Annotated in this window: 51 protein-coding genes, 1 tRNA gene and 1 pseudogene (2 of these 53 running past the window's edge); 15 read left to right on the top strand and 38 right to left on the bottom strand. The window is 56.2% G+C overall.

Annotated elements, in window-relative coordinates:
- Together msbA and HWE17_RS01525 are read left to right on the top strand one after the other, a co-directional pair.
- Positions 1-809: the 3' portion of a lipid A export permease/ATP-binding protein MsbA gene (msbA, locus tag HWE17_RS01530; RefSeq protein ID WP_176387565.1), read on the top strand. 925 nt of this gene lie to the left of the window's left edge; the window shows 809 of its 1,734 coding nt (coding positions 926-1,734); its start codon lies off the left edge, out of view; the stop codon is at positions 807-809.
- Between the two features lie 35 nt (positions 810-844).
- On the top strand, positions 845-1,945 hold the full coding sequence (locus HWE17_RS01525; protein WP_176387564.1) for a glycosyltransferase family 9 protein: 1,101 nt from the start codon (positions 845-847) through the stop codon (positions 1,943-1,945).
- A 15-nt stretch (positions 1,946-1,960) separates the two neighbouring features.
- On the opposite strand, the gene HWE17_RS01520 is transcribed toward HWE17_RS01525, so the two are convergent.
- The 4 genes from HWE17_RS01520 to HWE17_RS01505 form a co-directional block, all read right to left on the bottom strand.
- Positions 1,961-2,572 (bottom strand): response regulator transcription factor, encoded by a 612-nt coding sequence (locus HWE17_RS01520; RefSeq protein ID WP_176387562.1) that lies wholly within the window; start codon positions 2,570-2,572, stop codon positions 1,961-1,963.
- Positions 2,559-4,154 (bottom strand): ATP-binding protein, encoded by a 1,596-nt coding sequence (locus HWE17_RS01515; protein WP_176387560.1) that lies wholly within the window; start codon positions 4,152-4,154, stop codon positions 2,559-2,561. The genes HWE17_RS01520 and HWE17_RS01515 overlap by 14 nt, the downstream gene beginning before the upstream one ends.
- Positions 4,155-4,273: 119 nt before the next feature.
- Positions 4,274-5,662, bottom strand: coding sequence for an ATP-binding protein (locus HWE17_RS01510; RefSeq protein WP_176387558.1), 1,389 nt, complete (start codon positions 5,660-5,662; stop codon positions 4,274-4,276).
- Entirely contained in the window at positions 5,659-6,345 is a 687-nt protein-coding gene (locus tag HWE17_RS01505; RefSeq protein ID WP_176387556.1) for a response regulator, read from the bottom strand. The genes HWE17_RS01510 and HWE17_RS01505 overlap by 4 nt, the downstream gene beginning before the upstream one ends.
- 157 nt (positions 6,346-6,502) lie before the next feature.
- Here HWE17_RS01505 and HWE17_RS01500 point away from each other — a divergent pair, with 157 nt between their 5' ends.
- The 4 genes from HWE17_RS01500 to HWE17_RS01485 all read left to right on the top strand — a co-directional run bounded on the left by HWE17_RS01500 (position 6,503) and on the right by HWE17_RS01485 (position 9,353).
- On the top strand, positions 6,503-7,324 hold the full coding sequence (locus tag HWE17_RS01500; protein WP_176387554.1) for a MipA/OmpV family protein: 822 nt from the start codon (positions 6,503-6,505) through the stop codon (positions 7,322-7,324).
- Positions 7,325-7,427: 103 nt separating this feature from the next.
- Entirely contained in the window at positions 7,428-7,967 is a 540-nt protein-coding gene (locus tag HWE17_RS01495; protein ID WP_176387552.1) for a universal stress protein, read from the top strand.
- A gap of 46 nt (positions 7,968-8,013) precedes the next feature.
- Positions 8,014-9,009 (top strand): VirK/YbjX family protein, encoded by a 996-nt coding sequence (locus HWE17_RS01490; protein ID WP_176387550.1) that lies wholly within the window; start codon positions 8,014-8,016, stop codon positions 9,007-9,009.
- 113 nt (positions 9,010-9,122) lie between these two features.
- The gene (locus tag HWE17_RS01485) at positions 9,123-9,353 is read left to right on the top strand and encodes a DUF6139 family protein (RefSeq protein WP_035821830.1); all 231 of its coding nucleotides are present in this window, start codon (positions 9,123-9,125) and stop codon (positions 9,351-9,353) included.
- Between the two features lie 69 nt (positions 9,354-9,422).
- On the opposite strand, the gene dnaE is transcribed toward HWE17_RS01485, so the two are convergent.
- Complete coding sequence (gene dnaE, locus HWE17_RS01480; protein WP_255206074.1) at positions 9,423-12,962, bottom strand: DNA polymerase III subunit alpha; 3,540 nt, start codon at positions 12,960-12,962, stop codon at positions 9,423-9,425.
- Positions 12,963-13,099: 137 nt separating this feature from the next.
- Between dnaE and HWE17_RS01475 the strand changes: the two genes are divergently transcribed.
- The gene (locus HWE17_RS01475) at positions 13,100-14,002 is read left to right on the top strand and encodes a sulfurtransferase (RefSeq protein WP_176387549.1); all 903 of its coding nucleotides are present in this window, start codon (positions 13,100-13,102) and stop codon (positions 14,000-14,002) included.
- Between the two features lie 21 nt (positions 14,003-14,023).
- Here the strand turns inward: HWE17_RS01475 and HWE17_RS28565 are convergent.
- The 20 genes and pseudogenes from HWE17_RS28565 to HWE17_RS01375 form a co-directional block, all read right to left on the bottom strand.
- Positions 14,024-14,158: pseudogene (locus tag HWE17_RS28565) on the bottom strand (integrase core domain-containing protein); the annotation flags it as partial.
- A 271-nt stretch (positions 14,159-14,429) separates the two neighbouring features.
- A complete protein-coding gene (locus tag HWE17_RS01465; RefSeq protein ID WP_176387546.1) occupies positions 14,430-15,686 on the bottom strand; it encodes a lipopolysaccharide biosynthesis protein in 1,257 nt (418 codons plus the stop codon).
- Between the two features lie 98 nt (positions 15,687-15,784).
- Positions 15,785-17,722, bottom strand: a complete 1,938-nt coding sequence (locus HWE17_RS01460) for a nucleoside-diphosphate sugar epimerase/dehydratase (RefSeq protein ID WP_176387544.1) — start codon at positions 17,720-17,722, stop codon at positions 15,785-15,787.
- Positions 17,723-17,838: 116 nt separating this feature from the next.
- Positions 17,839-18,399: a sugar transferase gene (locus tag HWE17_RS01455; protein ID WP_176387542.1), complete on the bottom strand. Its 561-nt coding sequence runs from the start codon at positions 18,397-18,399 to the stop codon at positions 17,839-17,841.
- 10 nt (positions 18,400-18,409) lie between these two features.
- Complete coding sequence (locus HWE17_RS01450) at positions 18,410-19,378, bottom strand: SDR family oxidoreductase (RefSeq protein WP_176387541.1); 969 nt, start codon at positions 19,376-19,378, stop codon at positions 18,410-18,412.
- The gene (locus tag HWE17_RS01445; RefSeq protein ID WP_176387539.1) at positions 19,378-20,454 is read right to left on the bottom strand and encodes a DUF1972 domain-containing protein; all 1,077 of its coding nucleotides are present in this window, start codon (positions 20,452-20,454) and stop codon (positions 19,378-19,380) included. Before HWE17_RS01445 ends, HWE17_RS01450 begins: the two co-directional genes overlap by 1 nt.
- A 175-nt stretch (positions 20,455-20,629) precedes the next feature.
- Positions 20,630-21,736: a glycosyltransferase family 4 protein gene (locus tag HWE17_RS01440; protein WP_176387537.1), complete on the bottom strand. Its 1,107-nt coding sequence runs from the start codon at positions 21,734-21,736 to the stop codon at positions 20,630-20,632.
- A 126-nt stretch (positions 21,737-21,862) separates the two neighbouring features.
- On the bottom strand, positions 21,863-22,540 hold the full coding sequence (locus HWE17_RS01435) for a DapH/DapD/GlmU-related protein (protein WP_176387535.1): 678 nt from the start codon (positions 22,538-22,540) through the stop codon (positions 21,863-21,865).
- 64 nt (positions 22,541-22,604) lie between these two features.
- Positions 22,605-23,822, bottom strand: coding sequence for a hypothetical protein (locus tag HWE17_RS01430; protein ID WP_176387533.1), 1,218 nt, complete (start codon positions 23,820-23,822; stop codon positions 22,605-22,607).
- A gap of 20 nt (positions 23,823-23,842) precedes the next feature.
- A complete protein-coding gene (locus tag HWE17_RS01425) occupies positions 23,843-24,364 on the bottom strand; it encodes a DapH/DapD/GlmU-related protein (RefSeq protein WP_176387531.1) in 522 nt (173 codons plus the stop codon).
- A complete protein-coding gene (locus HWE17_RS01420; RefSeq protein WP_176387529.1) occupies positions 24,361-25,620 on the bottom strand; it encodes an oligosaccharide flippase family protein in 1,260 nt (419 codons plus the stop codon). The genes HWE17_RS01425 and HWE17_RS01420 overlap by 4 nt, the downstream gene beginning before the upstream one ends.
- Positions 25,621-25,653: 33 nt before the next feature.
- On the bottom strand, positions 25,654-27,006 hold the full coding sequence (locus HWE17_RS01415) for a hypothetical protein (protein WP_176387527.1): 1,353 nt from the start codon (positions 27,004-27,006) through the stop codon (positions 25,654-25,656).
- A 418-nt stretch (positions 27,007-27,424) separates the two neighbouring features.
- Complete coding sequence (gene pseI, locus HWE17_RS01410) at positions 27,425-28,480, bottom strand: pseudaminic acid synthase (RefSeq protein WP_176387526.1); 1,056 nt, start codon at positions 28,478-28,480, stop codon at positions 27,425-27,427.
- Positions 28,473-30,017 (bottom strand): UDP-2,4-diacetamido-2,4,6-trideoxy-beta-L-altropyranose hydrolase, encoded by a 1,545-nt coding sequence (gene pseG, locus HWE17_RS01405; RefSeq protein ID WP_176387524.1) that lies wholly within the window; start codon positions 30,015-30,017, stop codon positions 28,473-28,475. The genes pseI and pseG overlap by 8 nt, the downstream gene beginning before the upstream one ends.
- Positions 30,014-31,270: an aminotransferase class III-fold pyridoxal phosphate-dependent enzyme gene (locus tag HWE17_RS01400; RefSeq protein ID WP_255206073.1), complete on the bottom strand. Its 1,257-nt coding sequence runs from the start codon at positions 31,268-31,270 to the stop codon at positions 30,014-30,016. Before HWE17_RS01400 ends, pseG begins: the two co-directional genes overlap by 4 nt.
- A gap of 34 nt (positions 31,271-31,304) precedes the next feature.
- The gene (locus tag HWE17_RS01395; protein WP_217916669.1) at positions 31,305-32,084 is read right to left on the bottom strand and encodes an NTP transferase domain-containing protein; all 780 of its coding nucleotides are present in this window, start codon (positions 32,082-32,084) and stop codon (positions 31,305-31,307) included.
- Complete coding sequence (locus HWE17_RS01390) at positions 32,081-32,983, bottom strand: aldo/keto reductase (RefSeq protein ID WP_176387520.1); 903 nt, start codon at positions 32,981-32,983, stop codon at positions 32,081-32,083. The genes HWE17_RS01395 and HWE17_RS01390 overlap by 4 nt, the downstream gene beginning before the upstream one ends.
- Positions 32,980-34,137 carry a UDP-4-amino-4,6-dideoxy-N-acetyl-beta-L-altrosamine transaminase gene (gene pseC, locus HWE17_RS01385; RefSeq protein ID WP_176387622.1) on the bottom strand — a complete coding sequence of 386 codons (1,158 nt, stop codon included), beginning with the start codon at positions 34,135-34,137 and terminating at the stop codon, positions 32,980-32,982. The genes HWE17_RS01390 and pseC overlap by 4 nt, the downstream gene beginning before the upstream one ends.
- Before the next feature lie 9 nt (positions 34,138-34,146).
- Positions 34,147-35,157, bottom strand: a complete 1,011-nt coding sequence (gene pseB, locus HWE17_RS01380; protein WP_176387519.1) for a UDP-N-acetylglucosamine 4,6-dehydratase (inverting) — start codon at positions 35,155-35,157, stop codon at positions 34,147-34,149.
- Positions 35,158-36,458: 1,301 nt separating this feature from the next.
- Complete coding sequence (locus HWE17_RS01375) at positions 36,459-38,009, bottom strand: DEAD/DEAH box helicase (protein ID WP_176387513.1); 1,551 nt, start codon at positions 38,007-38,009, stop codon at positions 36,459-36,461.
- Positions 38,010-38,327: 318 nt separating this feature from the next.
- Here HWE17_RS01375 and HWE17_RS01370 point away from each other — a divergent pair, with 318 nt between their 5' ends.
- Positions 38,328-38,615, top strand: a complete 288-nt coding sequence (locus HWE17_RS01370) for an oxidoreductase-like domain-containing protein (protein WP_369681698.1) — start codon at positions 38,328-38,330, stop codon at positions 38,613-38,615.
- On the opposite strand, the gene HWE17_RS01365 is transcribed toward HWE17_RS01370, so the two are convergent.
- Positions 38,616-40,301, bottom strand: a complete 1,686-nt coding sequence (locus HWE17_RS01365) for a methyl-accepting chemotaxis protein (RefSeq protein ID WP_176387510.1) — start codon at positions 40,299-40,301, stop codon at positions 38,616-38,618.
- Between the two features lie 561 nt (positions 40,302-40,862).
- Here HWE17_RS01365 and HWE17_RS01360 point away from each other — a divergent pair.
- The 4 genes from HWE17_RS01360 to HWE17_RS01345 all read left to right on the top strand — a co-directional run bounded on the left by HWE17_RS01360 (position 40,863) and on the right by HWE17_RS01345 (position 43,236).
- Positions 40,863-41,582, top strand: a complete 720-nt coding sequence (locus HWE17_RS01360; protein ID WP_035828139.1) for a Crp/Fnr family transcriptional regulator — start codon at positions 40,863-40,865, stop codon at positions 41,580-41,582.
- A gap of 270 nt (positions 41,583-41,852) precedes the next feature.
- Entirely contained in the window at positions 41,853-42,344 is a 492-nt protein-coding gene (locus HWE17_RS01355) for a DUF4265 domain-containing protein (RefSeq protein WP_176387509.1), read from the top strand.
- A gap of 125 nt (positions 42,345-42,469) precedes the next feature.
- Positions 42,470-42,838 carry a BPSL0067 family protein gene (locus HWE17_RS01350; protein ID WP_176387508.1) on the top strand — a complete coding sequence of 123 codons (369 nt, stop codon included), beginning with the start codon at positions 42,470-42,472 and terminating at the stop codon, positions 42,836-42,838.
- On the top strand, positions 42,835-43,236 hold the full coding sequence (locus tag HWE17_RS01345; protein WP_176387506.1) for a hypothetical protein: 402 nt from the start codon (positions 42,835-42,837) through the stop codon (positions 43,234-43,236). Before HWE17_RS01350 ends, HWE17_RS01345 begins: the two co-directional genes overlap by 4 nt.
- 56 nt (positions 43,237-43,292) lie before the next feature.
- Here the strand turns inward: HWE17_RS01345 and HWE17_RS01340 are convergent, their stop codons facing one another.
- On the bottom strand, positions 43,293-43,781 hold the full coding sequence (locus HWE17_RS01340) for a DUF2947 family protein (RefSeq protein ID WP_176387504.1): 489 nt from the start codon (positions 43,779-43,781) through the stop codon (positions 43,293-43,295).
- Positions 43,782-43,810: 29 nt separating this feature from the next.
- Positions 43,811-44,536 carry a pyridoxine 5'-phosphate synthase gene (locus tag HWE17_RS01335; RefSeq protein WP_176387503.1) on the bottom strand — a complete coding sequence of 242 codons (726 nt, stop codon included), beginning with the start codon at positions 44,534-44,536 and terminating at the stop codon, positions 43,811-43,813.
- A 124-nt stretch (positions 44,537-44,660) separates the two neighbouring features.
- Between HWE17_RS01335 and HWE17_RS01330 the strand changes: the two genes are divergently transcribed.
- Both HWE17_RS01330 and HWE17_RS01325 read left to right on the top strand, forming a co-directional pair.
- A complete protein-coding gene (locus tag HWE17_RS01330; protein WP_176387502.1) occupies positions 44,661-45,374 on the top strand; it encodes a YjjG family noncanonical pyrimidine nucleotidase in 714 nt (237 codons plus the stop codon).
- Positions 45,375-45,470: 96 nt separating this feature from the next.
- Entirely contained in the window at positions 45,471-45,947 is a 477-nt protein-coding gene (locus HWE17_RS01325) for a DUF2726 domain-containing protein (RefSeq protein WP_176387501.1), read from the top strand.
- Between the two features lie 16 nt (positions 45,948-45,963).
- On the opposite strand, the gene HWE17_RS01320 is transcribed toward HWE17_RS01325, so the two are convergent.
- Complete coding sequence (locus HWE17_RS01320; RefSeq protein WP_176387499.1) at positions 45,964-46,299, bottom strand: FKBP-type peptidyl-prolyl cis-trans isomerase; 336 nt, start codon at positions 46,297-46,299, stop codon at positions 45,964-45,966.
- Positions 46,300-46,788: 489 nt separating this feature from the next.
- Positions 46,789-47,079 carry a hypothetical protein gene (locus tag HWE17_RS01315; protein WP_176387498.1) on the bottom strand — a complete coding sequence of 97 codons (291 nt, stop codon included), beginning with the start codon at positions 47,077-47,079 and terminating at the stop codon, positions 46,789-46,791.
- 146 nt (positions 47,080-47,225) lie between these two features.
- On the opposite strand from HWE17_RS01315, the gene HWE17_RS01310 reads away from it, so the two are divergent.
- On the top strand, positions 47,226-48,584 hold the full coding sequence (locus tag HWE17_RS01310; RefSeq protein ID WP_176387496.1) for a hypothetical protein: 1,359 nt from the start codon (positions 47,226-47,228) through the stop codon (positions 48,582-48,584).
- Between the two features lie 165 nt (positions 48,585-48,749).
- Here HWE17_RS01310 and HWE17_RS01305 read toward each other — a convergent pair whose 3' ends face one another.
- From HWE17_RS01305 to ybiB, 8 genes are all read right to left on the bottom strand, one after another.
- Entirely contained in the window at positions 48,750-49,637 is an 888-nt protein-coding gene (locus HWE17_RS01305; RefSeq protein ID WP_217916668.1) for a hypothetical protein, read from the bottom strand.
- 315 nt (positions 49,638-49,952) lie between these two features.
- Positions 49,953-50,031, bottom strand: a tRNA-Ile gene (locus tag HWE17_RS01300).
- A gap of 109 nt (positions 50,032-50,140) precedes the next feature.
- Complete coding sequence (gene rpoD, locus HWE17_RS01295) at positions 50,141-52,381, bottom strand: RNA polymerase sigma factor RpoD (protein ID WP_034779848.1); 2,241 nt, start codon at positions 52,379-52,381, stop codon at positions 50,141-50,143.
- Between the two features lie 464 nt (positions 52,382-52,845).
- A complete protein-coding gene (gene dnaG, locus HWE17_RS01290; protein WP_176387495.1) occupies positions 52,846-54,642 on the bottom strand; it encodes a DNA primase in 1,797 nt (598 codons plus the stop codon).
- Between the two features lie 130 nt (positions 54,643-54,772).
- Positions 54,773-55,225 (bottom strand): GatB/YqeY domain-containing protein, encoded by a 453-nt coding sequence (locus HWE17_RS01285; RefSeq protein ID WP_034746974.1) that lies wholly within the window; start codon positions 55,223-55,225, stop codon positions 54,773-54,775.
- A gap of 201 nt (positions 55,226-55,426) precedes the next feature.
- Positions 55,427-55,639, bottom strand: a complete 213-nt coding sequence (gene rpsU, locus HWE17_RS01280) for a 30S ribosomal protein S21 (protein WP_008451879.1) — start codon at positions 55,637-55,639, stop codon at positions 55,427-55,429.
- 182 nt (positions 55,640-55,821) lie between these two features.
- Positions 55,822-57,036, bottom strand: coding sequence for an NAD(P)/FAD-dependent oxidoreductase (locus tag HWE17_RS01275; protein WP_099401496.1), 1,215 nt, complete (start codon positions 57,034-57,036; stop codon positions 55,822-55,824).
- A 56-nt stretch (positions 57,037-57,092) separates the two neighbouring features.
- Positions 57,093-57,671: the 3' portion of a DNA-binding protein YbiB gene (ybiB, locus tag HWE17_RS01270; protein WP_176387494.1), read on the bottom strand. It continues 414 nt past the right edge of the window; the window shows 579 of its 993 coding nt (coding positions 415-993); the start codon falls outside the window, past its right edge; the stop codon is at positions 57,093-57,095.

Raw genomic sequence — 57,671 nt, 5'->3', positions numbered from 1 at the left:
AGGAAGTCTTCCAGCTGATCGACAAGACGCCGGAACGCACGGGCGGCAAGCCGCTCGCTGGCCGCAGCGGCGGCCGCATCGAGTTCAAGGACGTGAGCTTTGCCTACCCAGGACATCAGGAACCGGCCCTGCAACACATCGATCTGAGCATCGCGCCTGGACAAACGGTCGCCTTTGTCGGCATGTCCGGCGGCGGCAAATCGACGCTGGTCAGCCTGCTGCCCGGTTTTTACTCGGCCAGCAGCGGTGAAATCCTGCTCGATGGGCAGAATATCGATGCCATCGCCCTGACCAGCCTGCGCAGCCAGATCGCCATGGTCAGCCAGCAGGTGGTGCTGTTCGACGATACCCTGGCCGCCAATATCGCGTATGGCGACGCGGCGCCGGACCGGCAGCGCATCGAAGCGGCCGCCGCGGCCGCCTTCCTGTCGGACGTCATCGACGGCTTGCCCGATGGCCTGGAAACGCGCCTGGGCGACAACGGCTCGCGCCTGTCCGGCGGCCAGCGCCAGCGCGTGGCCATCGCCCGCGCGATCTACAAGGATGCCCCCATCCTGATCCTCGATGAAGCCACCTCGGCACTGGATACGGAGGCGGAACGGGCCGTGCAAGCGGCACTCGAGCACCTGATGCAAGGTAAAACCACCTTGGTTATTGCTCATCGACTATCAACAATTGAACGTGCGGACCGTATCGTGGTATTGTCACACGGGAAAATAATGGAAACCGGCAGTCACCAGCAATTATTGGATGCCAACGGCGCGTATGCCAATCTGCATCGCCTGCAATTTTCCCAGCAAGTGGCTTGACACCATCGAATGAATACCTGAAATCGTACTGATACATGACGCCTTTGATTCCCGCCGAACTTCTACAAAAGTCGGACAAAATTCTATTCATCGCCCATCTGGCGCTGGGAGACTTTACCTACCTGCAAAACGGTTTCCGCGCCTTTGCCGCGGCCTATCCGCATATCCAGATCCACCTGTGGGTCGACGAAGTGCGCCGCACGTCCGACGCCAAACAATGGGAAGGCTTGCGCACCTATTCGCTGTACGACTGGGTAGAGCAGTCGGGCCTGTTCGCCAAGGTGTACCGCAAGACCTACAGCCCGGCGCTGTACGAAGAGTCACTGCGCGAAGCCAAGGCGGAACACTATCCCGTCGTCGTATCGCTGGCCCACGTGCGGCCACAGCAGTACGCTGACCTTGCCCGCGCAATCAGCCCGCACGGGCTCGTGATCGGTACGCGCAAGCCGTTCAGTCCGCTTCGCCCCTGGCATTATCTGGCGTACCGCAAGATCGATGCCGTGCTGGCCTCGTATGCGGGACAGGATGCCGGCGAACACCATATCAGCAGCGTGTATGCGGACTGGTTCCATCAATTGACGGGACTCGACATTCCCGTGGCCGAACGCTATCCCTTCGTGCACATTCCCGAGCAAGCGCTGCAGCAGGCACAGGAGCAACTCGCCAGCTGGGGCTTTTCCCCGCGCCAGGGTCCGCTCGTGCTCTTGAATCCGTTTGCCAAGTCGCACAAGCGTGGCTGGCCCCTGGAACGCATTGCCGAGCTGATCGCGCGCATGCAAGCAATGCCGAAGTGGAAAAATGCCTGCTTCCTGATCAATGCCATGCCGCAGGAACTGGCCAAGGTGAATGCCGTCGTGCAGACGCACAACTTGCCGCGCACGCAAGCCTTCAGTGCCGTCGACAATTTTTTCCAGCTGCCGGCCATGCTGGCGCAATGCGACCTGATTATTTCGGTGGAAACATCGATCATGCATCTGGCGAACGCCGTGCATGTGCCCGTGGTGGCATTGATGCGCAAGAAAAATCCCGAATGGGCCCCCTTCGACAGCGCCAACAGCACCGTCATCACGGTGGCGCGGCGCAGCGACTGGGTCAAGGCGATTTCAAGCGATCAGGTATTGCAGACCATCGCCTAGAGAACGCTTTAACGGCTAGCCAGCGCCCAGCATGCTGATGCGCACCAGGTCGGCCACATTATCGACACCGAGCTTGTCCATCAGGCGCGCCTTGTGCACTTCCACCGTGCGCACGGAAATGCCCAGCACAGGGGCGATATCGCGGTTGTGCTGGCCCGTCACCACCAGTTGCATCACTTCCCGCTCGCGTGGCGTCAGGGCGCGCAGCAAGGCTAACCCCTCCACCTGGCGCAGCAACTGACCGCGCGCATGCGCCTCGCGCGAAAACGCTTCCTCGATGGCTGCCAGCAGCTTGTCGTGATCAAACGGTTTTTCCAGGAAATCGCTGGCCTGCGCCTTGAAGGCCTGGCGTGCCAGGGCCACGTCGCCATGTCCCGTGATAATAATGACGGGCAGCATGCATTTGAGCTCCAGCAAGCGGCGCTGCAGGCTCAGGCCATCCATGCCCGACATGCGGATATCGACCAGCAGACAGCCGGCCCACTCGGGCCGCCAGCTGCGCAGGAAATCCTCGCCGCAGGAAAACAGGGCCGTGCGGTAGCCGCGTATGCCCAGCAGCAAACCCAGCGCATCGCGCACGGCGGGATCGTCGTCGACGATAAATACCGTCAAATTACTTGTCACCATACTCTCCTGTCGCGCCGCCACTGGCGCGCGCCAGGGGCAGGACAAAACGAAAAATGCCATGCTTGCCCACTTCGGCCCATAGCTGGCCGCCATGCGCTTCGACGATGCTGCGGCTGAGCACCAGCCCCAGACCCAGGCCGCTGGCCTTGGTCGAAACGAACGGTTCGAACAGGCGTGCCGCCAGGCTGTTGGAAATGCCGGGGCCGCTATCTTCCACGGACAAGCACAGCCGCCCGCCGTCGAGCCGCTCGGCCGAGACCGTGATGCGGCGCCGGCCGCGCGGCTGGCCCATCACCGCATCCTGCGCATTGGCCAGTAAATTACGCAGCACCAGTTCGATTTGCAGCCGGTCGGCATTGACGGCCAGCGGCGACGGCGGCGCCAGCACCAGCTCGATGCCATGCTCATGGAACAGCGGCGTGAACTGGCGCGCCATGCCCTCGATCAAGGCGCCCGCCTCCACCGCTTCGAGCTGCATCGCGCCCGTGCGGAAAAAGTCGCGCAGGCGGCGCACCACGTCCGCGGCGCGTCCCGATTCGACGATCATATGGCCCACGGCCCCCTGCAGCAAGGCGCCCGTCTCGCCCCGCTCCAGCAAGTATTCGCACGCCTTGCCATAGGTCGACAAGGCCGTCAGCGGCTGGTTCAGCTCATGCGCCAGGGCAGCCGCCATCTCGCCGGCGGCCGCCAGGCGCATCGTGTGTTTCAGTTCGTTGGATACCTGCCGCATTTCATCGACGACGATGCCGATAAAAAATCCCACCAGCGCCAGCACGGCATCGAGCAATTGCAATTCATAAAACTGGATATCGACCGCATGCGTCCATTTCACGAGAGTGATGATGCACAGTTGCAATACAAACACGGCCAGCACGGCGCCATGCAAGCCCTGGCGCGAGGCGGCCCAGATCACGGGGAGAAACAGGAAGTAGAAATGCTTGTATTCGCAACGCACGATGGAACCGAAGAGGCTCCACAGCACGAAGCTGGCCAGGGCCAGATACGCCAGGGTTTCCCAGCGCCAGACGGCGGCATGCAGGCGCTCGCGCCCCCGTTCGCTGAACAGCACCCAGATCAGCGGCATCGACACCAGCATGCCGACCATGTCGCCGATGCCGAAGCGCCACACGGCCGTACCCCATTCGCCGGCCGGGATGCGTCCCGTCAGCGACAGCAGGGAAATATAGCCGAGCGCATTGAGCACGGTGCCACACAGCACGATGGCAACCCAGGCGCTCAGGCGGCGCCGGTTGTCGAAGATGTCGCTGCTGCTGAAACTGCGGCGCAGGACTGCGCCGATACCGCCATAGCCGAGCACAAGCCACGCCGAACAGAGCAGGGTCAGGGGCAGGCCTGCGGGCATGCCGCGCACCAGCACCTCGCCGGCCACCAGGGCGATAAACCACGGCAGCGCCGCCTTGCGGCCATGAATCAGCCAAAACACGAGGCCCAGCGCGGGATCGGGATTCCAGGGCGTTATGTTCAAACCGTACATCGGATCGATATACGTGGCCCAGTCAAACAGCAGATACAGGCCGACAAAGGCGGGATACGGCAGGTAGCGGGACAGGAAGGGGCGCATAACGGTGTTTTTTTAACTGTCCCGCATTATGCATCGCAAGCGTGCGCCACGCCATGCCATCTTGCGTTATATGCACATGCCATAATCTTCATGCAATGCCGCAAGGGGCGCCGGCGCAGTCAGGCCTCGGCCAGCGGCAAGCGCACCTCCACCAGCAAGCCCAGGCCGCCATTACCTCTATGCAACTGAATCGTGCCGCCGTGCTGGCGCACGACAGACGCGACGATGGACAAGCCCAGTCCGCTGCCCGGCTGCGCCTGCTGCGGCGCGCGGAAAAAGCGGTCGAACACGCGGTCATACAGGGCCGGCGCGATGCCCGGCCCCTGATCGGCCACATGCAACACGGCCTGGCCCCGTTCCGCATGCAGCGACACCGTCACGCTGCTGCCGCGCGGACTGTACTTGATGGCGTTCTCCACCAGGTTGTCGATCAGCGAGACCAGGCTTTCGCGCTGTCCGGCTACGCTGAGCGAGACGCTGGCTTGCAATTCGAGTTCGATATCGCACGCCTGGGCCAGGCCGGACAAGGCCGCCAGACGGTCTTGCAGCAAGGTATCGAGCGCCTGCCGCCGCGACAACTCGCCCCCGCCCGCCTGCACTTCGCTGCGCGTCAGTTGCAGCAGCTGGCCCACCAGGCGCGCGGCGCGGTTGCCGCTGTTCACAATACCGTCCAGCAGCTCTTGCTGGCGTGCATCATGCGCCTGCCCCTGCAGAGCCTCGACATTCACGCGCATGGCCGCCAGCGGCGTGCGCAGCTCATGCGTGGCGTCGGCGATGAAGCTGCGTTCGCGCGCGGCACTGGCATCGACCCGCTGCAGCAGGGCATTGATATTGTCGACCAGCGCCGCCAGTTCGCCATGCGGCGGCTTGAAGGCCAACGGCCGCAAATCCTGCGGTCCGCGCGCCGCCACCTCCTGCGCCACCTTGCGCCATGGGCGCATGGCCAGGCGGATCGACAGCCAGGCAGGCACCAGCAGGAACGGCAGGCTGATCAGCAGCGGCAGCAGGTAGTAGCCGCGTGAATTGATCGTGATGAAAAATTGCCAGGCGCCGCCCACCTCCAGCACCGTCACGCGGGTGGTCCCTTCGGCCAGGCTGCGGCTGCGCCAGGCCTGGCCCTTGATATACACCACCTCCATCTGCTCCGGGCCGGCGCTGCGGATGCCGCTGGGTGCATCGGGGGACTTGTAGACCAGCTTGCCTTCGCGCCAGACGAGGATGCGCGGCGCAAGCTCCGGCACCTGCCCCATCTCAAACTCCTCGCGCAAGGCTTCGTCGATGGCGCGCAAGCTTTGCTCCTGGCGCTGCGGCTGTTCGGCCAGGTTATCGGCCACGCTGACAATGGCGTGCAACACGCCACGGGTCACATTGCTCGCTTCGCCCGCGCCCTCGACCAGCACATACGCCACGGCCAGGCTCCACAGCACGGTCAGCATCAGCATTTGCGCGACCATCAGGCGGCGCACCAGCGTGGGCCGGCGCAACATGGCCCAGAAACGCCGCATCATGCGCCGGCACCCGGCGAAGTGGCTGTCTCGCCCTGCTGGTCGATGACATAGCCGACGCCGCGCACGGTACGGATATAACCTTCGCCGATCTTGCGACGCAGGTTGCCCATATGCACATCCAAGGTATTGCTGGCATTGGCCAGCCCGCCGGGCAGGATGTGTTCTTCCAGCACGCGGCGCGTGATGACCCGGTTGGCACGCATCAGCAAGGTCTTCAGCAGCGCATATTCACTGGCCGTCAACTCCACGGGCCGCCCATGCACGCTGACACGGCGCGTGGGCACCTGCAGCAGCAGGCCGCGCAATTCGATGGTGTCGCCGTCAAAGCCATAGCTGCGGCGCGCCAGGGCGCGCACGCGCGACAGCAGCTCGGCCAGCACGAACGGTTTCACCAGGTAATCGTCGGCGCCGCCATCGAGGCCCCGCAAGCGCTGTTCCAGCGTATCGCGGGCGCTGAGGATCAGCACCGGCAGACGGGCCGCGCGCAGGCGGGCCAGCAAATCAAGGCCATCGCCGTCGGGCAAGCCCAGGTCCAGCAACACCAGCTCGCAACTGTCGTGCTCGATGCTGCGCGCCGCATCCTCCAGGCTGCGCACCCAGACCACTTGCATGCCCTGGTCGCGCAGGGCGATCCGCACGCCATTGCCCAGGTCCATATCGTCTTCAATCAGCAGTATCTTCATGGTGAGTATTAAACCACCGCAAGCTGAAGAATGGGTAAAGAAGCGCTCTTCATGCAATCTTAATAAAAGGCTCAGTTTTCCTTCATGGCAAGGATGAATACTGTCAGCAGTCAATCGAGCCACTCCGGACTCGGTTCTCCACCTGACGGAAAACTCCATGCACGCACCCACAACCCTGCTGACCGCGCTGGCACTCGCCAGCGGCATGATCCTCAACCCGCTGGCCGCCGCGGCGGCCGAACCCGCCGCGGAAAATGTTTTCACCATCGGCGGCGGCGTCGCTGCCGTATCCAGCTATTCCGGCGCCGACAAGCTGTCGGCCTCGCCCCTGATCATCCTCGACTACGCCATGGCCAATGGCCTGTTCATCAGCACCTCGCGCGGCCTCGGTTATGGCGGCCAGGCCGGGCCCTTCAGCTACAGCGCCGCACTGGGCTACCGCGGCAAGCGCGAAGACCACAAGCGCACGGGCGTTAACGGCTTCGGCGGCAGCGATTACCTGAAGGGCATGGGCGAAGTCAAGGGCAATGCCAGCGCCCTGCTCAGCGCTGGCTATTCGCCCCTGCCGGGCCTGTCGCTGAGCGTGTCGAGCGACATTCCCCTGTCGAACCGCGAAAACGGCGCGAATGTGCATTTCGGCGCGACGGGCCAGGTCTACGGCAGGTCCGATGCCAAGGGCATGCAAAAGGACAGCGTGACCATCGGCGGCCAGCTGGGCTGGGGCGAGCGCAAGTACGTGCAGACCATGTATGGCGTGACGGCCACCCAGGCGGCGAATACCTCGTTCAAGCAATACACGCCCAAAGGCGGTTTCTATGAAGCGCAGGCCACCGTCAACTGGGAGCACCGCATCGATGCGCGCTGGGGCGTCAACACGCTGATCGGCGTCGAGAGCCGCCTGGGCGACGCGGCAAAAAGCCCCATCGTGCAGCGCAAGACTTCGCCGATCGGCGCCGTGTACGTCACCTACCGCTATTAAAACAAGCGCGGCATAAGGGGAACCCGTACGCTGTTTCGCCAATTTACAGAGGGGAATGGCATGGATACCATGACCTGGTTTTCCGACTATGGCCATCCCTTCCATGCATGCAACGCGCCTTGCCCCGCAACGCCACCGCGCCCCGGGCAACGCTGCGGGCGCAGGCGGCAAGCCGGACCAGGATACCTTGCTGCTGCTCTTGCCCGTCAAGCGCGCCAGCGACATCATCTACGGCGCGCGCTACGCCAGGCGCCTGCAGGAATGGGGTATCCAGGTCAGCATCCGCCTGCTGCACGTGACACCGGCGCCAGCGCGCCAGGCCGATGATTTGCCCCGGCACATTGCCGGCGCATGCCATGCGCTGGACCCGGCCACGCAGCAGATGCTGCACGAGGCGGGACTGTACCTGAGCCGTTCGCAGCTCGCCTTCAGCACGCATATTTTCGCCGGCGAGCTGCTGTTTACGATCCTTGATACGGCTGAACTGCTCGGCTGCCACGAAATCGTCCTGCCGGCACTGCGGCACAGTCCCTGGCAGCGCCGTTTTGCCGGAGCGCTGGCGCGCAAGCTGGCGCGCGCCACGCGCAGCGCCACGGTCTTGCTGGCCGATAGCGACGGCATGAGCGGGACGCCGCCGGCCTGAAGCGCCACCGGCGCTCCCCCATCCACATTCACATGGACACCCTTTGATGACACAAGCCATTACCCTGCACGCGGGCCTGAGCAATATGCCGCCAGGCATATCACGCGTGCGCGAGCTGCTCAAGCTGCAATTGCGGGCACAGCTGCAGCGCCGGCAGACGCGCATCTGGCTGCAACTGCTCAATTCGCACCCCGTGTTCCGGGACTTGCTGCAAGCCTATCCGCGCCTGATGCACAAGGTGTACCGCCCTTACCTGAGCACGAACCTGTCGTGCCGCCAGCGCGTCGCCTTGCTGGTCGAGCACTATCATTTCATCCTGCAACAGGGCTGGGGCAAGTTGATGACGCAGGCGGCGCACGCGCCCGTGCGCCTGGGCTCCGTGCCGGGAAAATCGGGTGCGCCCTACCATCTGCAGCTGTGTTCGCTACAACCGATGGACCGTGAAGGCGAAATGGTCTTGCAACTGGCACATGGCGATGACGTGATCTACTCGGTCGCGTTTAGCTTTTTCGGTTCCCGCGCACCCGCCAGCATGGGCGTGGGCATCGGCTGCATCCAGGGTCCGCGCGGCGCGGAAGGCTTGCGCCGCGTGCGCGAGGCTACCCGCGACCTGCACGGCATGCGCCCCAAGGCCCTGATGGTGCGCCTGGTGCGCCAGCTGGGACATGATCATGGCTGCCGCAATATGGTGCTTGTAGGCAACGCCAACCGCGCCGTCCACCATTCCGCCAAAAAGGGCCGTCTGTTCGCCGACTATAATTCCCTTTGGCAAGAACTTGGCGCCCAGGAACGCAAGGATGGCGATTTTGAGCTGCCATGCGAAAACTTGCCCCTGCCTGCCCTGGACGAGATTCCATCAAAAAAACGCTCGGAAGCACGCAAACGCCACGAACTGACGCTGGCCATGATCAGCAGCCTGCGTAGCGGTCTCGACGCTCATCGCAGTCTGGCTCAAGTCGCTGCGGCCAATGCGGCAGCGACCAAGGAAGTACGGCAAGCGGCCGATCTGGACGACGAAGACTACGCCTCCGCCACCGCCTGAGCGTCCGCTGGCGGCACACGCTTCAACCCATGCGCGGCCCAATCCTGTTACGCTAGCGCTATCGGCATGCACTGCGGTGCGCCGGTTCCCCCAACGCTTACTAGGAGGCATTCATGCGCGTAGACATCTACCGCCGGGCCGAGCACGACGGCATTTTTTCCTACCTCGCCGTGCCGGAAGGAAAGCTCATTCCGGAAGAAGTGACCAATACCGACTGGCAAATCGAAGCGCGCGCCAGCGAAGTGGCAGACGATGCCGAGATCTTGCCCAACTACCATATCGAACAGCCGCACCAGCAGATCGCCGCCAAGGGCTATGCGATCACGGGCCTGAAAGACATGTAAACGAAAAAAGCCAAACCTGCATGTCCGCGGTTTGGCTTTGGCTTTGCTACATGCGCCGGGTGGTGCCGGTCAGTATTCGACCGCCACCTCTTGCGCGCCCAGCATTTGCTCCAGCGCCATCTGCAATTCATCCGATGGCGCCACTTTCCACTCGTCGCCAAACTGCAGCACACAACTGACGCCTTGCGGGCTGACCTTGGCAGCGATCGGCAGTCCGTCCGCGGCCCGGTGCGGCGTGATCACGTCGCTGATGCGTTTCATGTCCAGCGTCGTGGGCAAGGTCAAGCCCAGCTGGCGGCCATACTGTACGCGCGCGGAAATGATGTCGAAGGCGCTCTCGGCCGTGATGCGCAAGCCGCCCGAAAAACGGTCTTCAGACACCTTGCCCACGACGGCCAGGAATTCATCTTCCTTGAAAATTTTCCGGTTGGAATCGAACAGTTCGCCGTACACCGTCACTTCCACCGTGCCGCTCTTGTCGTCCAGGGTGACGATGAGGATCTTGCCGCGCTGCGTCATCTGCGTGCGCAAACCCGTGATGACGCCGGCCATCATGCGCGGTTCGCGCGATGGCGACAGTTCCGACAATTTCGTGCGCGCAAAACGGCGCGCCTCGGGCGCATACGAATCGAACAGGTGGCCGGATAGGTAAAAGCCCAGCGCAATCTTTTCTTCCGTCAATCGCTGCTTGTCACTCCACACAGGCACCTTGACGTACTCGGGCGGCGCCACCATGTCGCTGTCGTCGCCGCCGAACAGGCTCACCTGGTTTGCCGCCTTGGCGGCCTGGTCCGCGCATTCCATGGCGAAGGCCACGGACGCGAGCAGGATGGCGCGGTCGACCTTCAGGCAATCGAAGGCACCGCTGCGTATCAGCGACTCGATGGTGCGGCGGTTGATCTGCTTCTTGTCCACGCGCTTGCAGAAATCGAACAGGCTCGTGAAGGGGCCGCCTGCCTCGCGCGCGGCGATGATGGCTTCGATGGCGTTCTGGCCCGAACCTTTCACGGCGCCCAGGCCATAGCGAATCTGCGTGACTTTCTTGCCGCTCACGGACGGCGGCGCGCCGCTCGGCGTGAAGCGGTAGTCCGATGCGTTGATATCCGGCGGCAACAAGGTCAGCTTGCAGATTTCCAGCGAATCTTCCACCAGGATCTTGATCTTGTCCGTGTCGTCCATGGCCAGCGACAAGTTGGCGGCCATGAAGGCGGCCGTGTGGTGCGCTTTCAAATAGGCCGTGTGATACGACAGCAGAGCGTAAGCGGCGGCGTGCGATTTATTAAAACCGTAGCCGGCGAACTTTTCCATCAAGTCGAAGATCTCGTCGGCCTTTTCCGCCGTCAAGCCATCTTTCGCCGCACCGGCGCGGAAGATCTCGCGGTGCTCGGCCATCTCTTCGGCCTTCTTTTTACCCATGGCGCGGCGCAGCATGTCGGCGCCGCCCAGCGAGTAGCCGCCGACGATCTGCGCCATCTGCATCACCTGCTCCTGATACACCATGATGCCGTAGGTTTCGGACAGAATCGATTCCGTGCGCGGATCGGGATAATCGAAACGCTCACCGTGCTTGCGCTTGCAGAAGTCGGGAATCAGGTCCATCGGGCCCGGACGGTACAAGGCCACCAGCGCGATAATGTCTTCGAAGCGGTCGGGACGCGCATCTTTCAGCATGCCCTGCATGCCGCGCGACTCGAGCTGGAACACGGCCACGGTCTTGGCCTTGGTCAGCAAGTCATACGACGGCTTGTCATTCAGCGGCAAGGTGGCCAGGTCGAAATTGGCCTGCGCGGGATCGAGCTGCTTGATGTAGCGCACGGCGCGGTCAAGGATGGTGAGGGTCGTCAGACCCAAGAAGTCGAACTTCACGAGGCCGACGGCCTCCACGTCATCCTTGTCGTACTGCGACACGACGCCCGAGTCGCCGCCCTGCGTGTACAGCGGGCAGAAATCCGTCAGCTTGCCCGGAGCGATCAGCACGCCACCCGCGTGCATGCCGATATTGCGCGTGATGCCTTCGACTTGCTGCGCCAGGTCCAGCAACTGCTTGACCTCTTCCTCGTTTTCCAGGCGCTCCTTGAGCAGCGGTTCTTCCTCGATGGCATCGGCGATCGACACGGGTTTGCCCGGCTTGAACGGGATCAGCTTCGAGATGCCGTCGCAGAAGTTGTAACCGAAATCCATCACGCGGCCCACGTCGCGGATCGCGCCCTTGGCCGCCATGGTACCGAAGGTGGCGATCTGCGAGACGGCCTCCTTGCCATACAAATCCTTGACGTGCTGAATGACCCGGTCGCGCCCTTCCTGGCAAAAGTCGATATCGAAGTCGGGCATCGAGACGCGTTCTGGATTCAAAAAACGCTCAAACAGCAGGTTGTACTGCAATGGGTCAAGGTCGGTAATAAGCAGCGAATACGCCACCAGCGAACCTGCGCCCGAACCGCGGCCCGGACCGACGGGCACGCCGTTTTCCTTGGCCCACTGGATAAACTCGGCCACGATCAGGAAGTAGCCGGGGAACTTCATGTTGCAAATCGTGTCCGTCTCGAACTTCAACCGCGACTCGTAGCGCGGGCGCTCCTTTTCACGGCGCTCGGCATCGGGATATAGCTGCAACAAACGCTTTTCCAGGCCCGCCTGCGACTCGGCAACGAGGAACTGGTCGATCGTCATGCCTTCGGGCGTGGGGAAGTTCGGCAGCTGCGGTTTGCCCAGGGTCAAGGTCAAATTGCAGCGTTTGGCGATTTCCACGGAATTGGCCAGCGCGGCCGGCAAGTCGGCGAACAATTCGGCCATGTCGGCCTGCGACAGGAAACGCTGGCTGTCGTTGAAACGTTTCACGCGCTTGGCGTTGGCCAGCATTTCGCCTTCGGCGATACAGGTGCGGGCTTCGTGGGCAATAAATTCTTCTGGGGAAATAAATTGCACGGGATGCGTGGCGACAACAGGCAAGCCCAGCTTGGCCGCCAGTGCCACCGCATGGCGCACCTGCGCTTCCTGATTGGCCTGGCCGCCGCGCTGGATTTCGACATAGAAATGGCCAGGGAAAATCTCGGCCCAGCGCTGCGCGTTGCGTTCGGCCAGGGCCAGGTTGCCATTCTCGATAGCGATGCCGACATCGCCAAAGTGCGCGCCGGACAGCACGATCAAGCCATTCGCCGCGCTTTCGCCCGGGTACAGGTCATAGGTATTCGTCGCCAGCGCCTGCAGCCACTCGATGCGCAGCTCGGCGCGGCCCTTGTACTGGTTCGTCAGCCAGGCCGTCGACAGCAGTTCGCACAGTTGCAGATAGCCCATGCGGTTCTTCGCCAGCAACAGCAAGCGCGACGGTTTTTCGCGGTTGTCGTCATTCGTGATCCACACGTCGACGCCGACGATGGGCTTGATGCCCTTGCCGCGCGCTTCCTTGTAGAACTTGACCATGCCAAACAGGTTCGACAGGTCGGTGACGGCCAGCGCCACCTGCTTGTCCTTCGCCGCCGCCTTGACCACGTCGTCGATGCGCACCAGGCCATCGACGATCGAGTACTCCGAGTGCACGCGCAAGTGGACGAAGGCAGGACCGGGCTGCATCGCTTGCTGTGAACCTGCCGGAGCGCCGGCCTCTTGCATTACCATTTCCATCCTGTGTACCGTTTCGTGCAAAATTCAATGGGGTCTATTCTACCGCGTCGCGGGTGCGGACCGGGTATCCTGCCTGGCCTGTCGGGCTTATAATATCGGCTGTTCAGTCTAAGCCGATCGCCATCATGCAAGCCATCACCCCAGCAACACCCGCCGTTTCCGCCGCCGCCAGCCCGCTGGCCGCCTCGTTTGTCAATATCGCCGCGTATAAATTCATCACGCTCGACGATACGGAAGCCATGCGCCCCTTGTATCAAGAGCAATGCCTGGTGCTGGAACTGAAGGGCACGATCCTGCTGACGCCGGAAGGCATCAATATGTTCCTGTCGGGCACGCGCGAGCATATCGACAGCTTTCTCGCCTGGGTGCGCAGCGACGAGCGTCTGGCCGATCTGGAATGGAAGGAAAGCTTGTCGAACGAGCAATCGCACAAGCGCATGCTGGTCAAGCTGAAAAAAGAAATCATCACCATGCGCATGCCGCTGATCAAGCCGGAACTGGGCCGCGCCCCGTCCGTCGATGCACATACGCTCAAGCGCTGGCTCGATGCCGGCGTCGACGATGCAGGCAAGCCCGTGGTCATGATGGAAACGCGCAACGCCTTTGAAGTGGATGTGGGCACGTTCAACAACACGCTTGATTACCGCATCGACAAGTTTACGGAATTCCCGGCCGTGGCCGCCGCGCACAAGGATGAACTGGAAGGCAAGACCGTCGTCACCTTCTGCACGGGCGGCATCCGCTGCGAAAAGGCCGCCATCCACATGAAGGAAATCGGCTACGACAGCGTGTACCAGCTCGACGGCGGCATCCTGAAGTATTTCGAGGAAGTCGGCGGCGAGCACTATACGGGCGACTGCTTCGTGTTCGACTACCGCACGGCGCTGAACCCGAAACTGGAACCGACGGAAACGGTGCAATGCTTCGTCTGCCGCGCCGTCGTCACGCCGCGCCAGCAGCTGGCGCCGGAATATGTGTATGAAGTGTCATGCCCGCATTGCTACGTGTCCAGTCCTAAAATAGGTTGACAGTGTTTCTTGCTGCATACACGCCTGATCAACCGTATAGGGCGTTCTGTATTGCAAGGCCGTGTGCGGCCGTTCCTGATTATAGATCCGCACCGATTGCGCCACCATTTTGCTCGCCTATTTCAGGTCTGAAGGTCGATTCAGCAAGATTTCGCCTTCAGAATACCGCTGATCCGTTCAGCCGTAAGCGTCCGTTCACTCTTTCGATTACCCATATCTTTCTGAGGCGAGATTTAACTCCAGAATGGGGCAATGGTAAAAATAAGACTTGATTGATAAGGCTTGAGCGCGCCAGACAAAACGGTCATGGCAACGCCGTGTTGCCTGGCTCTGAACGTCTTGTGCGGCACTCTCAAACGTGGCGCCTCGAACGCTTGTCGTGAAAGGCGCGACACTATAAGTAAAAAATCAGGCGTAACTCCCGGCCTTAGACGCTCTTTTTCCGAATGACATTAAGCCACAAGTGATAACCCAATACCAAGATCGAGGAGGTCAGTAAGCCAATCAGCATACTCAATATTAGCGCAGGCCCCAAACGGCTTGAACGGCGCTCGGGCAGGCTAGGACCAGCAATAAACCGGGTCTTTTCCAGATACAAATTCACTGCAGTCTGATTCCCGATACTGATTTTATTGTAGACCTCCTTCACTACCTCATTGCCCATGTCTTTATTTTTGAAGACGCTGTCCTTAATACCATCCAATCCACGCAAAATCGACTCACCAGACTTGTTAGTGTCGAGCAATGCTTTTGCCTTGTCGACATACTCAAGCAACAATAGGTTTTGTTGTTGCTCCCGTCTTAACTCGATAATATCCTCACTGGTGCTCAGAGTATCGACCTCGTTTGACATCAGGTGAGTAAGCGGTGACAGATAGCGTGAATTTTCAGGAGTGACCGATAGCACTTGATTAACGGCCTGTTTATTTGATTCAGGATATTGCGCAACGATCTGCTTCAAGGTAATGCCTTTGCGCTTGTACATCTCCATTTTTTCCTTTAACTCAATCATCTTGTTATCGAGTTTGGAAATTTTTGCCGTTATTTCAGTATGCTTGAAACGCAAGTCATCCGAATAGATCAAATAAATTATGCTATCCATCGCATAGCGTCCCAGAATCCTGACCATGTTTTGCGCATCCTGAGGATTGCCAGTTTCATATTTAATACGTAAACCAATAACGTTATTTGCTCCATCTTTAGGCTGAGTCATCAATTCTTTGGCATCGGTCTTGGTATAGGAATACACCGGATCAAATAATGACGAAACAGTTTCTTTGGACTGAAATGCTCTGCGCAAACCACCAACTGAGGCTACGTCCGCCATCTTACTCTGCTGTACAAACTCGTCAAAACGCCCACTGGTGCTAAATAATGCAGCATAACGCTTATAATCAGCGAGCGAAATACCCGGACTGGCATCCTGATCAATCTTATTACCGGCACTGGTATCCTGCTCAATCTTTTCTTTGGGCATCGGAATAGCACCACCAAACTGCAGAAAAGCTTCGCTTTTATACTGTGCAGTCGATAATGTGTATGCCCCACCTAAAACCGCAGCCAAAGCCATGCCACCAAAAATAGGTTTTCGCGCTCGCCACAATATACTCAATATATCGCTCAAAAAAATCAGGTGATCGTTGTTAGTGGAACTTTCAGGTTTTAATTCATCCAAATTTTTCATAGATCTTTTTTGTCAATTATAAAACAATATACGATGCTACGCATTGTATTGCATAGCTCTATGCACTGCACTATCTCAGACACAGTTAGCTTTCATTTTCAGTACAGAGCAGGTGTTGCCACGATTGACTGTCGCATATCGGTTTTTCTATGCGCGCACCAAATTAAATCTTCAATATCACATTGGGGCGCATATTCCGTAACCACTCGCAATAACAAAACACGCACGGCCTCGTGATCGAATTTCTCACAAGCATAAGTCAATTCCGTCAGCAAACCATCCAATTGACTCCAGGGTATTTCCGCTTCTTGCGCACGCATAATCAAAGGGTGTTCGGTACCTTCGACGTTTTCACCAATCAACAACTCTTCGTATAATTTCTCTCCGGGGCGCAAGCCTATATGCTGAATCTCTATCGTACCTTCCGGCGTCAATTCGCTCCGCACCTCCAGGCCACTCAAATGCACCATGCGTTTTGCCAGATCGACAATTTTCACCGGCACGCCCATGTCAAGTACAAACACATCGCCACCAGAGCCCATCGCGCCAGCCTGCAATACCAGTTGTGCAGCCTCTGGTATTGTCATAAAATAACGTGTTATTTCAGGATGGGTGACGGTGATCGGGCCGCCTGCCATAATTTGTTTACGAAACAGCGGAACCACGGAACCAGAAGACCCCAGCACATTTCCAAAGCGAACCATACAAAATCGGGTCTGATCCTGTTTACGAGCGAAGGCTTGCAAAATCAGCTCGGCGAGCCTCTTGGTTGCCCCCATCACATTCGTCGGACGTACCGCTTTATCAGTTGAGATCAAAACGAAACGTTTGACATTCGCTGCTATTGCCGCCCGCGCCATACTTAAGGTGCCAAGAGCATTATTTCGTATTCCCTCGATCGGGTTATGCTCCACTAATGGCACATGCTTGTAAGCGGCAGCGTGATATACCGTTTCAACACCGAATGTACGCAAGATTTTTTCACACTTTTGCGTTTCCAACACAGAACCGAGAAATGGTTTCAGATCAACATCACTATTAAGCGCGGCCCGCAAGCCTTGTAACTCTTGTTCGATCGAATACAAGGCAAACTCTGACATTTCCAACAAGATCATTTGAGCGGGCCGCTGACGCAATATCTGGCGGCACAATTCGGAACCGATCGAACCACCTGCACCAGTCACCATCACAGATTTGCCAGTGATATACATCGCCATCAAATCATGATTGGGTTCAACCGCATCGCGGCCGAGCAAATCTTCAATCTCGATTTCACGCATATCTTGTAGACTCGCCGAACCATGAATTAGGTTCTTGATAGGCGGCGCCACTAGAGTTTTGATCTTGAGTGGTTCAAGCTTGTCAAGAATACGGCGCTGTTGTGCCTTGGACAAGGATGGCATTGCGACCAATATCTTGGTGATTTTCTTGCTGGCCGCCATTTCCCGTAGCGCTTCTGGAGCATATACCCGAATGCCCGCAATGGTTGCTCCCTGCAACTCTTTCTTATCGTCAACAAACATGACAGGACGATATTCTCCGGCGTGGCTCAAGGCTTGCGCAAGTTGATTTCCAGAAACACCAGCGCCATAAATGGCGACACGGACACTATCGACAACCTTACTGGCATGTGCAAAATAACCACGCGCGGCAAAGCGACTGGCAGCGACATACATGATAGCACCACCCCAGTAAATACCGAAGACGCCACGCGACAAACCAGCCATGCTAGTGGTGAAGACCGTCAACGCCAACAGCGCGGCAACAGAAAAAGTGACACCGAACAGCACCATGTAGACTATTTTGTAGTCGATGAAGCGGATAACCGCCCGATACAGTCCCAACTTAATAAAAATTGGAATCGAGATCAACGGGGCAATCGCGATGAGCCAGATATACGGACGGACGATCGCAACACTGAAACCATCAAAACGCAAAAAGATTGCCACCAAAAAAGTCAATGGCAAAAAAATTAGATCCGCCGTAACTGCAACGGTCTGCTTATGCAGGCGAGGTGAATTTAATAACAACGTCATTAATGATAACCAATAAAATAGAGATCGTGAGAAGCCAGGTACGGACTGTCTTACAATTGAGCACCATTACCAATGCCGATGTAATCCATGCCCTATGCCCGGAAAAAATCTGCAAGTCAATGCTTGATTCCGTCCCGCCGTAGCACTTTGACCAAAGTCATCAATACAATTTGCAAGTCGAAGAAAAATGATTTCCGATGTAGATACTCAACATCCAGTTTGACCTTGTCAGGGATCGGTAACTCGTCCCGGCCATTCACCTGCGCCCAACCAGTCAGGCCAGGCGGTATCGCATCTACGCCTTGCTGCGTACGCAGGCTGATCAAGTCTTCCTGATTAAATAAGGCCGGCCGTGGCCCAACCACACTCATGTCTCCCGTAAAGATACTCCACAATTGCGGTAACTCATCCAGACTTGATTTCCGCAGGAACGAACCCGGTGGGGTCAAGAACCGCACTGGGTCGGCCAACAAATGCGTCGCCACCGCAGGCGTATCAACACGCATGGTCCGGAATTTCGGCATTTTGAAGATTTTATTATGCTTGCCGACCCGGTCCGACCAGTACAGTACAGGCCCTGGCGATGTTAATCGAACAAAAACAGCCACCAAAAGTAGCGGGATAAAAAATATACATAAAGAAAACAAAACAAACACCAAATCAAATAACCTTTTCATATACAACCAATCAACTATTAGATAAAAAATGATCCACCGTCTGCTGAATGGCATCCTCGACCCTAACAGGCGGCACCCAGCCCAGTGTCGATTTCGTATGTTCGATATCTACTTGCAAGGATCCCAGCAACCGACTGGCCGCATTTGATTTGCCGAGTAAACTGGCGCTGGCGGACAGCAAGCCGACGGGCAACGCAAACAATAAGGCGGACTTGCCCATCGCCCCCGATAACATGCGCAGCAGGTCTGTCATGCTCAGGTCGCAATCATCCGATACCAAAAAGAGCTGTCCGGCCGCATGCGGATGACGGCAACAAACGATAAGCAAATCAACCAGATTGTCCAGAGCAACCATGCTTCTGCGATTATGCACCGCGCCCAGAGGCAGCGGTATGCCACGTTTCAGCACTTGCATCAGTCTTAAAAAATTGGCCCGCACGCCTGGACCATATACCAGTGGCGGACGCACAATGACTAACTGTAAGCCGGTTTCCTGCGCTAACTCCAACAAAGCTTGCTCCGCTTCCAGCTTGGAAATACCGTATGGATCCAAGGGCGCTGGCGCATCAACACTGGTGAACGGCTTGGTATGCGTCTGTTCGCCATTCACCTTGATGCTGCTGACATACACAAAACGCTGGATACCGCTGCGCACCGCCTGTCTGGCCAGATTTAATGTCGCATCCACATTCACGGCACGGAAAGCCGCCAGCGGATCGCTGGACTTGTCATCCATTACATGCACGCGCGCAGCCAGGTGCACCACCACATTGCATCCCTGCAAGGCTGCGCTCCAGTCGGTTTGCGCCGTCATCTCGCCGGCCTGCACGCGCGATGGCAACGCGCTCCTTTTTCGCATAGCGCCGGCATACGGCACACCCAAGACCTCGAGGCGATCACATAATGCCGAGCCGACGAATCCGGACGCGCCGGTCACCAATATTTTATCCGACACGCCGCACCATTCCACAAAGTCCATCAAAACAGTTCCGCATATTGCTTGGCAATCCGATTCCAAGTATAAAACTCATCCGCTAGTGCCTTCATTTTCAAGCCAATCGCCGCAAAGGCCACATCGTCGGTACTGGCAAGCAGATTCATCAATTCATCTGGATTGCTGAAAGAAAGGCCTGCGTCATGAGTAGTATAACGATTGAAATCGCAATCAAAATAAGCGATCGGCAAGCCCAAATACATAGCCTCAACCAAAGATGGATTGGTACCACCCGCGCTATGGCCATGGATGTAAACATGACAGTTGCTCCTGATTTCATTCAATGTTTCTGGATGATAAATAGGATTGAGTAGATGGACATGCCCCAGATGCTCATATTTCTTCCTTAAATTTTGCCCATAAATACTATTATTCCAATTTCCGATAATGACCAGATCGATACCCGTATACTTCTCGAAACAGCTGAGAATGATATCGAGATTATTTTCCGGTTCGATCCGACACACCTTGAAGGCATAGCGTTTATCGGCAAAACTGTATTTCTCGCGTGCCGCAGCGCTCATGCTGCGCGCCACCGCATGATCTGCGCCATAGGCAATCAATGCTCCGCTGCGGCGATACTGCGTTTCCACATACGACTGGATAGCCTGATTGTCTACCACGACCACATCCGCCGAACGCACCGCAACAGCCTCGGATTTTTTCAGAAACCATTTGGCAAATCGCCCCCATTTTGCGCGCCGCCATTCTAGTCCATCAATGTTGACGATAATTTTCTTATTGCTGATTAGTTTAATAATCGGCAGAAAAATGCATCCCGAGACGCCAAGCACCACAATCACATCAGCAAACCTAATCGCCTTCAGCATGGACACCAGATCATACACAATGCTCTGGGCACCATTGGCGTCCAAGTTGATGTACTCAAGCGCCGCACCGTTGTAACTGCGCATTTTTTTCTCGTATTTTTTTGCGCTGCAAAAAACCGTGAACTCAAACTTCCCCTCCAGACGCTTCGTCAGATGATCCACCAGCGTCTCCCAGCCGCCGTAACTGGCGGGAAGTCCTACAGAGCCAACAATTGCAATTTTTTTCAACATGGCAAGACAATCAGATTTTCATTATAAATAATTTCAAAAATATGAAATCAAAAAGTAAATACAACACTTGCAGAGCCATCAATGTAAACATCATGGTGGCGCCCCAAGACTTATTGCAACCGGCGTCCTCTCAGCAAGAGAGGCCCGTTCTAACGGAAGCGTTTGCCACACCAGATCAACATTGTTGAACTTCCGCCATCACCGCTTCGAGCGCGGCGGCAAATTTATCATGCCCAAAATCCTGCGCACGCAAGCGAGCGGCCTGCGATATCGCCATGCATAATGGCTCATCATCGGCAAGCGCCAGTACACGGAGACGCAGTTGCGCAATATCGCGCGAATCAACCAAAAACCCTTGCACAGCGTCAATGACCAATTCAGCCGGACCACCAATCGGGGGAACAATCACCGGCACACCAAACGCAATCGCTTCAAGAATAGTAAGACCAAAGGTCTCCTGGCAGGTATCGACGCGGGAAAGGTTCAATACCACGCTGGCCGCACCATAAAATGCGGGAGTATCCATGGTTCTCGGATACACCGTCAAATTTGGCGGGCATTTTTTATCTGAAAAATATTCATCGATATCTGCCAATTCGCCATTGACCACCAGGTCAAAATGGATATCGTCCCGTTCAGCGAGTGCATCAACCAAGGCAAGCAGTTCCGGTATACCTTTATAATCGCGCAGCGAAGCTACCATCAAGACATTGAAAATACCCTCATGACGCGGCATATAAGGCGCGGCAGTAGCGACACGCTGGAAACCTTGCTCCAGCGCATTATGGATACAGCGAACTACCACTCCCCCAATAGGCAACATCTCCATATGAGTCTTGGAAACATAGATATTCAAGGATGAAGTCCACTTCACCAAGCTCGTTAAATACAAGCGCAGCGGCGCCGGACTGATCGACACTTCATGAATATGATACAACACGCGGCGCCCGGTCAGTTTCCCATACAGAGCGGCGCCAAAAGGCAACAGTGTATTAACGTAAATTACAGCTTTTTTTTCAATACTTCGATCTCGCAATAAAGCGAAAAACAAACATAACTGACTAAAAAAATAAGCGAACAACGTCACCCAGCGATACTTCGACCGCACATACCAATAGCGCGTAACGGGAAGATCGCAATCAGATAAAAACCCCTCGCTGCCACTACCAACAAATATCTTTGCGCCACTGGATTGTTTTTTTAAGACAAAAATCGTTTCAGCCAATATCTTGGGACTACCAGAAAAATCGTTCAACAGATGGCAAAATATAATTTGATTCATAGATTTAAATTCAACTTTTAGAATTTAGCAGCGAAAAAATATTTCCGTTTAACTATTTTCCATGAAAAACATAGATGATGCCTGTGGCATTACAGTGACTATCAGGACAGGTTCGATCAGCCCGCCTCAGACCGCGGGCTTATCCAGACGTGACCGGATCACTCTGGCCGGCACCCCGGCAACGATCGAATAGGGTGGAATTTCACCGCGCACCACCGCGCCGGCGGCTATCACACAACCATGGCCCACCCGGGTGCCATCGAGAAAAGTAACTTTAGCACCGACCCAGCAATCATCTCCGACCACAATTCCTTGCCGCGTGACACCCTGCAACCGGATCGGAATATCGATATTGTCAAATACATGGTTTTCTGGATGAAAACTAGTCCATTGCCCCATGATTACATTACTGCCGATGTCTACCCCCCCCGCTCCACCGATGAATGAAAATCCCCCTATACCCGATTGATCGCCGATACGTATTCCTTTACCCATATTGGTAATGATGCCGGACGCCTCGATGACCGTGTACGGGCCGATATTGACACCATTCCCAATCACCACGCCCTCGCGCGACAAACCATCGATCAGCACACATTTCCCCAACGTTACACCGCTGCCAAACTTGATACGGCTGCGATTACGTAGTTCCACCCCCGCATTCACAAATATCCATTTTCTAGGATGGAATGCAATTCCACGTAAAATGCAGCGCATTAGACACGTGGCTCTGCGAAATACGATGCCGAACAAAGTTCCCATAGGAATATCTGGATCAAGGCTGTATGCCTTTCCTTTGATCATAGTGGCGCAGGCTGAGATCATACGCCTTGTTAGTCTTGAAAACAATCTTACTTCTCCCTTGCAATTATTTAACATCAGCCTCTACAACATACTCAGTAGAAATTTTATTAGGCGAGTTTCTCCCCACCAATATATAGGTAATAACCATCAGGAAAATTGGGTTCCCAAGACTAATCAGTGATGAATTCATGAATCCAGCCAGGAATATAAAAAATAGAATAGAAAAGTTTTCCTTAGAGAAATTTCTATGCTGGCAAATAATAAAAATAAAATAAAATAAAATAAATAATAATGGTGAACGATAGAACAAAAGCAAATAATTATTATGTGGATTTGACTCGAATCCACCAGCGTCAGTACCATCTAGTTGAAGAGTCGGGACTGAAAATTCAGCGACCGAAAAATGACCAAAAATATAATCAATCCAGGTGAAATTTTGCATCACATGTTCGAGCTGCTGCTCCCATATCATCGATCTTGCATGCGTCAAGCTATATGCCAGCATACGCAAATCGATGTCGCCGCCAAACATACTCATGCTCCCGCTCACTTCCACGGCCACTAGTATTGCAACAAACAGTAGAGAAATAGAAACCAGTATTAACGAAGAAAGATAGCGCCGACTTTTATATAATGGGTATAAGGAAAATACAGCAAAAACGGCAACTAATGGAGTCAAGCGAAACGACGCGAGAACACCGAATAAAGATGCCGCCAAATAAAACTTTCGATTACTACCCCGATACATGAACAAATTGATCAGCAATACTAGCGAACTATAACTATCGATAGTGGCGGGGCTACCTTCGAGGCCATATAAAATACCGTATTGTAAAAATCCAAAATTCACACGAAATTCTTCGGCATCCACATATTCATATAGCGTATTGGGCACCAAACCACTCCATAGCAGCGTGGCAGCGACCAGATAGAGCAAGTAAGTCCGGTTAATGAACAGAATAAAATCCTGGCGTTCCACTTCAAAGGTTGAAAAAAACCAAATAAACAACATCACCTTCAAGTACAAAGCCACCGTGTAGCTATTATTGCCATATACCTGCATGAGAAAAAATATGCAGAAAATAACCGAAAAAAATATGAACAGCCGGTATTGCCACTCAGCTTGCAAGGCTTTTACACCTTTCTGCATGATCAGCAGAAAAATGCACATCAGGCCAAACAGCGTGGAAACATATTCACTGGTTGCTGATTCATTACTTCTGAAAAAAATGGAGAAAAAAAACGCTAAATAAACCGCATACAGAACTTCAATCGGTTTCACCTTCATATTCTTTACCATTTTTAATTAAATTTCCCCTCTGCCTTGAGACGATTATAATGCTCAATATTACGGTTTTTGAATGGCTTGGCAGGATGTCCGCCAGCAATTGCAAATGCCGGAATACTTTTCACAATCACGCTACCTGCCTGAATAATCGCCCCTTCACCGATTGATACCCCACCAAGAACAATTACGCGGTCCCCCAGCCAAACATTGTCGCCTATCGTGATATCCTTGAATAGATAGCTATCGTCGTAAGGAATCGCTTGACCATGGTCATAATTATGTTCTTGCGTGATCATGAGACAATTTCTACCGCTATGAAAATTAGCGCCAATCACCACCGTCCCGCCGCCCAGTATCTCCATGCCATTAAAATTAACATTTTCACCAAGCGTAGTGGTCTTACTTACCCAGCTCTTGCTGTTCACTGTCAAACGTGGATGGCAACTTTGACATTGCATCCGAACTATTTTTGTATAAATTTTCCGATCTAGTGATTGCTTGAGTAGCCAGATCGATCTTAATATTTTTTTAATCATATGATTTTTTGTTTTCCAAGACGCCATGGCATCGGATATACACGGTGTCCCAACAGCCAGGTGAGCGCGAATAAAATCAACCAACTGGCCACCATCGAATACGCGGATCCCGTAATGCCAAAGAGTGGAATCAGCAAATAATTTAACAACATGACTATACCGGCAGAAATCAGAGTCATCACTGAGAGAAAATAAGTCTTCTTCACATAAAAAATATAATTTGTTGCCATGAAATAAAAACCCTGCAGCAAAAATGCCAACGAAATCAGCATCGCTACACTTTGCCCTTCATGGTAATTAACCGAGATAAAGAAATGATAGACCAGTGGTAAGGCAGCAACAAAAATCACAGATCCGGCACACATCAAGGTAATAATTTTATAGGTTTGCAACACCAGTTTTTTCTTTTGGTCAAAAGATGGAGAACTGTTCAACTGAGCATATAAGTGGGGGACCCAGGCTTGATTGATCGAAGACATGACAATCATCACGGCGCTAGCAATTTGATAAGCCACGTTATAAATACCAACGGCATCCGCAGAAACCAAATTGGCCAAGAACAACCGGTCAGCCATTGCCAGCATGATTCCTGCCAATGAGTGCGGCACAAGTGGCAAACCAAATTTAATCGCTTCTTGAAAATAATACTTATCGAAGCTGAATTTCAGAAGTCCTTCGCGAAACAACACCACCAGCGAGATCACGTTAAACACCACAAATGATCCCAGCATGCCCCACATCCGCCCTTCCCATCCATTTTTCAGACAGATCACGAAATACAGAGAAAATACAATATTCAGCAGGGTCAGGCCAATCTTGAAGACACCATACGCCATCAATTGCTGTCGTGCCTGAAATATAGTCGGCATCAGCATTGGTAGTGCCTGCAACAAGACAAAGACCGCGCTGGCGGTGACCCAGAATTCCGAAATCTTGAACAGGCCAGCGACTCTCTCGCTAAAAATAAATAATAATGGTAAGACAACAAGAAAACCCAGTACGGGAAGCCATAGGATAGTCGTGATAAATTTGGAAAACTGCTCCTTTGTCAGTCTGGTGTACTCGATGGTCACCAGCCCCTGGAAACTGAGCAAGACAATCGGAAGGAGCAAAGCTTGTAACATTGTGACCAAAGAAAGAATACCGAATTCCTTAGGCAGCAGATACGCTGTCAACACCGGCAACAATAAAAATGGCACAGCCGCATTCACAATATTGAATGCAGAGTAGGCAAATATTTGACTGGAAAGTCTCATGCAGTAACTTGGTGAATTTCTCTAAGTGGCGTGTTATGTAACTTCAAATACGTTTTTAGCGCATGGCCGCCATGCACTGGAAACCGGTTTTTTTTCTGCCAGCGCGGTCAACGCAGCCCCAATCAGTTCCGCCGAGCGCCCCTCGCTGCCGGTTCCGACGCTATGTGAGAAATACTTCGATGCGGTATAAAAATCTGTACGCTGCATGGCGCCGTCAAGGCCGTTGATCAGATCAACCGGATTGTCGGCATAAAACACTACGCCGCGACGGATAAAGCCATAATGATCCAGTATTTTTCCTTTAAACGGCATACAAATAGGTGTGGCCTTAAGCAATGCCGCCTCCAGTAATATGTTCGAGTCGGCGGCAATGACAATGGCGGACTTGATAATTAAATCGGTCGAGCGTTCGACTTCGGGAGCGCTGTAAGTGACCCCGATCTGCAGCGATTTCTGACGCCATTCGTTGAAACGCCGCGTATCACCAGGGTGCGGCCGGACACAGACAGTGAATGCATTACCGACTTTCTCCAGGATATATTTCGCTGCGGCCATAACCGGATCGACCTCGTCCAAATCGTTTGGACAAATGGAAATGCAATTGCGCACCAGCGTCAGATTACTCAGTTGACGCAAGGTCTGGTCCAATTTTGAGATGCCAGCCAAAAACACCACGCAGTCGCCCAAACCCTTTTTCTGATACTTTTCCAGTGCATCCACGCCATCGAGAAAAGCATAGTCAAACATCAATTTGGGGAACTTCTCGCTGACTGATGCATGCTGCACATAAGCGACAGGCACCTGCAATTCGCGGCAGGCAAGCGCGAACGTCCTACTCAGCATCGAATGGTCGTTCGAAACCACGACTAACGCCGGACGGTTCCTCGCCAACATAAAACGTAAATAGACAATATATCCGCAGGAGAACATGTATTGATCTAATGCAAAACTAAACGATTTTTTCCGATGTCCCGAAGCTATCAAATATTGAAAAAACACCCAGGGTGCATACATCAATCCCAACAGATTCGGAATCAAAAAACTGATCTTGTTCGGCTCCGCAATTTGCCCCGCTATGGTAATGCCATTCGGCACGCAGCGCCCTAGATCTTCCAAGGCCCTTTTTTCATTAATCGACGAATAAAAAAATACGACTTTGTTTTTCAGTTCCGCGTTGACGAGTTTAGCCGGGCCACCACGTGACTGGCCCAAATCTTTCAAAAACCAGAAGAAAAATGAGGCCAACCTGATCGACATGCCTTTTTTCTGCAACACGGCGGATGGCAGATTGAGCGTATTCATTTCCTCTGTTGCAAATGAATATACGGCATCATAGATATTCGGCGGGGCAAGTTTTTCAAAAAATCTGGAAAGTGTACTCATCATTTAATTTCATTGAACAGACTGGAAACAGGAACAGCATGTACCTGTCTGATTCATCAACGAATCAGAGCCTTTATTTTTTATTTTTAGCCTGGAATCACATCTGCAATGATATATGCGCTGCCCGACTTCAAGTTTCAATCGACAAGACAAGGCTGATACCGCGATTACGTCGATTACTGGACCGCATGGACATAACAACAATCAAAGGTGCTCAGGAATTGCTGCGCCTTTATTGGCTGCGGCCAGTACGACATCAACCTTCGATGATATTAAGAGCACCTAACATAACCTGCTGCGCGTCGCGATTTGCGGTCTCCGATACTCACTGTGCATTCGCACAGCTGCGCTTCTCAGCCGCAACTCACTGCCGCTTGCTACGCTTCTGTTAAGCGCTCTAAGTCAACATGGGCCATGCCTGTCACAGAATCAAATTCCAGCTCAGCGCGGTTCCGGCCTTGACGTCTTGCTTGACGGTCTGTCCAAGCACCATTTCGTAGTGTTTCGGGGGCAATCCCAAACCCGGACGGATGGCGCGCAAATTTTGTGGATTCAGTACCTCGCCCGCCTTCATGTCTTGGGCGATGTACAGGGAACGACGGAACACCAGCGATTTCTTTTCTTTCTCGGTCACACCATAACTGATTTTTCCCAGCGCTTGCCAGGCCCGTTCGCTTTCAATCACCAGTGAGCGCATTTCGTCCGGCTCCATCGAGAATGCCGAATCGACACCGCCATCGGCGCGGCTGAGGGTGAAATGTTTTTCGATGACACTGGCGCCCAACGCGACGCTGGCAACCGATACGCCAACCCCCATCGTATGATCTGACAGCCCCACTTCACAATCAAACAAACCGCGCAAATGTGGAATCGTCAGGATGTTGGTATTTTCCGGCGTGGCAGGATAAGTGCTAGTACATTTCAGCAAAATCAAGTCCTTGCAACCAGCTTCGCGCGCGGCGCGCACAGTCTCGTCGAGTTCGGCGACACTTGCCATGCCGGTGGAAATAATCATCGGCTTGCCCGTGGCTGCGACACGGCGTATCAATGGCAGATCGGTATTCTCAAACGAAGCGATCTTGTAGCAGTCCATATCCAAGGTTTCCAGGAAATCGACCGCCGTGTCATCAAACGGGGTGCTGAACGGAATCATTCCCAGTTCACGAGCGCGATCGAAGATCGGCTTATGCCATTCCCATGGCGTGTAGGCTTCGCCATACAATTTGTACAAGGACGTACCAGCCCACAGGCTGTTGGGGTCACCAATGTGAAACTCACGCTCATCCAGATCCAGTGTCATGGTATCGGGCGTATAAGTCTGAATTTTCAACGCATGCGCCCCCGTCTTAGCTGCGGCCTCGACGATTTCCAGCGCACGTTCGAGCGACTGGTTATGGTTACCGGACATTTCGGCAATCACGAAAGGAGGATGGTTCTTGCCGATCAGGCGGTTGCCAATTTTGATGGAATCAGTCATGTTGCAGCACCTTCTTAAAATAGCTAGTGGAGTTCCTGACATAGCCAGCAGTCAGGAACAGACGGTGTGAAGGCTGGTTATCACCGAGAACCTCCGCCCGTATTGTTGTTATATCCGCACGCATATTGCGTAACCATTGTTCTGCGCTGGCAAGCAGTTCCGCCCCCAGGCCCTGTTGCTGCGTGCCAGGCACAAGATAAATTGATACTTCCGCGCTGTCTTGCAGCAAATCAAAACGCACCACGCCAACTGGCTGGCCGTTGCGCTGCTGACCAATCATCAAAATACGCTGCGGGTCAGTCAGCAAGGCCGTCAACCAGTGCTGATGACTCTCCAACGCTATGGGCGCGCTGCTGCGCGACACGGCGCGGATCGATTCATGGTTCCGCCAAAGCATTAAGTCAGCAGAATCGTCCTCGCTGGCCTTGCGCAAGACAATCGCTCCCATGCCCAGCTTGCGCGCCACGCGCGCTGTGCCACGGCCATCGACGATGGCATGGCTCTGGCGCGACAGGCATTGCCGCAGGGCAGGATTGTCGAGCAATGCGGTGTAATGAAGCAGCAAGGTATCCTCCAGTTCCACGCCTGGCCGCATATCCGGCGCATACACCAGGCCGCCCAGCGCCGCGTCGTCAACTAGTTGCCGCTGGTTATCCGCCACACACAGCGTCAAGGTGGGCAATCCCAGACTGCACCGTTCCCAAGTCGCCGTGCCGCCAGCACCAATCGCCAGGTCCGCTGCAGCCATCAATTCAGCCATACGCGAGGTTTGTACATGGCAAGTAAAACCATGCTTGGCACAAGCGTCTTCGATCGCCGCGCGCGCTGGATGGCGCATGCCAATCACAACATCGACCTGCAGTTCCGGCCGGTTTGCACGGGCCAGCGCGGCAATAGCAGGCGCCGTGTAATTATCGGCATCGACACCACCAAAGAAAACCAGCACGCGGTGTACCGCAGCGCTGCGCAAGCCGCACCTGGCACGCCAGGACGAAAACTCGCTTCTCAGCAAGGCGTGGCGCGGTCCCAGCAACCTCAGGCATACAGACGGCAACAGGCCGTCATAACGTTGCTGCATGTCATGGTAATAATTTTGGTCCAGCAAAACACTGCAGTCATGCGCACGATCTGCCAAGTCATCAATGACCATGATCCTTGCCGCAAACGCCTTGGCGGCCTGTTCCCAGCGCGCATCGAGTGCATAATGGTCAACGATAATCCAGTCTGCTGCCTGCCGCGGTGAAAGCAGCGCGCGTACCTCATCCAGTTCTTGTTCCAGCGGCACGCCCAGCCAGGCCAGATGCGCTGGCGAACTTGCGGCGCCTTCCGCGACAGCGCAAATGGGCGCTGTCAAACTGAGTACCTCGAATTGCTGCGTACGCAGCCAGTCGATATAGTTTCCCGTCAATTCGCGGCAAACGAAGGTAACCGCCGCCCCGCGCAACCTGAGTTCTTCCGCCAGGGTTGCACAACGCATGACATGTCCGCTTCCCATTTGCAAGGAAGCATCCACGCGGATAACGACGGAGCTGCTCATCGTACCTTGAACAATGGTTCCAAGGGTTTGCAGCGCAGCAAACTTTCCAGCGTGCCATCCTTGACGGCGGCGACCAGCATCGGCACGACTTCTTCATAAGCCGCGAACAGCTTCTCGAGATCGCTGTCGCTATGGCTGTAATTGACGTTATGGGTACCGAAAGTCAGAATTCCGCGCGCCAACATTTCTTGCATGAACAAGGTCTTGATATACCATTGCGTGTACGGAGCAGCATCCTTGATCAGCACGAAACTCCAGCTCGGATGGCCGGCAACGCTCATGATGTGCTGCGCAGCATTCGCCTCGATGATGGCATTGAGACGGTCGATAATTTTCTGACCCTGCTTCTTGATCGTCGCCACGACAGGTTCGCGCTGCAACTTTTCCATCGTTGCCAGGGCCGCCGCCAGCGACAGCGTTTCGCCACCGAAGGTGAACGAGAAGAAGATTTCTTCCATCAGCTTCATGACGTCGGCACGGCCGGCGATGGCCGATACCGGATAGCCATTCGCCAGGCCCTTGCCGAACGTGGCGAGATCGGGCGTGACGCCAAACAACTCTTGCGCACCGCCATTGGCGTAGCGGAAACCGGTGATGGTTTCATCGAAGATCAGCAGTGCGCCGTGCTTGTGAGCCAGTTCCTTGACGCCCTCGAGGAAACCTTCCACCGGCGCGTACACATTCATCGGCTCGAGGATGACGGCCGATATCTGCTCGGGCAAGTCGGCAAACAGCTTTTCCAGCGATGCCAGGTCGTTGTACGCAAAGGTATGCGTGAGTTCGCGCGTGGCAACGGGAACGCCGCGGTTGCGCGCGGTGGAACCGATGTACCAATCCTGCCAGCCGTGGTAGCCGCACACGGCCACGTGTTCGCGGTTGGTGTAAGCACGCGCCACGCGGATGGCGCCGGAAGTGGCATCGGAACCATTCTTGCCGAAACGCACCATCTCGGCACAAGGCACGATTTCACAGATTTTTTCCGCGACCTGCATTTCAATCTGATGCGGCAGGCTGAAGATCACGCCTTCGTCCAATTGCGCCTTGACCGCATTGGTCACGTCCTCGTCGTTGTAGCCGAGCGTGATCGACGCCAAACTGCTGATGAAGTCGATGTATTCATTGCCATCCACATCCCATACATGGCTACCCTTGCCGCGTTGAATAAAGTACGGCGAAACACCCAATGGAAACTGGGTTTTGCTCTTGCTGAAAGTCTGCGAGCCGAGCGGGATCGTTTTAAGGGCGCGTTCCAATAACTCTTCAGAGCGTTGATAGCGTGTAGACATATTAGTTCTCTATGGTGGAGGGGATAGTCGGTACGGCATCGGCGTCGAGCGATTTTTGATATCCCTCGTTACGTCCATGCATGGTGTTCCAATTTACTAATTCGGGGCGCTGCTCCAGCAGGGACAGGACATCCTGCATGGAAAACTGCGTGTTTTTCCGATACAGCGCGTCATAAATCATGGAGACGAGCTCGAAATCCTTCGGTTCATCCACCGTCCAGCGCAAGTGCGACAAATCCGTGGCGTTACGGTACACGCCCACCTTGTAGCGCTCGGCCTGCTGATGGATGAATGGCGTGACATGCTCGCGCTGTGATGGCAGACGCGCTTCGCGCCACGCCTCGTCCAGGCAAGAGGCACGGAAAATCTCCACATCAAGGCCGTCCGGATAGGTGGCCTCGACGCTATTGCTGACGTAGTCGTAGCCGCCGGCCAGATAAAACGCGATGACCTCGTCGATCAGCGCCGCGTCGGTCAGCGGGCAATCGGCCGTCAGGCGCACGATATGCTCGGGCGCAAACGTTTGCGCCGCCTGGTGAAAACGTTCCAGCACGTCGTTCAGATCACCCCGGAAGCAAGCGATGCCATTGGCCACGCACAATGCTTCAATGGCGTCGTCCGACGCTTCGCGGCTCGTTGCCACCAATAATTGATCGATCTGGCGCACCTCGCGCAAACGCTCGATCTGGCGCAGCAGCATTGGCTCGCCCAGCAAGGGCTTGAGCACCTTGCCTGGCAGGCGCGATGACGAAACACGAGCTTGCAATATTGCCAATATCATGATTTTTCCTTTGCCTGCTGCCACAAGGCAGGATTGACGATCGCTTCGTCGTTGATCGCAAACGCGTCATAGCCTGCGCGCGCGGCGCCTGCACCCGGGTGCCCGGCCGCCGTGCATATTTCTTGCAATTGCACACTGGAATTGACGCCACAGACCACGTGGTCGATCTCATCCAGTCCGGTCACAAAGCCCAGCGCGGCTTGCAGCGGCGTCAAACCTTGTCCGGCAATAAAGCGGTGATACGCGGCCAAATGCTCGCGTACACCGTCAAAATGGGCCGGCAATTCATGGGGAGCCATCAGCAACAAGCCCTGCAGGAAAGCGGAACGGGCATGTATCTCGACGCCTGCCTGTTTCAATTTGCGCAAATGCCCGCTATGCAGCAAGCGCTGGTCCAGCACATTGATCGGTAACTGAATCAGGTCGATCGGGAAGCGCGCCAGTACGGCATCAATCTGCTGCCCGGTATATACGGACACGCCAATCTTGCTGACCAGGCCCTGCTGCTTCAACAACGCCATGCGCGCCATCAGCGCTTCTCCGCCGGGCAACAGCAAATCGTCGACGCGGTGGACCAGCAAGCCATAGACGCTGGGACGCTGCAACATGCGCAGCGAGGCGTGCAGGCTGTCTTCCAGTTGCTGCGCCTCCGCCTCGCCCACTGCCGAACCGGCAAACTGCGGCGTCTTGGTCACGATATCGAAAGGCGCGGCAGGCGACATCGCGCGGCCTAGCACCGCCTCGCTGTCGCCATACAATGCCGCCGTATCGATCAATGTCAATTGCAACTGGGCCGCAGCAGCCAGAATTGCCGCCACTTCCCCTTCGCTAACCTTGCCTGCCGTATTGGCGATACCATAATCGAGGCCGAACTGAACTGCGCCCAAGCCTATTTTCATTTCAGCGCTTTCCGCAAGGCCTCGATAACGCGGTCTTGCTGCTCTTCCGTGAAGGTGGCATACATGGGCAGGCTGATGGCTTGCGAATAATAATGTTCCGCTTCCGGGAAATCGCCGCGCTTGAAGCCTTTTGCTTCATAGTAAGGCTGGATATGCACGGGAATATAGTGCAGATTGACGCCGATCGATTGCGCGCGCAGGGCGTCGAAGACGTCGCGGTGCGTTTGCGTCAGGCGCTCGGTCTGCAGTCGGATCACATACAGATGCAAACCCGAATAACCGTCGGGATGCTGCCATGGCGTGATGACAGGGAAGTCTGCCAGCAAGGCATCATAGCGGCGCGCCATCACATGGCGATGCGCCACGAAGTCATCGAGCCGCGCCATCTGGCTCAGGCCAAGCGCGGCCTGCATGTCGGTCATGCGGTAGTTGTAGCCGAGCGTGACCTGCTGGTAATACCATGCTCCATCAGGCGCATGCGTCATCAGCTCAGGGTCGCGCGTAATGCCATGGCTGCGCAGTTGCTGCAGGCTGGTCGCCAGCTGTGCATCTTGCGTGGTAGCCATACCGCCTTCGGCACTGGTAATAATCTTCACAGGATGAAAGCTGAAGACCGTAATGTCGCTGTAGCGGCAGTTGCCTATGGGTTCGCCACGATACTTGCCGCCGATGGCGTGCGAAGCATCTTCGATGATCTTGAAGCCGTACTCCTGGCCCAATGCATGGATGGCGAGCATATCGCAAGGCTGGCCCGTCAAATGCACGGGGATGACCACCTTCGGCAGACGCCCTGTCAGCTTCGCCTGCGCCAGCTTGTGCGCCAACGCCTCCACGCTCAGGTTGTAGGTGCGCGCATCGATATCGACAAAGTCAACATCGGCGCCGCAATACAAGGCGCAATTAGCACTGGCAACGAAGGTATTTGGACTGGTCCAGACCAGATCCCCGGAGCCGACGCCCAATGCCAGGCATGCGATATGCAAGGCACTCGTGGCGCTATTGACTGCGATCGCGTGGGACACACCGCAATATGCCGCCAGCGCTTGCTCAAACGCCGGCACCGCTGGCCCCTGCGTCAGAAAGTCGGAGCGCAAGACATCGACGACAGCCTGAATATCGGCCTCGGAAATATCCTGTCGGCCATAAGGAATCATCGTCATGTTTTACGCGGTATGAGTAGGGTCAACGTGAGCCTGGATCAACTCGCGCAATTGTTCTTTGCTCAGGAAATCGGTATTGCTGCCGCTGTCATAGCAAAAACCCGGCGGCACCAATTTGGCGCCCATCTTGTCGCAATACTCTTGCGTCGAATACTTGGCGCTCATCGGCAGGATGGCGTAATACTTGCCCATATCCACGGTATTGAAACTGTCGCTGGAGGTGATCATTTCCTCATGGATTTTTTCACCTGGGCGCACGCCGACAACAGGGAAGCTGCATTCAGGACCAATGGCTTCAGCCACATCGGTGATGCGATAGGAAGGAATCTTCGGCACCAGCACTTCGCCGCCCCAGGCGTTCTCGAGCGACCACAGCACCATGTCCACGCCTTCTTGCAGACTGATGTTGAAGCGAGTCATGGCCGTATCGGTGATCGGCAAGACACCCGTCGCGCGGCGCTCGAGGAAGAATGGAATCACCGATCCGCGGCTGCCCATTACGTTACCGTAACGAACAACGCTGAAACGCAGATCACGATGACCAACGATATTATTGGCTGCAACGAACAGCTTGTCCGAGCACAGCTTGGTCGCGCCGTACAGATTGATCGGCGCGGCAGCCTTGTCGGTTGACAAGGCAACCACACGCTGCACTTTGGTATCCAGACAAGCCTCGATCAGGTTTTGTGCACCCAATACGTTGGTTTTGATACATTCGAACGGATTATATTCCGCTGCTGGCACTTGTTTCAACGCAGCAGCATGAATCACGATATCAATTCCTTCCAGCGCGCGGCGCAGACGGGATTCATCGCGGATATCGCCAATGAAATAACGGATACCGGCATACTTTTCATCCGAAAACTCATGCGCCATTTCAAACTGTTTCAATTCATCGCGCGAAAATACCACGAGGCGCTTGATGGTCGGATAACGCTCCAGCACGGTTTTGACAAAGGCTTTGCCGAACGAACCCGTTCCGCCGGTAATAAGGATAGACTTATCTGATAACATTTTTATATTATTAATTAAATGAGAATAACGAATTAAATAAACGCAACATGCTCAGCAGGTACCGATATCGTTAACAAATCGGCACCACATCCGTCAGGGGCGACTCGATAGCACATTACACCAACCAAGAGAAGGAGAGGGTAGATTTGCCCGAGACTCAGCCGAACATACATTTACCCTAGTCTGGTCAGAGCAAGAAATTGACGTGCTTCAAAACGGGAACCGTAACAAGCTCAAAGTAATCGAGAGCCCGAGCAACACAGTCAGCCACTTTGCACTTTGACAACCGACTAATCTATAAATCATCCCATATGAAAGATGACATGAATTCAAGGAGATCAGAATGCGCTGAATGATGTAGACGCAAGATATTTCTAATTGCTTTTTAAAAATACAGTCGCACCATTTTAACATTATTGTCTTGCTAAAAATACGAAATTCTCGACCAAAAAACCACATCCCGCCATGCAGCCATAGTCCCATTTCTTCGCAACAACGACAAATATAAAGCAAATCGCCTGCATGAATATGCAGCGCTACACGAGGAAAATATTTTCAATTAAGCAAGTAGCGATACAGCCCACCCCTCCGGGCATGCCACCGACGGCACGTCGCCAACTAAGTAACCCCCAATAAATTATTGTGATTTCTGACTGCCATAACCGGCGCTCTGCGGCGTTGCTCACTGCTAGCAGTGCCCGCACTGCGTCGCAGCGAGCGCCTTGCATAGCATCCGGTTCTGTTCGTCATAAATTCACACTAATTTCCCGAGGATTACTTAGCAACACTGTTTCGACATTTCCAGATGCTGACTTCCAAGCCTGCATGATATATGCACAGCCCCCTATTTTCTAACCATCTTGTGCGGTTTTACACCTTGTCACAATTACGTGCCAACATAGCCACCGCCACCGCCTATAATACTGCCCTGCATGCCAGATTCTGCCGCACATGCTTTAAAGCAAGCCAATACTGAACAACTCCCACCTCCTGCGACCATGACAGGAAGCCTGGCCTTCTATACCCCATACCCGTCGAAGAGAAATACCACGCTATCAATCTTCAAAGACAGCCTGCAGGTTTCACGCGCAAAAGTTACATAATAAATAACCACAGCAGGCAACAAGACAGTCACGCCACATGCGGCATTGGCGCCTGGCCAACACCTGAAGAACGCCCAGCCATCGCTACGCGTACACTCATTTGAAGGGCACACCCTGAGGCAACAGCCCGCTATCAAAAAAAAACGCTGGGGACAATGCCCCAGCGCCTGCGCCATTCAGAATACAGACTGATAAACGTTATTGCTTCAACAAGCCACCCAGCAACGCGGCCACCTTTTGCTTTGGCTTAGCCGCGGCAGGCGCCATGCTGGCGGCAGCCGGGGCCGCTGCCTTGGCCGGCTCATATGGCTTCAAGAACCAGGGATCGGCCTTTTCGCGGCGGGCGCCCGGACCAAAGGCGGGACGCGCACTGCGCTCGGCGGAGCGGCTGTCGCGGCTCTCGCCGGCATGGCGGCTCTCCGGGGCGCGTGCGGGACGCGCTTCGCCGCCTTCGCTGCGGCGCGGTGGACGGCGCTCGCTGTCGCTGCTGCGGGCAGGTGCGGGATTGAAGCCCGTCAATTCACCGCGCTTGATGCTTTGCTTGATGAGTTTCTCGATATCGGCGAGCAAGCGCTCGTCTTTATCCGAGTAGATCGAAATGGCGTCGCCCGAGGCGCCGGCACGGCCCGTGCGGCCGATGCGGTGCACATAGTCTTCCGCGTTGTACGGCAAGTCGAAGTTGATGACGCAAGGCAAGTCGGAAATGTCCAGGCCGCGCGCCGCCACGTCGGTGGCCACCAGCACGTCAATCTCGCCCTTCTTGAACGATTCCAGCGCCGCCATGCGTTCCTGCTGGCTCTTGTCGCCGTGAATCGCCGTGGCGCTCATGCCTTCCTGTTCCAGCACGCGGGCTAGGCGCGAGGCGCCGATCTTGGTGTTCGAGAAAACGATGACCTGCTTCAGGTCGCGCTGGCGCAGCAGATGGGCGACCAGGGCATGCTTCTGGTCTTCCGTCACCTTGTAGACCACTTGCGTGACCTTGTCGGCCGTCTGGTTGCTGCGCGCCACTTCGATCGTCAGCGGATCGTTGAGGAAGGTGGCGGCCAGCTTCTTGATTTCTGGCGAGAACGTGGCCGAGAACATCAGGTTCTGGCGTTGCTTCGGCAGCAAGTTGATGATGCGCTGCAAGTCCGGCAGGAAGCCCATGTCCAGCATGCGGTCGGCTTCATCCATGACCAGCATCTGCACCTGGCTCAGGCTGATGTTCTTTTGCTCGATATGGTCGAGCAAGCGGCCTGGGGTGGCGATGACGATTTCCACGCCGCCGCGCAGGATGACGGTTTGCGGCTTCATGTCCATGCCACCAAAGACGACGGTGGAGCGCAACGGCGTGTGCTTGGCGTAGGCCTTGACGTTTTCGGCTACCTGCACCGCCAGTTCACGCGTCGGCGTCAGGATCAGTGCGCGCACCGGGTGGCGTGCCGGCGACATGCTGCTGCTGGCGTGCGCCATCAGCAACTGGATGATCGGCAAGGAAAAACCGGCCGTCTTGCCGGTGCCCGTTTGCGCGGCACCCATCACATCGCGGCCTTGCAGCACCACGGGGATCGCTTGTTCCTGGATCGGTGTCGGATGGGTGTAACCCTGGTCGGTCAGCGCGCGCTGGATTTCAGGCGCGAGGCCAAAGTCGGCAAAAGTCAGGCTGGGAGCAGCGGGTGCGGCAGGTGCTGGTGCAGGCGCTGCGGCGACGGGCGCCGCTTCAGGGGCAATCGCCGGGCTGGGCGTAGGAGTCGATTCGGTTTCAGACATAAATTTTCTGGTGTGCCTCCGCACTGCGGAAGCCATGCTTTCTCAATAAACAACATTTCGGGGCACAGGCAGCTCCGTCTTGCAAGCCATGGATCATTGTTCTTGCGGCACCTCCGTGCTCCGGGACATGCTGTAGGGCGTATGCGGGAGCGTCGAAGAGATGTGCTGCGATGGCGGCGGAGATCGCGCCGGCGGAACATCGCGCGCAGAAGATACAATATCAGTGCTGTAAACGATACCCTAATTCACCGCAACTGTACACGGAAACCGTGATTTTTGAGCAAAAAGCGTTCCAGCAACGGCACGCCGGGATGCCGTATGATGCCTGCTCCTATACCCGCTCCTATGCCTGCTTCGATGCCAGCTCCACCGTCCCCTGCCCTCACCATGCCCACCCCGCCTTTACCGCACGATCCGCAACCGCAAGCGCCCAGCAAACCGGGCAATGACGAGTGCTGCCACAGCGGTTGCACTTTTTGTGTACTGGAAATGTACCAGGAAGACCTAGCCGCCTACGAAGAGGCCCTGAGAGCGTGGCAGCAGCGCCAACAAGCCGCTGCCGCACCCGCCACCCAGGCTATCAAGAAACCGCGCAAGCGCGCCTGATCAGAAGCTTTCCCACTCATCCACTGGCGCCGCGCGACGCGCCGTGCCGGCCAGTTGACGTGGCGCAGCTGCCGGCGTCACGGCTGCCGGCGCCTTGACGGTGGCGGGGGCGCGCGGCCGGGTTACGGCGGCGCTCGCCACATCGAGCTTGAAGATACTGACCACTTCGCTCAGGCTGGCTGCCTGCTCCTGCATCGATTCGGCCGCCGCGGCCGCCTCTTCCACCAGGGCCGCATTTTGCTGCGTTACCTGGTCCATCTGGGCGATGGCCTGGTTAACTTGCTCGATACCTGCGCTCTGCTCGCTGCTGGCGGCCGTGATCTCGCTCATGATATCCGTCACGCGAGTGATGCTGGCAACGATGTCATCCATCGTGCGGCCCGCCTGATCGACCAGTTTCGAACCCGCTTCGACTTTCTCGACCGAATCGCCGATCAGGACCTTGATATCCTTGGCCGCCGCGGCCGAGCGTTGCGCCAGGTTGCGCACTTCCGTGGCCACGACGGCAAAGCCGCGTCCCTGTTCGCCTGCACGCGCCGCCTCGACGGCCGCATTCAGGGCCAGGATATTGGTCTGGAAGGCAATGCCGTCGATGACGGCGATGATGTCGACGATCTTGCGCGACGACGCATTGATCGACGCCATCGTGCCCACCACTTCGCCGACCACCTTGCCGCCCTCGATGGCGATGCTCGACGAGGTCAGCGCCATGGTGTTGGCCTGGCGTGCATTGTCCGCATTCTGCTTCACGGTCGACGTCAGCTCTTCCATTGACGAGGCCGTTTCTTCAAGCGAACTGGCCTGCTCTTCCGTGCGCGACGACAAATCCTGGTTGCCAGCGGCAATCTGGCTCGACGCCGTGGCAATGGTATCGGTGCCGCTGCGCACCTGGCCCACCAGCGTCTGCAGGCTGGCGTTCATGTCTTTCAGGGCCTGCATCAATTGCCCCGTTTCGTCTTGCGATTGCACAACGATATGCGCCGTCAAATCGCCAGCCGCCACCTGGCGCGCCACGCCGACGGCCGCGATCAGCGGACGCGCCACGCGGCGCGCCACCCACAGCGCCAGCAGCATGCCGATGACGACGATGCCCACCACCAGGCCGATCAGGCTGGCGCGCGAGGCCGCATACGTTGCGTCGGCGCTGGCGCTCGAACGCACGCCGCCATCCGTGTTAATCGACACCAGTTTATCGAGGAGCACCATCATGTCCGCCATGACCTTGGCCGACGGCCCCACAGCCAGCGCGCGCGCCTCTTCCTTTTTCATCTCGCGCGACAGGCTCAGCATGGTTGCATGCAAGCGCATGAATTCATCGTTGAGCGCCAGGAAGCGTTCGAACGCTTCCTGCTCGCCCGGCTCGGAAATCAGGCTGCGGTACTTGTCGCCGTCCACCTTCAGCTTGGCCTGGGTTTCCGTCATGCGCGTTTCGTTCTGCGCCATGTCGGCATCCTGTGCGGCCAGCATGTGCGCCAGTTCCCAGCGGCGGAAATCGCTGACATCACTGCGCATATTCATGGCCGCCAGCACGCTGGGCATCCAGTTCTCGGACAGGTCGGTCGATGCGGTATTGATGCGCGCCATGGAAAAGATCGCCGACACGCCCAGCGCGGCCGTCAACAGCAGCACGGCGCCAAACGACAAGATCAGCTTGGTGGCAATTTTCAAATCAAAAAACCATTTCATGCGTTGCGTTCCTTCATTAAACGGGTAAACGGGACAAGACAGCCGCGCGCCGGCAAATGCACGGCGCGGGCAGTGAAGCGACCAAGGAAGGCATCGCAGGTTGCAGCGGAAGTGAGCAGTGATGGAGAGCAAGAGTAGCGGCTCATCCCGACACACAAATCAAATTTCCGCAATGCAACATTTTATCACCGTCGTACGGCAGCGCAGAGTGGTTTGATCAAGGCATGCAGCCAAAGTTCACGGGGAGCTGGCAGGGGAGCCTGTTTTTTGCCGTTTGTTTCCAGAGAGAAAAAAATGCAGATCAGGCGTAGGAGTTGGATGACACGAGGCAATGTTCCTAGCCTACATAAGCGCGTCGGCTCATCCGATGCACGTCCGCTGCCCCTGGTTCTATAGTGGATACAAGATTCAGCACAACGCTAGCAAGCCATAAAAGCAGCGCCATCCAACAAAATCAGAAGACGAGGCCCTACCATGTACAAAGCTTATAGCAACCTGACACCAGCCACGAATACCCACGCCGCCGCCCAGCACAACTGGCAAGCCGCTCCCGCCACACCGATGATCAGCATCACGGGCGCACAACAGAACGAATTGCTGCGCGCCTTGTCGCGCGCCGATCTGGAGCGCCTGTTCTGCCAACTGGAACTGGTCGCCTTGCCTGCCGGCAAGCACCTGTTCGATTGTGGCGGCAAGATTGAATACACGTACTTCCCCACCAACGCCATCGTTTCCCTGCTGTATGTGATGGAAGACGGCGCCACCACCGAGATCGCCGTCATCGGCCGCGAAGGTGTGGCCGGCGTGGTGCTGTACGAAGCCGAACGCGCCACCTGCACGGCCATCGTGCAAACGGCCGGCTACGGCTATCGCCTGAAAACAGCCTTCCTGCGCGAAGTGTTCAATGAAGGCGGCGCACTGGCACAATTGCTGATGCGCTACACCAGCGCCATGTTTGCGCAAATGGCACAGAACGTGGTGGGCGGCCGTCATTGCAGCATCGAACAAAAACTGTGCCGCTGGCTGCTGGACCGCCTCGACCGTTCGCTGTCGAACGAGCTGAAGGTGACGCAAGACACCATGGCCAACATGCTGGGCGTGCGCCGCGAAAGCGTCACCGTCACGGCCCGCAAGCTGCAGGACGAAGGCTTGATCCAGTACCGCCGCGGCACCGTCGAAGTGCTCGACCGCGAAGGCCTGGAAGCGGCCGCCGGCAATTGCTACAAGGCAGCCCGCGCCGGTTTCGAACAGTTCCGCAGCGGCATCAGCGCACACAACTAATACTCAGCGCCAAGTCATCCGCGCAAGCACGCTTCGGCGTGCTTTTTTCATTCCAGAGTATTGAGTCCCCGTCGAGCACACTTGACCGCCCGTCACTTCGACGCGCACGACGCCACATGTACAGCCAATGTCCGCGCCCCATTCTTCATTGCCTTTCCTCGTTTGCATCGTTGTGTATCCTGCCAGCTGGCACGCACCCGGTACAATATTGCAATAAACCACAAGCCGGCACGCCCCGCAGCGCGTCGCGCCGGCACTATGAAAGAATCAATGGAAGACATCAATTGCGAAGGCTTGCCGCACATCCGCGTACTGGCAGGCGAAAACTCCAGCGGCCCAGTGTATGAGACCCTGCCCGCGCGCCAGATCGACGAGCACGTCTACGAACTGCTGGCTTCGCCCGGCCTGACGCTGAACCTGGCGCGCGGCGACATCGTCAACATCGCCGATCCCCTGGCCCCCGCCGAAGTCTTAAAGCGCGGCGGCAACTTTTGCATCCAGATCTATGCCGACGATGTGCCGCAAGCAGCAGTGGACCAGCTCGAACGCGACGTGCAAGAACAGCTGGGCGGCACCATGGATGGCCAGTACAAAGGCAACCTCACCTTCAGCGTGCCGGGTCACCACGGCATCTACAGCGTGAATGGCCCTTTCGACGCCTTCCGCGAAGCGACGGGCGTGGAATGGTACTTCGCCAACATCTACGTCAACCTTGATGACGACGACGACGAAACCTTGCTCAACTGGTGGGTGGATATGTAAAGTTCCTCGTGCGCCAGGCAGGATCATGACGCGCGTCAATGCGTCGTATTGCCCTGGCGCACATCAAGATACCTGCCCGCATCTTGCGTACGCTCTCTCTACCGTCAGCCACAGAGAGAAACGCCATGCCCTACATCGCGAATGCCGACTATGCAAAGCAAAAAGAAATCGTAGGAAATGGCGAGTGCGTGACCCTGGTCAGGCACCTCACTGGCGCCCGTGCTTCTTCGCTTTGGCGCGAAGGCGACAAAGTGCCGGATCTGCTGGAAAAAGGTGGCATCGCGAAAGGCACGCTGATTGCCACTTTCGTCAATGGCCGTTATCAGAATTTGCGGCAGGGTAACCATGCGGCGCTCTTCATTCGCCAGGTGCCTGGCGGGATTGAAATTTTCGACCAGTGGCGCAACCACAAACCCAGCGCCCGCGTGATCCATTTTGGCCGTTCGGCGGCGGGAACATCGAATCGGCCCGAGCTCTATTCGGTGGTCGAATGAAGCCGCTCGCACTGCTGGCATTCTCCATCGCGGGCATGGCGATGCAGTACGCTGCCGCAGCCCCCCTTGTCTCCGTTTCTTGCCCACAAGCGGCCCCCTCCACCTGGAACCTGCCAGCCGCCAGGCTCGACAGCGTGCGCGTGCTGTCCTATCCGGCGGATCGGCCGCCGGTGGACGGCGAGGCCTTGCCCATCCTGGCCCCGATCAGGGAGTGGACACGTGCCGGAACCTTGTATCAACGCTGGGATATCAATTTCGATGCCCCACGCTATCTGTTTCAGGTGGATTGCCTGTATGCCACTACCGAGCGCTACCTTCGCATGGATTTGCCGGGCGTCAAACAGTGCGTCGCAGCCGTTAAACAGCGAACGAAAATAGTCAGATTTAAGTGCAAATAGGTAACGCGGCTGGCATTCAGCCGTAGCGCTTATCGCCACCGGAGGGACGCATCCCGTTAAACGGGCTGCAAACCTTCCTCACCACCCGCCAGCGCTCCCTGTGGCGAGAAATAAGCGAACTTACCCGTGGCAGGCTGGTACAGCAAGGGGCCCTCGTCAGAAATGGCCAGCAAGCAAGGCCAGCATGCTGCAAGCGCGGCCGGTGTCAGCGCATAGGCAAGCGTCCGGCTGGCCATGAAAAAGACGGGCGCCGCCCCGGCTGCGTAAAAATGGGAAGAGAGAAACCTTGCCACGCGGCCATCCTGCGCCGGGTGTTCGCTGGAAACGGCATCGAACTCGGCCAGCCAGTCCGGCCCCGACACCGTAGTCTGCAGGCGATGACCCTCGCGCAGTTGCATGGGATGCGTCTCGTCGGGATGTGCCGACACATGGCGCGTCCACAGTTGCGCCGCCGCATCGGACGTCAGCGCTTGTACTTGCGCCAGCGTCTGTGCCGTGACGGCGAAGTCGGCATCGAAGAAGGGCCAGTCCGGCTCAGACTGCAACGGCCGGCCAGCGGCGCCGCCCAAGCTCCCTACGATTGACATATCTCAAGGTAGCGGCCCAGCACCTTGTCCATGCCCAGCTCAAGACATTCAACCACCAGCGCATGGCCGATCGACACTTCCAGGATGCCGGGAATGTCCAGGAAGCGCGCCAGGTTGTGCAAATCGAGGTCATGCCCCGCATTCACGCCCAAGCCCAGCGTCTGCGCCCGCTGCGCCGCCTGCAGATATGTATCAAACACGGCATCGGCCTGCGCGCCGCCATAACTGTCTGCAAACCGCTCCGTGTACAGCTCAACCCGCGCCGCCCCGACCTCGCGCGCCCATTCCAGCGCCGGGTAGTCTGCATCGACAAACAGGCTGACATGAATGCCCAGGTCGTTCAATTGCGCAATGGCGGGGCGCAACAGCGCAGCATGTCGTTCGATGTCCCAGCCGTGATCGGAAGTCAATTGCCCCGGCATGTCGGGCACCAGGGTGCATTGCGCGGGGCGCGCGCTTTTTACGACTTGCAGAAATTCCGCCGCCGGATAGCCCTCGACATTCAGCTCGCGCCCCCGCTCCGCGCACAGGCGCTGCAACGGGGCAACATCATCGTAACGCGCATGGCGCTGGTCCGGGCGCGGATGCAAGGTGATGCCGGCGGCACCCAGGTCGAGAAAGCGCGCGGAAAACGCCAGCAGGTCGGGGAAGTTGCGGCCGCGCGAATTGCGCAGCAGGGCGATTTTATTGACGTTGACGGAGAGCTGGGTCATGGGAGGAATGAAGTGAAAGTGACGAGTCTGGCAGCGATTGTAGCGGATCGCCCACGCAAGGCACGGCCAACCGAACTCAACGCTACGTGCTACGATGCAAGACAAGTTCCTTTCAATACATACCATGACCTACCAGCTCTTCCTGTTTGACCTCGACGATACCCTGCTCGACTTCCGGGCGTCCGAAAAACGCTCCTTCCTGCACACCATGCACGAACTGGGCTTGCGCGACGGCATCGACGGGCTGTTTTCCCAATATCAGGCGATCAACGTCGACCTGTGGAGACGTTTCGAAACGGGTGACGTCACCAAGGATTTCCTGAAAGTGGAACGCTTCCGCAAGACGTTTGCACTGAACGGCATCGCCATCGACCCGGAACTGGCCAGCCGTCTGTATCTGGACTCCCTGCCGGACACGGTCGTGCTCATCGATGGCGCCAGAGAAGTGTGCGAAACGCTGTCGCGCATCGGCGAAGTGGGCATCATCACCAACGGCGTCGAGTCCATCCAGAACCGCCGCATCGCCGCCTCCGGCCTGAGCGACTACATCTCCTTCGTCGCCACCTCCGAAGCGTGCGGCCACGCCAAGCCGGACGTGCGCTTCTTCGAATATGCCGCCAACATGGCGCGCGCATTCAGCAAGGATACGACCATCATCATCGGCGACCGCCTGGACGCCGACATCCTCGGCGCCAACCGCTACGGCATAGCCAGCTGCTGGTTCAACCCGGACAGCATGGCCAATACCTCGGCGGCCACCCCCACCTGTGAAGTGACCAGCCTGCATGACATCGTGCCAGCGCTGGATGTGATACCGGTCAACTTGAAACAGGCTTGATCGCCAACAAGCGCACCACCTGAAATACGCTGGCAGCGGCACGAAACATGCCGCCGTTCGCGTACCATCAGGATTCGTCCATTCTGGTGCCAATCCATGCCGTCTTACACCGTCCTGCTCACCATCGCGGCCTTGATCCTGTTCTTTGCCATGCTGGCCACGCGCCAGACGGCCAAGTCGCGCAAGCCGCTGAGGCTGCACAGAAAACCCGTGATGACGGCGCGCGAGCAGCAGATGTACCACTTGCTGCAGACGGCATTGCCGGAATGCACGGTGCTGGCGCAAGTGGCGTTTTCCGCGCTGGTGACGGCGAAAGGATGGGCCAACAGAAACCGTTTCGACCGCAAGGTGGCCGATTTTGTTCTGTGCAGCAAGCAACTGAATGTGCTCGCCGTCATCGAGCTCGACGACAGCAGCCACGCCGGCCGCGAACGCCAGGACAAGGAGCGCGACGCCATGCTCAGGCTGGCCGGCTACGTGACCTTGCGCTATGCCACCTTCCCCACGCAGCAGACGCTGCGCGCCGATGTCGAGCAGCTGCTGCTGAAAAAAGCCGGCGTTGTATCTGCCTGATGACACCATCCAGACATCAATCGCGCGTCAGCACTTCCAGCAACTCAATCTCGAAGGTCAAATTGGAATGCGGCGGAATCAACCCCACCTGCCGCTCGCCATACGCCAGCGCCGCCGGCACCCACAGCTTGCGCGTGCCGCCGACCTGCATGCCGTGCAAACCCAAAATCCAGCCTTGGATGACCTTGTTATTGCTCAACACACTGCGGAAAGGCTCACCCCGCTTGTGCGACGAGTCAAATTCAGTCCCATCTTCCAGCCAGCCCCGGTAGTGGGCCGTGATCAGCGCGCCACGCGCCGCCGCCTTGCCATCACCGACCACGATATCGTCAATTTTTACTTCAGCCGTCATCTTGTTTCATCCTTCATCAAAGCACCAAGCCGCGATTGTACGACAGCACGAAAAAAGCCCCGGCAGTCACCCGCCGGGGCTTGTTCTATTCTTGCTAAATTCTGGTGGGCCTCCCGTGAGCCGAACACGGCACCAACGGATTATGAGTGCGTATGGCAAACCCTCACTAATCGTCAATGAGAATGAAATCAATAGGTTATGAAGCCAGCCCCCCCTCAGTTGTAGTCATTGATCGTCTATATTATGGACAAAAAAATGGACAAAAGAAGAGTGAATCTCAACTGCCAACAACCGGATGGCATCGTCGCTGGCCGGGACGACCGGCCAAAGCGCTCCTACATGCCACCGTGACACAAAAAGGGTTCCGCTTCGCTCCAGCCCTAGCGGGCCTCAAATCGCCCTTTTCCCAATTTCCCACTTTCAAGGCGGCCAGCAACGAGAGCACTCTCTCGACTGAGACAAAGCATCGTCCACATAAGTTAAGACCCCTTAAAAAGGAGCATCTGGCCCTTCCACGGCATCCGATGACGCCTTGTTTTCCGACGAAAAAAAACTCCCAAAATCTTTACCGAGGTCAGGCTTAAGTGGCGTACCAAGTTTCCTGGGCCAGCCGAGATGGTAATCAAGCGAATAACTATCCGGACCAGTTTGCTGTTTTACAAGGGCAGTTATAAGCCATCCACACGCAAGGTATTTATTGACGTGTTCGGTATTCCACGTTCTCACAACGCTTGCGATATCATGAGGCTCCAACTGTATCAAAACGGCATCATTTTCCATATTTTCAATCATTAAAAGTGGAATTCAATTTTAACAGCGTGCTAGCAAAAAAGTGCTACGTCACAAAGACTAGTCGTCCAATCTGGGCGTCAAATCACGGGGGCGTCGTAAGAGCAGTTCACCTCACACACAACAGGGGAAATGTAATGAATCGATGGTATATGAAGCCAAAGAGGTTTTCCGGTAAATTGGATTTGCATGGCCAACACGTGTTCGTAAAATTCTCGGTTGAATTGTCAAAAAAAGGTGTGGCCAAACTTACTCTAGACAGGATGCCATGGGATATGTCCACAAAATTCATCGCCGACGCTTGGGGTGAGCAAAGTAAAGCACAACGTTTTTTCGACTTCACACTCACCGGAGAAGCACGAGATGGCTCGACATTTCACAGCACCGCAATCATTATCAGTTCGTTGAAACCGTTCATCTCGGATACAGCACCGGCAACCATGATGCCAACGATTTGGTGTTCGGAGTGCAAAATCATACTACCCGGCATTCTAGGTGCAATTCCCAGCGTGACGGCTCTCTTACGTGGTTTCGATTGCATCCACACCGTTTCGGCAGATTGTCGGTTGGGTACGATAGAACTGCGAGGCCCAATGACATTGAAGGCGTCGGAAAAAGAGCTGCTGACCGGAGCCCTGCTCATCCAAGGTCCGCCAACTAATGTTGATTTCGACTCATGGCGAAGCGAGGTCGATGGTCTGTTCAAGCATGTTCGATCCGTTATGTCGTTCGCTCGTGGAGCGCGCCTGGTCGCTCCGATAGTTAAAACAGTGTGTAATGACAAAACGGAACTGGCGGTAAGGGTAGTGGCCAACCAAGCCAACCATGGGTCGGGGGCGTTCACACCATTTGGCTACGCGCCAATTTTTCGACAGGCGGTGGCGTCGCATTTTTTCGAAACCGGCCGCGCAAAAAAAATCGAAATCGCTATCGAATGGTTCACGATGTCTGCGGAATATCGAGAGGCCAAGCTCACGTCGGCGATGACTGTATTGGAAAATCTACTAACCGCAAATCTATCGAAAACCGATCTGACGTTACGAAACGAGAAGCTGTTCAAGCAGTTACGCAATACACTCTTAGACGCAGCGCGACTCAAGCTCGAAGAGTTCGGCGCCACAAAGAAAACAATCGAGGAAGAAATTAGCACGATGCTCGCAAAGCTGGAAGATCTCAACCGTAGAACATTGAAAGACAAGATCTACATCCTGGCAAGGCGTTGGGGCGTCCCCATGGATGGAATCTCGGAGAAGGCGCTGGGTAACGCAAAGCGCGCACGCGACCTCATCGTCCACCAAGGACAATATTCTCCCAAAAATCAAGGGGAGGATCTCATGGTGCATGTTCGACTGACTCGCGAACTTGTCGTTCGATTCGTCTTGGCTGCGTTGGAGTTTGAGGGCACATACACCTCGCCCATGAATGGCGAACACGGACAGACGTTTGCACGTTTGCAGCCTCAGCTAGATTACTTGGAACAGAAAGCTAAAGTTTAAATACTGCGGGTACGAAGTAATCCTCAGGAAATTATTGTGAACTTATAGCGAACAGAAGTGGAAGCGATCAAGGGGCCGCGTAGGGCTCCCGCTGCCTTCCAGCGCGCCGATTGTGCAAGCTAGAAATCAAAAAAAATTGTTGAGGGCTACTTAGCCCATGAAAGATTATGTTCTGCTATACGATGGAGATATTTGGCCCATCAACTCTTCAAACTCCCCCTTAGAAGCAGCATAAAGTGGTTTGAATTGTCCTTTATCTCCTGCAAAAACATACTCGGAACAACGGCATTCTTCAGCTTCTTCTTCACAGTTTTTACATGGAGAGGTACATATTTCTATCATTCTATCAAGTGCTGTGGAGGGGTCATCAGGATCATAAGTATCTGAAATATGCCACGCTTCAACGATCATCTCACCTTTGGCAAACAGCAATACATCTTCTGCTTCTTCAAAATCCCAACTAGTCAATGCTTTTAAAGCCGGTAGAAGCACTACGCGGCAATAATCAAACCGGTAGTTCTCTAAGTGGCACATCACGCGTCCTTCATCTTCTACTAGACTTTGGAAGGAAATTTGTCCATAGCGTTCGCCTAAGCTTTTGTAGCGATTTTGGTCAATGCGAATATGTTTCAGTGCGTTATTTATGGCGTCTATTAACTCCATTTTTTTGTTACTCAGATAGGCTCCATCTATCGAAAACATTTCATCAAAAGATCTGACCAAAGCTCCACGGTCTTTCGGTATACCAGCTGCAACTCGAATAGCTAATAAATAATCAACACTATGAGCCAAAATTAAATTTGCACTAAAAACCTGATGAAGTGAAACTTTATTCTCGCTAATTTTCGACTGAATATCTTTCTTTGTTGGCTGAAGGATGAATTTAAGGTAATTAATGTAGTCATCACAAGCTTGCTGAATGGAAGAAGAAATTTCTGTGACAGGCTGCAACTCTGAGTTATTTATAAATGCCATGCAATAACCTTTTCCTTTATAAAATAAAAACGACACTAACCATAAAAATGGCAATATTCTCCCGTTAATTTCAGTCACGTTCAACTGCAAGCGACTGGCCATCTGAAAATCTATGCGCACGGGTGGCGGGGGCAGGTCCGCCATTCAGACACAAGCCCAAACATAGCCGCATTGAACAACGATAATGACCTGTAGCGTACTTAATTGCAAATACAAGTTCAACTGCAGGCAAAGTACACAGCACCTCCTATGCACTCCGCACCGCTATAAGATGAAATTAGTGACGAAGCCAGAACCAGCCCATCCAAACGACAAAACCTTGCAGTGACTGTCACGCGCATAAAAAAGCCCCAGCAGTTACCCGCCGGGGCTTGTTCTAATATTGCGAAATTCTGGTGGGCCTCCCGTGAGTCGAACACGGCACCAACGGATTATGAGTCCGCTGCTCTAACCAAGCATGAGCTAGAGGCCCAGGGGACTGCGGCGTGGCGGCGCTGTTGATGCCCGCCTCGCGCGGCCGTTTTGGAAACGGACACGCGAGGATAGGGGTATCAGGGGCGTACGTCAAGCCCTATTGGCTTCTAGTTGCCTTCCAAGAAGCTTTTCAGCTTGTCGGAGCGCGATGGGTGGCGCAGCTTGCGCAGCGCCTTGGCTTCGATCTGGCGGATGCGCTCGCGCGTCACGTCAAATTGCTTGCCCACTTCTTCCAGCGTGTGGTCGGTGGACATCTCGATGCCGAAACGCATGCGCAGCACTTTCGCTTCGCGTGGCGTCAGGGAATCGAGCACGTCCTTGACCACGCCGCGCATGGACGCGTGCAGGGCCGCGTCGGCCGGCGCCAGGGTGTTGTTGTCCTCGATGAAGTCGCCCAGGTGGGAATCGTCGTCGTCGCCGATCGGCGTTTCCATCGAGATCGGTTCCTTGGCGATTTTCATGATCTTGCGGATCTTGTCCTCGGGCATCTCCATCTTGATCGCCAGGGTGGCCGGATCGGGTTCCGCGCCTGTTTCCTGCAGGATCTGGCGCGAAATCCGGTTCATCTTGTTGATCGTCTCGATCATGTGCACGGGAATGCGGATCGTGCGCGCCTGGTCGGCGATCGAGCGCGTAATGGCCTGGCGTATCCACCAGGTGGCATACGTCGAGAACTTGTAGCCGCGGCGGTACTCAAACTTGTCGACAGCCTTCATCAGGCCGATATTGCCTTCCTGGATCAGGTCGAGGAATTGCAGGCCGCGGTTCGTGTATTTCTTGGCGATCGAAATGACCAGGCGCAAGTTGGCCTCCGTCATTTCACGCTTGGCCTTGCGCGCCTTCATTTCACCGGCCGCCATCTGACGGTTGATGTTGCGCAAGTCCGGCAGCGGCAAGACAACCCGCGCTTGCAGGTCGATCAGGCGCTGCTGCAGTTCCTTAACGGTCGGAATGTTGCGGCCCAGGATGGCGCTGTACGCGTGTCCTGCGTTGACTTCGCCATCGACCCAGTCGAGGTTGGTTTCATTGCCCGGGAAGACCTTGATGAAGTGGGCGCGCGGCATGCCGCAGCGGTTCACGGCCACGTCGAGGATTTGCTTCTCGATATGGCGCACTTCGTCGACCTGGCCACGCAGGGTGTCGCACAGCTTTTCCACGACCTTGGCCGTGAAGCGGATGCCCAGCAACTCTTGCGAAATGGCTTCCTGCGCCTTGGCGTAAGGTTTCGAGTTGTAGCCTTCTTTCTCGAAGGCGCGGCGCATCTTGTCGAATTGCTGCGAAATGATGGCGAATTTTTCCAGCGCCGTGCGTTTCAGGGTTTCCAGCTGCTCGGCGGAGAAACCGGCCGCGCCCGAAGCGCTCGCCTCTTCCTCTTCTTCGACTTCCTCTTCTTCCGCTTCGCCCTCTTCCTCATCTTCTTCGACAGGCGCGGCGACGACAGGGGCCGCGGCGACCGGTTCGTTTTCATCGACGAGGCCGTCGACGATTTCGTCGATCTTGATCTCTTCGTTGGCGATGCGGTCGGCGGCGGCGATGATCTCGGCGATCGTCACGGGACAGGCGGAAATGGCCTGGATCATGTCTTTCAAGCCATCTTCGATGCGCTTGGCAATCTCGATCTCGCCTTCGCGCGTCAGCAGCTCGACCGAGCCCATTTCGCGCATGTACATGCGCACGGGGTCGGTGGTGCGGCCGAAGTCGGAGTCGACGGTCGACAATGCGGCCTCGGCCGCCGCTTCCGCCTCGTCATCGCTGGTGACAACGGCAACGTTATCGGACAGCAGCAACGTTTCCGCATCAGGCGCGTGCTCGTAGACGGCGATGCCCATGTCATTGAAGGTACCGATGATGCCTTCGATGGCTTCCGGATCGACGATGTTTTCGGGCAAGTGATCATTGATTTCCGCGTAGGTCAGGAAACCGCGTTCCTTGCCGAACTTGATCAGGGTCTTGAGTTTCTGGCGCCGGCGCTCGAGTTCTTCCTCGCTCGCTTCCGTGTCGGACGAGAACGCGTCCTTCAGCAGCGCGCGCTCTTTCGCCTTGCGATCCTTGGCCTTGGCCTTGTCGACGGCCTTCAGTTCGGCCCGCTCGACGGCGTTCAGGGCGGCGACTTCATCATTTTCTGGCTGGAATTCTTTTGGCTTGCGGCCGCGGCGGCCTGGCACTTTTACCGACGGCAAGACATAACCGGACGTATCGATCGCGGCCAGGGTGGCGGCGTCGGTGGTCTGGCTGACCACGGGCGCGCTGGTGACGCGCGCTTCTGGCCGGTCGAGCGCCTTTTCGGCTTTCGTGGTAACTTTAGTGGGCTTTACAGCCGCTTTGGATTCGGGTTTCTTGATTGGCACAGGCGCTTTCGATTACACAACGACTTGCTTTACGGTGGATTAGGATAAAGTTTGCTGCCAGTTCCCTGTCTACCTGCGGGAACCACCATCTTCGAACCTGCCGACTACGCAAATTCGACACTGTTACGTTACTTACACCTCATCGGCCACGATCCGCGGGAAGCGCAGCAATTCCTGTCCACCGGCTGTTGCCAGCCGCCTCGGCAAAAATTCCTGCATCGACCGCGTTGGGAGCGAGAGCCTGGCGCGGCTTGCCAGCGTCTGCGAGCCTTGCCCGCAACGCCGAAAGCGCCTGTTGGCCCTGGCTGCCGACACGATCCACCGCGCCGATCAAGAGCCTAACTTACTGAAAACAAATACTATTTACGAAACAGAACTAGCTTGCCAAAGCACACAATACTTAGCATTTAATTATAGCACGCGAAAAATGTTTTTCCAGTGCGCGCCATACCCTCAAGACAAGGTTAGCGATTCACCAACTCGGCATCGCGCTCGCGCTCCAGCGCCCCTTGCTCCTGCATGATTTCGCGGTAGCGTACACCAATTTTCTCGGATGGCAAACCCGACGCAAACAATTGCTGCAATTCCGCCTTCAAGGCATTCAATTTGATCTCGCGGATGGTGCTTACCAGCCACGACAATTCGCTGTCGTAATCGGATTCCGTGCCGGCCGCGATCTCGCCGATGATCTCGTCGTATTCGCTGCCCAGCTCCTTCAACTGCTGCGCCAGCGCGGCAAAACTGCCGTGCTCGCCCAAGGCCTGGCCCACGGCCACCAGCTGCCCCAGGCTGTGCGCGGCATCGGGCCCCAGGTGCTGGAAGGCGGCCAGGGCGGCCTCGTCGATGCGCATCGTCAGCGGCGGATGCGCTACCAGCATGCGCATGATCTTCAATTCCAGACCGACAGGCACGGGGCGGCCCGATTTCGGCGGCGCGCGGCGCGCCACGGCAACGGGTTTCGCCAGCTCGAACAGGGCTTCGATCTCGGCCGGCGTGGACTGCGTCAGCTGCGCCAACCCGCGCACGATCTGCAGGCGCAGGGACGATGGCGCCATCAGTTGCAGCAGCGGCTTGGCGTCGAACTGCACGCGGGCGCGCCCTTCCGGTTCCGACAGATCATGCTCGCCCGACACTTCTTTCAGCAAGAACTGCGACAGCGGCATGGCTTCATGCACTTGCTGTTCAAACCCTTCGGCGCCGAATTCGCGGATATAGCTGTCCGGATCGTGTTCCGACGGCAAGAACAGGAATTTGATGGTTTTATTGTCCGACACGTGGGCCAGGCTCGCTTCCAGCGCGCGGCGGGCGGCGCGGCGGCCAGCCTTGTCGCCATCGAAGCTGAAAATCACGTTATCGGTCTGGCGCAGCAGTTTTTGCACGTGGGTGGGCGTGCACGCCGTGCCCAAGGTGGCCACCGCCTGCGGGAAACCCATTTGCGCCAAGGCAACCACATCCATATAACCTTCCGTCACCAGCACGTAGCCGGCGTCGCGGATGGCCTGGCGCGCCTCGAACAGCCCATATAGTTCGAAACCCTTGGAAAACAAGGGGGTTTCCGGCGAGTTCAGATATTTCGGTTCGCCATGGTCGAGCACGCGGCCGCCAAAGGCGATCACTTGCCCCTTGGTATTGCGAATCGGGAACATGATGCGTTCGCGGAAACGGTCGTAGCGCTTGCGGTTGTTGCCCTCTTCATCGACCTTGTCGATCACGAGACCGGCCTCGGCCAGGGCCACCACGTCGTAATCGGGGAAGACGGAGCGTAAATTGTCCCATCCACCGGGAGCAAAACCCATGCCGAAGCGAGCGGCCACTTCGCCCGTCAAGCCCCGGTTTTTGAGGTAGGCGATGGCTTCCGGCGCGTGGCGCAATTGTCCGCGGTAGTAATCGCACGCCTGCGTCATGGCGTCGGACAGGGCCAGGCTTTGCGCCTGGATCTGCGCGCGCTGGGCCGGCGGAATCTTGTCATCCGCTTCCGGTACGACCATGCCCACGTTCTGCGCCAGGTCCTTGACGGCGTCGACAAAGCCCATGCCCGAGTACTCGATCAGGAAGCCGATCGAGGTGCCATGCGCGCCACAGCCGAAGCAGTGATAGAACTGCTTGGTGGGGCTGACGGTAAAGCTGGGCGATTTTTCACTGTGGAACGGGCACAAGCCCATGAAATTGGCGCCACCTTTTTTCAGTTGCACATAGCGCCCCACGACATCGACGATATCGACGCGGTTGAGCAAATCGGAAATGAAGGATTGAGGTATCACTGGCTAGGGCGGGTCTTGTTATAGGTCAGACTATACTACCGCACGTGGCCTGAGGTTGAGCCAGGTCAACGTGTGGGCTGGTTAACAGGCTGCCAGCGCGACGGCTAGCAGCCCTTGCTACTATTGTTGCTTACGCTGCCGGCGTCAAGGCTTTCTTGACCAGGGCGGATACTACCGTCATGTCGGCGCGTCCGGCCAGCTTCGGCTTGACGATGGCCATGACCTTGCCCATGTCTTGCGGACCAGCGGCGCCCGAGGCGGCCACGGCGGCAGCCACTTCGGCCGCTACTTCTTCGTCCGACAGGCCGGCAGGCATGTAGCCCGTCAGGTGCACCAGCTCGGCTTTTTCAATGTCAGCCAGGTCGGCGCGGCCACCGGCTTCGAACTGGGTGATCGAATCCTTGCGCTGCTTGATCATCTTTTCCACGATGGCCGTCACGTGGGCATCCGTCAATTCGATGCGCTCGTCGACTTCCTTGCGCTTGATTTCCGCCAGCAACAGGCGAATCGTGCCCAGCTTGCCCGCTTCCTTGGCGCGCATGGCGTTTTTCATGTCTTCGGTAATTTGTTCTTTCAAGCTCATGGCAATCCTCGTGTTGGTAAGTGGTAATGGGGCTAGATGCTCGTGCGCGCAGGCTAAGCAGGCGGCCACAAAAGCGAAAACCCGCTGCGGCGAACCGGAGCGGGTATGCGACTCATCTGAAGTATCACTCCAGGCGAATCAAAACAAAACCCGTGGCGAACAATGCGCCGAACTACCCGGGTTGGTTCTGACTGAACAGTCTTAGAATAATTTTTTCGGCAGTTGTTGGCTGCGGATGCGTTTGTAATGACGCTTGACAGCAGCTGCCAGCTTGCGCTTGCGCTCAGCTGTTGGCTTTTCGTAGAATTCGCGTGCGCGCAATTCGGTCAGCAGACCCGTTTTTTCGATGGTGCGTTTGAAGCGACGCATTGCGACTTCGAACGGCTCGTTTTCTTTAAGGCGAATAGTGGTCATGTAAAATTCAAACCGTTGAGGTGGTGTATAGGAAGAGATAGATAGTAGCAGCTTTTATTCGGAAAGGGAAGCCCCTCCCCCACTTGCGTGCGGCATGCAGCCTGCGGTCGCTGCCGGAATGTGGCGTAAACCACGCACCGGGGTGGCGCACCGGGCGCCAGAACCCCATCTTACAGAGTAGCTTACTGCAAGGCAATACCTGCCGCCACGCCCGAAGCCCAGGCCCACTGGAAGTTGTAGCCGCCCAGCCAGCCCGTCACGTCGACCGATTCGCCGATGAAGTACAGGCCCGGCACTTTATTGGCCATCATGGTCTGCTGCGACAGCTCGCGCGTATCGATGCCGCCGCGCGTCACTTCCGCCTTGCGGTAGCCTTCGGACCCGTTCGGCACGATGGACCAGGCATTGATGGCCTGGCCCAGCTTGCGCAGCTGCGCGTCGGGCATGTCGGCGATGCGCGCGTCCGGCGCCAGGCCGTTGACGGCCAGCAGGCAGTCCGCCAGGCGCTGCGGCAGCCATTGCGCGACGATATTGCCCAGTTGCTTCTTCAGGGTGCCCTTGCCTTCGATCAAGGTTTGCGCCACGTCCACTTCCGGCAGCAGGTTGATGACGATGGGTTCGCCTGGCAGCCAATAACTGGAAATCTGCAAAATCGCCGGGCCCGACAGGCCGCGATGCGTGAACAGCAAGTCTTCGCGGAAACGCGCGCCCGTTGCCTTGCGGCCTTTCAGGCTGCCCGTTTCCACATCGACTTCCAGGGCGATGCCGGACAGTTCCGCGAACGGCGCCCAGCTGGCCGCATCGAACGTCAGCGGCACCAAGGCCGGACGCGGTTCGACCATCGTCAGATCGAATTGTTTGGCGATGCGGTAGGCAAAATCCGTGGCGCCGATCTTCGGGATCGACAGGCCGCCCGTGGCGATGACGATGCTGGCCGTCTCGATGTCGCCGCTATCGGTCTGCAGCACGAAGCCGCCATCCGCTTGCTGGACAACATTGTCGATCTTGCACGGCATGCGCCAGTGCACACCGCCAGCGGCGCACTCGTCCTTGAGCATGTCGATGATCAGCTCGGCCGATTCATTGCAAAACAGCTGGCCCTTGTGCTTCTCGTGGTAGCCGATCCGGTATTTTTTCACCAGCGCGAGGAAATCCTGCGGCGTGTAGCGCGACAGCGCACTCTTGCAGAAATGTGGATTTTCCGAGAGGAAATTTTGCGGGGTGGCGTTAATATTGGTGAAATTACACCGCCCACCACCGGAGATGCGGATCTTTTCGGCCAGCTTGGCCGCGTGATCGATCAACACCACGCGCTTGCCTTGCTGGGCGGCAACAGCCGCACACATCATGCCGGCCGCGCCCGCGCCGATCACTGCCACATCAAATTGTTTTGCCATAAGAATTCCGGTCGCCGCTGATTACAAAGACGCCATTGTAAACTGCGGCGACGCGGCTAGCGCGGCCGTGCTGCAATCTGTCGTGATGCCATCAGGCATTGCTCCACCTGCCCGGCGATCGATGGCGGCACGGGCACCTCGCCGCGCAGCACGGCCGCGATCCAGTCCGCCGTGGTGGCCGCATCGCGCTCGGCCGGCAAATGTGGCAACTCTTCCACGAGCAACTGCTTTTCCACCAGCACCGTGCGCTGGGCACCATGGAACCAGTCGATCTGCTGCGCCTTGTTGGCGTTGGCCACCGTCTCGCCTTCCGTGCCGCGCATCAGAAAGGCGTCGCCGCGCGCGGGATCCGCGGCGGTCAGGAAATATTCACCGAGCATTTCCAGGTATTCCGGGTGCGTGTACGACACCAGGCGCAGGGCCGGGCCGGCGAACGGCTGCATGATTTTCACCAGGGTATGCGTGGAATTGCGCACGCCCAGCACGCGCCGCAGCGACAGCATGTACGCCAGGCGCGGCGCCAATGCCTCGATGGGCAGGAAGGCGGCCTCCCCGCGCGCCATGGCGGCCTCGGCTTGCGCATGGTCCGCGGAAGCGGGTACGCCCAGCGCGGCCAGCACTTCGGCCGTGGTGAT

Source organism: Janthinobacterium sp. BJB401 (assembly GCF_013372745.1).
Classification (GTDB): Bacteria; Pseudomonadota; Gammaproteobacteria; order Burkholderiales; family Burkholderiaceae_D; genus Janthinobacterium; species Janthinobacterium rivuli.
Note: the sequence above shows the minus strand (reverse complement) of the source record. Positions and strands in the feature narration are given on the sequence as shown.

Coding starts and splice junctions, on each gene's coding strand:
- HWE17_RS01330 (WP_176387502.1), top strand. CDS start 44,661: ATGACCTACCAGCTCTTCCTGTTTGACCTCGACGATACCCTGCTCGAC.
- HWE17_RS01475 (WP_176387549.1), top strand. CDS start 13,100: ATGCAAGCCATCACCCCAGCAACACCCGCCGTTTCCGCCGCCGCCAGC.
- HWE17_RS01325 (WP_176387501.1), top strand. CDS start 45,471: ATGCCGTCTTACACCGTCCTGCTCACCATCGCGGCCTTGATCCTGTTC.
- HWE17_RS01460 (WP_176387544.1), bottom strand. CDS start 17,722: ATGACGTTGTTATTAAATTCACCTCGCCTGCATAAGCAGACCGTTGCA.
- HWE17_RS01525 (WP_176387564.1), top strand. CDS start 845: ATGACGCCTTTGATTCCCGCCGAACTTCTACAAAAGTCGGACAAAATT.
- HWE17_RS01345 (WP_176387506.1), top strand. CDS start 42,835: ATGAAGCCGCTCGCACTGCTGGCATTCTCCATCGCGGGCATGGCGATG.
- HWE17_RS01395 (WP_217916669.1), bottom strand. CDS start 32,084: ATGATATTGGCAATATTGCAAGCTCGTGTTTCGTCATCGCGCCTGCCA.
- HWE17_RS01490 (WP_176387550.1), top strand. CDS start 8,014: ATGACACAAGCCATTACCCTGCACGCGGGCCTGAGCAATATGCCGCCA.
- HWE17_RS01360 (WP_035828139.1), top strand. CDS start 40,863: ATGATCAGCATCACGGGCGCACAACAGAACGAATTGCTGCGCGCCTTG.
- HWE17_RS01320 (WP_176387499.1), bottom strand. CDS start 46,299: ATGACGGCTGAAGTAAAAATTGACGATATCGTGGTCGGTGATGGCAAG.
- HWE17_RS01440 (WP_176387537.1), bottom strand. CDS start 21,736: ATGAATCAAATTATATTTTGCCATCTGTTGAACGATTTTTCTGGTAGT.
- pseC (WP_176387622.1), bottom strand. CDS start 34,137: ATGATTCCTTATGGCCGACAGGATATTTCCGAGGCCGATATTCAGGCT.
- HWE17_RS01350 (WP_176387508.1), top strand. CDS start 42,470: ATGCCCTACATCGCGAATGCCGACTATGCAAAGCAAAAAGAAATCGTA.
- pseG (WP_176387524.1), bottom strand. CDS start 30,017: ATGAGCAGCTCCGTCGTTATCCGCGTGGATGCTTCCTTGCAAATGGGA.
- HWE17_RS01375 (WP_176387513.1), bottom strand. CDS start 38,009: ATGTCTGAAACCGAATCGACTCCTACGCCCAGCCCGGCGATTGCCCCT.
- HWE17_RS01495 (WP_176387552.1), top strand. CDS start 7,428: ATGCATGCAACGCGCCTTGCCCCGCAACGCCACCGCGCCCCGGGCAAC.
- HWE17_RS01415 (WP_176387527.1), bottom strand. CDS start 27,006: ATGATGAGTACACTTTCCAGATTTTTTGAAAAACTTGCCCCGCCGAAT.
- HWE17_RS01435 (WP_176387535.1), bottom strand. CDS start 22,540: ATGATCAAAGGAAAGGCATACAGCCTTGATCCAGATATTCCTATGGGA.
- HWE17_RS01520 (WP_176387562.1), bottom strand. CDS start 2,572: ATGGTGACAAGTAATTTGACGGTATTTATCGTCGACGACGATCCCGCC.
- HWE17_RS01285 (WP_034746974.1), bottom strand. CDS start 55,225: ATGAGCTTGAAAGAACAAATTACCGAAGACATGAAAAACGCCATGCGC.
- HWE17_RS01500 (WP_176387554.1), top strand. CDS start 6,503: ATGCACGCACCCACAACCCTGCTGACCGCGCTGGCACTCGCCAGCGGC.
- HWE17_RS01370 (WP_369681698.1), top strand. CDS start 38,328: ATGATGCCTGCTCCTATACCCGCTCCTATGCCTGCTTCGATGCCAGCT.
- pseB (WP_176387519.1), bottom strand. CDS start 35,157: ATGTTATCAGATAAGTCTATCCTTATTACCGGCGGAACGGGTTCGTTC.
- HWE17_RS01355 (WP_176387509.1), top strand. CDS start 41,853: ATGGAAGACATCAATTGCGAAGGCTTGCCGCACATCCGCGTACTGGCA.
- HWE17_RS01450 (WP_176387541.1), bottom strand. CDS start 19,378: ATGGACTTTGTGGAATGGTGCGGCGTGTCGGATAAAATATTGGTGACC.
- HWE17_RS01335 (WP_176387503.1), bottom strand. CDS start 44,536: ATGACCCAGCTCTCCGTCAACGTCAATAAAATCGCCCTGCTGCGCAAT.
- HWE17_RS01465 (WP_176387546.1), bottom strand. CDS start 15,686: ATGAAAAATTTGGATGAATTAAAACCTGAAAGTTCCACTAACAACGAT.
- HWE17_RS01505 (WP_176387556.1), bottom strand. CDS start 6,345: ATGAAGATACTGCTGATTGAAGACGATATGGACCTGGGCAATGGCGTG.
- HWE17_RS01485 (WP_035821830.1), top strand. CDS start 9,123: ATGCGCGTAGACATCTACCGCCGGGCCGAGCACGACGGCATTTTTTCC.
- HWE17_RS01445 (WP_176387539.1), bottom strand. CDS start 20,454: ATGTTGAAAAAAATTGCAATTGTTGGCTCTGTAGGACTTCCCGCCAGT.
- rpsU (WP_008451879.1), bottom strand. CDS start 55,639: ATGACCACTATTCGCCTTAAAGAAAACGAGCCGTTCGAAGTCGCAATG.
- HWE17_RS01310 (WP_176387496.1), top strand. CDS start 47,226: ATGAATCGATGGTATATGAAGCCAAAGAGGTTTTCCGGTAAATTGGAT.
- HWE17_RS01515 (WP_176387560.1), bottom strand. CDS start 4,154: ATGCGCCCCTTCCTGTCCCGCTACCTGCCGTATCCCGCCTTTGTCGGC.
- HWE17_RS01510 (WP_176387558.1), bottom strand. CDS start 5,662: ATGATGCGGCGTTTCTGGGCCATGTTGCGCCGGCCCACGCTGGTGCGC.
- HWE17_RS01315 (WP_176387498.1), bottom strand. CDS start 47,079: ATGGAAAATGATGCCGTTTTGATACAGTTGGAGCCTCATGATATCGCA.
- HWE17_RS01455 (WP_176387542.1), bottom strand. CDS start 18,399: ATGAAAAGGTTATTTGATTTGGTGTTTGTTTTGTTTTCTTTATGTATA.
- HWE17_RS01365 (WP_176387510.1), bottom strand. CDS start 40,301: ATGAAATGGTTTTTTGATTTGAAAATTGCCACCAAGCTGATCTTGTCG.
- HWE17_RS01425 (WP_176387531.1), bottom strand. CDS start 24,364: ATGATTAAAAAAATATTAAGATCGATCTGGCTACTCAAGCAATCACTA.
- HWE17_RS01275 (WP_099401496.1), bottom strand. CDS start 57,036: ATGGCAAAACAATTTGATGTGGCAGTGATCGGCGCGGGCGCGGCCGGC.
- dnaE (WP_255206074.1), bottom strand. CDS start 12,962: ATGCAAGAGGCCGGCGCTCCGGCAGGTTCACAGCAAGCGATGCAGCCC.
- HWE17_RS01390 (WP_176387520.1), bottom strand. CDS start 32,983: ATGAAAATAGGCTTGGGCGCAGTTCAGTTCGGCCTCGATTATGGTATC.
- pseI (WP_176387526.1), bottom strand. CDS start 28,480: ATGACTGATTCCATCAAAATTGGCAACCGCCTGATCGGCAAGAACCAT.
- HWE17_RS01420 (WP_176387529.1), bottom strand. CDS start 25,620: ATGAGACTTTCCAGTCAAATATTTGCCTACTCTGCATTCAATATTGTG.